Annotated in this window: 33 protein-coding genes and 1 tRNA gene; 20 read left to right on the top strand and 14 right to left on the bottom strand. The window is 72.3% G+C overall.

Annotated features, from left to right (window positions below; all coding sequences use genetic code 11):
• Window positions 1-310: 310 nt before the first annotated feature.
• A tRNA-Met gene (locus ACIOJE_RS37235) sits at window positions 311-384 on the top strand.
• Window positions 385-531: 147 nt separating this feature from the next.
• Here ACIOJE_RS37235 and ACIOJE_RS37230 read toward each other — a convergent pair.
• Both ACIOJE_RS37230 and ACIOJE_RS37225 read right to left on the bottom strand, forming a co-directional pair.
• Window positions 532-1,599: a CU044_5270 family protein gene (locus ACIOJE_RS37230; RefSeq protein ID WP_280684397.1), complete on the bottom strand. Its 1,068-nt coding sequence runs from the start codon at window positions 1,597-1,599 to the stop codon at window positions 532-534.
• Window positions 1,596-2,237 (bottom strand): RNA polymerase sigma factor, encoded by a 642-nt coding sequence (locus tag ACIOJE_RS37225; protein ID WP_400782663.1) that lies wholly within the window; start codon window positions 2,235-2,237, stop codon window positions 1,596-1,598. Before ACIOJE_RS37225 ends, ACIOJE_RS37230 begins: the two co-directional genes overlap by 4 nt.
• Before the next feature lie 201 nt (window positions 2,238-2,438).
• Here ACIOJE_RS37225 and ACIOJE_RS37220 point away from each other — a divergent pair, with 201 nt between their 5' ends.
• The gene (locus ACIOJE_RS37220; protein ID WP_400782660.1) at window positions 2,439-2,891 is read left to right on the top strand and encodes a hypothetical protein; all 453 of its coding nucleotides are present in this window, start codon (window positions 2,439-2,441) and stop codon (window positions 2,889-2,891) included.
• 89 nt (window positions 2,892-2,980) lie between these two features.
• Here ACIOJE_RS37220 and ACIOJE_RS37215 read toward each other — a convergent pair whose 3' ends face one another.
• Window positions 2,981-3,568, bottom strand: a complete 588-nt coding sequence (locus tag ACIOJE_RS37215; protein WP_280684407.1) for a TetR/AcrR family transcriptional regulator — start codon at window positions 3,566-3,568, stop codon at window positions 2,981-2,983.
• Between the two features lie 131 nt (window positions 3,569-3,699).
• On the opposite strand from ACIOJE_RS37215, the gene ACIOJE_RS37210 reads away from it, so the two are divergent.
• A complete protein-coding gene (locus ACIOJE_RS37210) occupies window positions 3,700-4,269 on the top strand; it encodes a dihydrofolate reductase family protein (RefSeq protein ID WP_400782658.1) in 570 nt (189 codons plus the stop codon).
• Window positions 4,270-4,344: 75 nt separating this feature from the next.
• Here ACIOJE_RS37210 and ACIOJE_RS37205 read toward each other — a convergent pair whose 3' ends face one another.
• The 4 genes from ACIOJE_RS37205 to ACIOJE_RS37190 all read right to left on the bottom strand — a co-directional run bounded on the left by ACIOJE_RS37205 (window position 4,345) and on the right by ACIOJE_RS37190 (window position 7,663).
• On the bottom strand, window positions 4,345-5,406 hold the full coding sequence (locus ACIOJE_RS37205; RefSeq protein WP_400782655.1) for a hypothetical protein: 1,062 nt from the start codon (window positions 5,404-5,406) through the stop codon (window positions 4,345-4,347).
• 273 nt (window positions 5,407-5,679) lie between these two features.
• Window positions 5,680-5,883: a poly-gamma-glutamate hydrolase family protein gene (locus ACIOJE_RS37200; RefSeq protein ID WP_280684413.1), complete on the bottom strand. Its 204-nt coding sequence runs from the start codon at window positions 5,881-5,883 to the stop codon at window positions 5,680-5,682.
• 225 nt (window positions 5,884-6,108) lie between these two features.
• A complete protein-coding gene (locus ACIOJE_RS37195; protein WP_400782651.1) occupies window positions 6,109-6,690 on the bottom strand; it encodes a TetR/AcrR family transcriptional regulator in 582 nt (193 codons plus the stop codon).
• Between the two features lie 82 nt (window positions 6,691-6,772).
• Window positions 6,773-7,663, bottom strand: a complete 891-nt coding sequence (locus ACIOJE_RS37190) for an SDR family NAD(P)-dependent oxidoreductase (RefSeq protein ID WP_400782648.1) — start codon at window positions 7,661-7,663, stop codon at window positions 6,773-6,775.
• A 556-nt stretch (window positions 7,664-8,219) separates the two neighbouring features.
• On the opposite strand from ACIOJE_RS37190, the gene ACIOJE_RS37185 reads away from it, so the two are divergent.
• From ACIOJE_RS37185 to ACIOJE_RS37160, 6 genes are all read left to right on the top strand, one after another.
• Window positions 8,220-9,671, top strand: a complete 1,452-nt coding sequence (locus ACIOJE_RS37185; RefSeq protein ID WP_400782645.1) for a multicopper oxidase family protein — start codon at window positions 8,220-8,222, stop codon at window positions 9,669-9,671.
• A gap of 243 nt (window positions 9,672-9,914) precedes the next feature.
• Window positions 9,915-10,925 carry an alcohol dehydrogenase catalytic domain-containing protein gene (locus ACIOJE_RS37180; RefSeq protein ID WP_400782644.1) on the top strand — a complete coding sequence of 337 codons (1,011 nt, stop codon included), beginning with the start codon at window positions 9,915-9,917 and terminating at the stop codon, window positions 10,923-10,925.
• A gap of 37 nt (window positions 10,926-10,962) precedes the next feature.
• Window positions 10,963-12,420, top strand: coding sequence for an aldehyde dehydrogenase family protein (locus ACIOJE_RS37175; RefSeq protein ID WP_400782642.1), 1,458 nt, complete (start codon window positions 10,963-10,965; stop codon window positions 12,418-12,420).
• 215 nt (window positions 12,421-12,635) lie between these two features.
• On the top strand, window positions 12,636-14,612 hold the full coding sequence (locus ACIOJE_RS37170) for a LodA/GoxA family CTQ-dependent oxidase (RefSeq protein WP_400782639.1): 1,977 nt from the start codon (window positions 12,636-12,638) through the stop codon (window positions 14,610-14,612).
• Complete coding sequence (locus ACIOJE_RS37165; RefSeq protein WP_400782637.1) at window positions 14,609-15,697, top strand: tryptophan 7-halogenase; 1,089 nt, start codon at window positions 14,609-14,611, stop codon at window positions 15,695-15,697. The genes ACIOJE_RS37170 and ACIOJE_RS37165 overlap by 4 nt, the downstream gene beginning before the upstream one ends.
• A gap of 850 nt (window positions 15,698-16,547) precedes the next feature.
• Entirely contained in the window at window positions 16,548-18,404 is a 1,857-nt protein-coding gene (locus tag ACIOJE_RS37160; protein WP_400782635.1) for an ABC transporter ATP-binding protein, read from the top strand.
• Between the two features lie 46 nt (window positions 18,405-18,450).
• Here ACIOJE_RS37160 and ACIOJE_RS37155 read toward each other — a convergent pair whose 3' ends face one another.
• Window positions 18,451-19,086, bottom strand: a complete 636-nt coding sequence (locus ACIOJE_RS37155) for a TetR/AcrR family transcriptional regulator (protein WP_400782633.1) — start codon at window positions 19,084-19,086, stop codon at window positions 18,451-18,453.
• A gap of 147 nt (window positions 19,087-19,233) precedes the next feature.
• Here ACIOJE_RS37155 and ACIOJE_RS37150 point away from each other — a divergent pair, with 147 nt between their 5' ends.
• Window positions 19,234-20,478 (top strand): agmatine/peptidylarginine deiminase, encoded by a 1,245-nt coding sequence (locus ACIOJE_RS37150; RefSeq protein ID WP_400782631.1) that lies wholly within the window; start codon window positions 19,234-19,236, stop codon window positions 20,476-20,478.
• A 107-nt stretch (window positions 20,479-20,585) separates the two neighbouring features.
• Here ACIOJE_RS37150 and ACIOJE_RS37145 read toward each other — a convergent pair whose 3' ends face one another.
• Together ACIOJE_RS37145 and ACIOJE_RS37140 are read right to left on the bottom strand one after the other, a co-directional pair.
• Window positions 20,586-21,773 carry a serine hydrolase domain-containing protein gene (locus ACIOJE_RS37145; protein ID WP_400782629.1) on the bottom strand — a complete coding sequence of 396 codons (1,188 nt, stop codon included), beginning with the start codon at window positions 21,771-21,773 and terminating at the stop codon, window positions 20,586-20,588.
• A 75-nt stretch (window positions 21,774-21,848) separates the two neighbouring features.
• Complete coding sequence (locus ACIOJE_RS37140) at window positions 21,849-22,145, bottom strand: DUF4190 domain-containing protein (RefSeq protein WP_400782627.1); 297 nt, start codon at window positions 22,143-22,145, stop codon at window positions 21,849-21,851.
• Window positions 22,146-22,395: 250 nt separating this feature from the next.
• On the opposite strand from ACIOJE_RS37140, the gene ACIOJE_RS37135 reads away from it, so the two are divergent.
• The 4 genes from ACIOJE_RS37135 (at window position 22,396) to ACIOJE_RS37120 (ending at window position 26,809) form a co-directional block, all read left to right on the top strand.
• The gene (locus tag ACIOJE_RS37135) at window positions 22,396-23,676 is read left to right on the top strand and encodes a sensor histidine kinase (RefSeq protein WP_400782625.1); all 1,281 of its coding nucleotides are present in this window, start codon (window positions 22,396-22,398) and stop codon (window positions 23,674-23,676) included.
• Window positions 23,673-24,377 (top strand): response regulator, encoded by a 705-nt coding sequence (locus ACIOJE_RS37130; protein WP_400782623.1) that lies wholly within the window; start codon window positions 23,673-23,675, stop codon window positions 24,375-24,377. Before ACIOJE_RS37135 ends, ACIOJE_RS37130 begins: the two co-directional genes overlap by 4 nt.
• Window positions 24,378-24,532: 155 nt before the next feature.
• Window positions 24,533-26,038, top strand: a complete 1,506-nt coding sequence (locus tag ACIOJE_RS37125) for an alpha/beta hydrolase (protein ID WP_400782620.1) — start codon at window positions 24,533-24,535, stop codon at window positions 26,036-26,038.
• 114 nt (window positions 26,039-26,152) lie between these two features.
• Window positions 26,153-26,809 (top strand): NADH oxidase, encoded by a 657-nt coding sequence (locus tag ACIOJE_RS37120; protein ID WP_400782617.1) that lies wholly within the window; start codon window positions 26,153-26,155, stop codon window positions 26,807-26,809.
• A gap of 13 nt (window positions 26,810-26,822) precedes the next feature.
• Here ACIOJE_RS37120 and ACIOJE_RS37115 read toward each other — a convergent pair whose 3' ends face one another.
• The 4 genes from ACIOJE_RS37115 to ACIOJE_RS37100 form a co-directional block, all read right to left on the bottom strand.
• Window positions 26,823-27,434, bottom strand: a complete 612-nt coding sequence (locus ACIOJE_RS37115; protein ID WP_400782614.1) for a response regulator — start codon at window positions 27,432-27,434, stop codon at window positions 26,823-26,825.
• Between the two features lie 89 nt (window positions 27,435-27,523).
• Window positions 27,524-28,738 (bottom strand): sensor histidine kinase, encoded by a 1,215-nt coding sequence (locus tag ACIOJE_RS37110; protein ID WP_280684445.1) that lies wholly within the window; start codon window positions 28,736-28,738, stop codon window positions 27,524-27,526.
• A gap of 87 nt (window positions 28,739-28,825) precedes the next feature.
• Window positions 28,826-31,141, bottom strand: coding sequence for a TOMM precursor leader peptide-binding protein (locus ACIOJE_RS37105; RefSeq protein WP_400782665.1), 2,316 nt, complete (start codon window positions 31,139-31,141; stop codon window positions 28,826-28,828).
• A gap of 20 nt (window positions 31,142-31,161) precedes the next feature.
• Window positions 31,162-31,344 carry a hypothetical protein gene (locus ACIOJE_RS37100; protein ID WP_280684448.1) on the bottom strand — a complete coding sequence of 61 codons (183 nt, stop codon included), beginning with the start codon at window positions 31,342-31,344 and terminating at the stop codon, window positions 31,162-31,164.
• 432 nt (window positions 31,345-31,776) lie between these two features.
• On the opposite strand from ACIOJE_RS37100, the gene ACIOJE_RS37095 reads away from it, so the two are divergent.
• The 6 genes from ACIOJE_RS37095 to ACIOJE_RS37070 all read left to right on the top strand — a co-directional run.
• Window positions 31,777-32,772 (top strand): streptomycin biosynthesis protein, encoded by a 996-nt coding sequence (locus tag ACIOJE_RS37095; RefSeq protein WP_400782610.1) that lies wholly within the window; start codon window positions 31,777-31,779, stop codon window positions 32,770-32,772.
• A 119-nt stretch (window positions 32,773-32,891) separates the two neighbouring features.
• Window positions 32,892-33,581, top strand: coding sequence for an FMN-binding negative transcriptional regulator (locus ACIOJE_RS37090; protein ID WP_400782608.1), 690 nt, complete (start codon window positions 32,892-32,894; stop codon window positions 33,579-33,581).
• A complete protein-coding gene (locus ACIOJE_RS37085; RefSeq protein ID WP_400782606.1) occupies window positions 33,571-34,878 on the top strand; it encodes a lysine N(6)-hydroxylase/L-ornithine N(5)-oxygenase family protein in 1,308 nt (435 codons plus the stop codon). Before ACIOJE_RS37090 ends, ACIOJE_RS37085 begins: the two co-directional genes overlap by 11 nt.
• 57 nt (window positions 34,879-34,935) lie before the next feature.
• Window positions 34,936-35,163 carry an MbtH family protein gene (locus ACIOJE_RS37080; protein WP_280684454.1) on the top strand — a complete coding sequence of 76 codons (228 nt, stop codon included), beginning with the start codon at window positions 34,936-34,938 and terminating at the stop codon, window positions 35,161-35,163.
• A gap of 36 nt (window positions 35,164-35,199) precedes the next feature.
• Complete coding sequence (gene ddaH, locus ACIOJE_RS37075; protein ID WP_280684455.1) at window positions 35,200-36,039, top strand: dimethylargininase; 840 nt, start codon at window positions 35,200-35,202, stop codon at window positions 36,037-36,039.
• Window positions 36,040-36,410: 371 nt separating this feature from the next.
• The coding region (locus ACIOJE_RS37070; RefSeq protein WP_400782603.1) for an amino acid adenylation domain-containing protein at window positions 36,411-44,785 on the top strand (8,375 nt) is incomplete at its 3' end.

Genomic DNA, 44,785 nt, shown 5'->3' with positions numbered 1-44,785 from the left:
TTTTCATCTGGCTGCCTACTTCCCCACAATTGTTCTTTAGGTTGTTTTGTGGGGGGGGGCCCCCCCCGCCCCCCCCCCCCCGGGGGGGCCCCCCCCCCCCGGGCGGGGGGGCCCCCCCGGCCGTTTTGCTGACCGTGCGGTGCTCTCCCGCCCGACGTGGGTCCCCGTCGGCGGGCCCGGCTGGAGTCTGCGGGCGGCCTGTGTCGCGGTGCCTGGTTCCGTGCTGGTCAGGGCTCGACGAAGTTGACCGAGACCGCCCGATAGCCGAATAGGTGATTGCCGGTTGGTGCCGTACAGTCGGAACCACCGACGCGGGGTGGAGCAGCTCGGTAGCTCGCTGGGCTCATAACCCAGAGGTCGCAGGTTCAAATCCTGTCCCCGCTACTTCGAGCACTGGGGCCGGCGCACAACGTGCGTCGGCCCCAGTGCTGTTCGGCCATCCGACCAAAACGGCCGGTCAACCCGACACTATGTCGGGTTGACCAGCCTCATTGCTTTGCAGAACGTGATCTGGCCCCCTGCGGGTGGCGGTCAGGCCTGTGCGTTGCCCGGCTGGTGGCCCGGGGCGTCGGTGGCGGCGCGCTTGAGGACGGCGGTGTTCGCGGTGACGGTGCCGGGCTTGACCCCGAAGGCTTCGGTGACCTGGACGCTGCGCTCACCCAGGAAGGCGTAGGAGCTGCGGTCGAAGATGATCTCGTCGCGGGAGCCGGTGGCGGTGTTGGTACGGGCGATGGCGATGCCGGTGCGCCCGGCGGCGTCGGTGGCACTGTCGAGAAGGACGACACCGGGGATGCGGGCCGCAGCCTGGTAGAGCGCGGCGGCAAGCTTGCCGGGGACGGCCTGCTCGCGGATCAGGTCGGCGATGGTGACGAACGCCTCCTGGTCCGGCCCGCTGCCGGCTCCCTTGGTCTCGGCGTAGATCTTCTGCAGCAGTTCCTGCGGGTCGGTGGGCAGGGTGCGCAGGTAGTCGTAGGAGGGGGCGTTCAGGTAGGCGCCGGTGCCCGATTCGAGTGCCTCGCCGCCTTCCGGAGACTTGCCCTCTTCGGCGAACCAGCCCGTGCGGCCGTCGGCCGAGTGCCAGATCTGCCGCTGGTGGGGCTTCTCGACCCACACCTTCGACGTGCCGCTGCCGGCGTCGACGGAGCCCGCGAGGTGGGAGACGGTGCTCTCGATGTAGACGTACTGCCCCGGGCGCAGGACGAGGTCCGGCGTGGCCGCGGCGGCCAGCGAGATCCGCTCCACCGCACTGTTCAGACCCGTGGTGGAGCCGGCCACGACCTGGACGACGGGCGCTGCGACGCGCTCGCCCCGCCCGGGGGTCTCCCCCGGACCGCCGAACGTGGTGACCGCCACGGTGGCGGCGAAGGCGAAGGCCGCCACCGTGGCGGGCACCGCGATCAGCAGCCGCCGACGGCTCCTGGCCCCGGGCCGGGCCGGCGTTGCGGGGGTGGGTGCGGGGGTGCGGGTGATCTCGTTCATCAGAAACTCCTCGATCTGGCGCTGCCGGCCGAGCGGGGCGGCCGGCGCTCCGGCCGCGGGCAGCAGGTGCTTCAGCTCCGCGTCGTCAAGCGGCTGCTGCCGCTCCGGGGTGCTGGTCATCTGTTCCACTCCTTGTCCGACCGGGCCGGAACCATCCGGCCACCCTGTACTTGTCCGACCGCCCGCAGGGGTTCCCGGCAGGTTTTCGAGGCCGGCCGCAGTTCCTTGTCGGCCAGAGCACGCAGCCGGGTCCGGGCCCTGGAGAGCCTGGAGCGCACGGTGCCGACCGGGATGCCAAGTGCCTCGGCGGCCTCGGGGTAGCTGAGGCCCGCCCACACGCACAGCGAGAACACCTCACGCTCCCCGCGACGCAGTTTCTCCAACGCCGCCTTGGCGGCCAGCAGTTGGTCGTGGTCGGCGAGCCGGCCGACCAACTCGTCGGCGAAGTCCGGGGCGGGTTCGGCGAGCGGCATGCGGGCGAGGGCGGCCGCATGCCTGCGGGCGGCCCTGGCCCGGTTGCGCAGCACGTTGACGGTGATGCCCATCAACCACGGGCGAGGAGTGGTCCCCTCGTCGCGGAGCTTGTCCCGCAGACGCCAGGCCTCCAGGAAGACCACCGCCATGACGTCCTCGGCACCGGCTCGGTCACCGCTCACCCGGACCGCGTGCGACAGAACCGCCTGCGAGTGCTCCTGGAACAACTGCCGGAAGGCGCCCGGGTCCCCGGCTCTGATCCGTTCGTGCAGCGAAAAGTCCACACCTCTGGTTGTCCTGCCACCACGGGACGGTTCCGGTGACCTGCGTCACAGGCGCGGCCCCACCGTGCCCGACCCCTTGGCCGGTTCACCGGTCCCGGCACCGGACGGCCGGACACCATCAACCGCTCGCAGGTCACCGAGGTCCGCAACCAGCTGTCCGCCGCGATAGCGCTCTGCCTGCCCCTGATTCTCGGAGGATGCATGTCCACGCCCGGTCCCAACGATCCGCTCCCCGTCAAGGCCCGCCAGGACGCCCAGGACTGGGCCCAGCACATGACCGAGTACATGGCGCAGACCGCCGGAGCGGTCCTCGACACCGGCAGCGCCGAGCCGATCTTCAGCGACTGTGTCGGCAAACACGACGAGGTCGTAAATGACGGCCGGTACAAACTGATGTACGCGGTCTACAGCTCCACCCCGCTCGAACGGCACCCCGAGGCCGTCCGCAAGGTCCGCGCGATGCTCGAACAACAGGGCTTCAAGATCGACGGCTACCGGGAGGGCATCAACGGCAAGGTGGACACGATTCTCGACGCCTCCCAGGCATCGAGCCGATACCTGATCACGGTCGAGACCACGACTGGAGGGCTTCTGGCCTTCAGGGCCAGAATCCCCTGCCTGATGCCCCCCACAACGGCAGAAACCCCTCACTGACACGCAGCATCCCGAGGGGCGTTGGAAGCATCAAGTCGCCCCCGTGCCGGTGACGGCTCCAGCCCGGCCGGGCGCACGGCGTACCGCGCCTACGTCGAGGCGGCTTCCGCCGGGAGGAGGCGCGTCACCATGGCGTCGATCAGAGCGTCCAGCCGGTGCGGCGTGAGGAGTTCCGGGACGGTCAGGTCGTCGACGATCAGCCCCAGCATGGCCAGGTAGAGCAGGACCACTCCGGTGCGGTCGCCGGGCAGGCCGAAGCCCAGGTGGAAGTCGATGTTGGCGTCGAGCTCGGCGGTGAAGAAGCGCGTCAGCTCCGTGTGGAGTTCGGGCCGCCGGGTGGCCTCCAGGCGCAGTTCGAGCATGGCCAGATGCGTGCTGCGTTCGCGGCGCATGCGGTCGACGAGCTGCAGCATCAGCGCTCTGACCAGCTCATGTGACGGCCCGGCGTTCATCGTGTCGGCCAGCTCGGCCGGGTCCGGGGTCAGCCGCTCGCGGGTGCGTCCCATGACCTGGGCCAGCATGTCGGCGCGGTTGGCGAAGTAGTTGGACGCCGTCCCGGTGGGCACGGCCGCCTCCTTGTCGACGGCGCGCAGCGTCAGGCCCCGGGAGCCCTCGCGGGCGAGGACCTCGATGGCGGCATCGAGCAAGGCGGTGCGGCGGGCCGGATTCTGACGCATCGGCATCTCCTCGGAAACTCATTGACATCACTGTGCTTGCAGTACTACGTTCAAGCCACTTCAAGCACAGTACATCACGTGGGGCCGAGCAGGCCCGGGCCCGCCGCGTCGCCACAGGGAAGAGAGACCGGATGCGCAAGCTCACCTATTACGTCGCTGCCAGCCTCGACGGCTACATCGCCGCACCGGACGGCAGTTGCGACTTCCTGCCCTTCGAGGGGGAGGTCCGGGAGGCGATCCTCGCCGAGTATCCCGAGACGATCCCGACGCACGCCCGCGGGCCGTTCGGCCTGACCGCCACCCTTCACCGGCACTTCGACACCGTGATCATGGGGCGCGGCACGTATGAGCCGGCCCTGGAAATCGGCATCACCAGCCCCTACGCCCACCTGGAGCAGTACATCGTCTCCCGCACCCTGACCTCCACCGACCCGGCGGTGGAGATCGTCGCCGACGACCCGGCCGCACTGGTGCGCGACCTGAAGACACGGGACGGCATGGGCATCTGGCTCGCCGGCGGCGGCAAGCTCGCCGCCGCGCTCCGCGACGAGATCGACGAACTGGTCATCAAGCGCAATCCGGTCGTCATCGGCACCGGCATTCCGCTGTTCGACGGCCCGTTCGCTCCCACCGGCTTCCTGCCGACCGCATGCCGCGACTTCGAGTCCGGCGTCAGCATCGTCACCTACGCGAGGAAGTGACGCGCGAGCACTCGGTCACGTGCCGGCGGGCCGCCCGCCCCGTCGGCTCGTCCTGACGCGGCGAGCGGACCGGTGTCAGAAGGCGTTCAGGGCGGCCTCGATCAGTGTCGCCACCGGCACGAGTGCCTGTCGCTGCGTCAAGCCGTCCTGGATCACGTTCTGGTACGCGACGGCGAAGCTCCTGCCCCGCACGGTGTCGCTGACGAGGATCCCCTCCGACAGTACGGTCTGGAGGGTCTGCAACGAGCCGATGCCGACCTTGCCGTGGGTGGCGACGAACTGTCCGCCGGGGGGCCAGATCGGTGGAACGGTGGATGCGAAGAACTTCCCGGCCCGCGCCATGAGGGCCTTCATGTCCTCGCTGCTCGTCGGCCCGACGAGCTTGTCGTCCGCGAGCAGGGTCAGCAGTCTCACGAGCTGCCGCGCCGTGGTGCCCTGAGCGGTGTCACCGTCGTTGACGCACGGAATGCGCGCGGCCGGCCAGACCCCCGCGTAGTCGCCCGCCAGCCACAACCCTTGTGACGAGGTGCTGTCAAAGAGGCCGTCGTCGGCGATCTTGCCGTCGAGGTACGGGTATCCGAGCCCGTGAATCGTCGTGGTGGCACCCGGATCGTGCTGTTGCACCATCATGTCCTCGAACGCGTTCGTCTGCGCCGGGGTGAAGTCGACGGCGAAGGGCGAACTGCCGTCGCCGAGTCGGAGAACGGCCGAATAGTTCGGCTTCCTGGCCTTGTCCTCGCTCCGCAGCACCGTCGATTGGCTGATCAACGCCGGTGTGTGCGCGGTGATGTCCGGATCGAAGGTGGCCGTCAGGGCGGCCTGGACGGCCGGCCATGTGGTCAGACCCTGGTCGGTCGCCAGTTGATCGGCACTCGCCCGGAGGTCGAAGGCGGTGTACATCGCCGCGATCTTGAGCAGGCTGGCCGAGTAGCACTCGTCCTGGTCCCGGATCGCCGCCCAGGGATGGTTGAGCCCTCCCTCGAACCCGGTCAGCGCGACGACGATGACGGCCAGATCGTCGACCGTCGGGGTGCCGGCATCCGACAGCTGCTGCCGTGTGGTGTCCAGGGCGTCCTGCATGGGCGGGTTGTTGTTGAACGCAAGCGGGTCGTCAACGGGACCCGTGAACAGAGTCATGACGGTTCCTCGGCGCTCCGGATCTGTACGGTGAGCCAGAGGCGAACCGGTCGACGGTCCGGGCTGGTGCACGTCCCTTGCCCAGCGCGGCCGACGCCTCAACGGCGTCCTGCTCATGGTCCAGCGGACCCGAACGAGCGGCCATGTCCAGCGTCACGCGGTCGACGGACACGTGCAACTTGACGGCGAGCGCGCGGTCGCCCTTGATGGTGCCGTACTGTTCCGGGGCGGTCCCGGGCGGCAGCTGGGCGCGGCTGCCCGGCGTGAAGCTGCCTACAGGACGGGCTGGGTGGCCTCCAGGCGCTGGATCGCGGTGCGAACGGCGGTCGTGAAGCTCCAGAAGAGCGGCAGGGTGTTGGTGGCCCGTTCGGCCCGGGTGTTCTTGCCCGAGGCGAACATCGCGGCGCGCAGGTCGGTGGTCATCTCCAGCTGGGCGCCCATGCCGAGCATGCTGCGGTTGACTGTTGCCTTGTTCACGCTTGGTCAGTTCATTGCGATGTCTTTGCCTGAGCTCGACGCGCTGTCGCGGCAGTTCGACGGGAAGGTCCTGCTCGCCTCGTGCGTAGCGCCGTCGTTGGGGGTGTGACCCACGTATGCGCCCAGGAGGCGGTTCGTGAAGCGCGGTTGGCCGACTTCGGCGCCGTGGTTCCGGCCGCTGACCACCGGGTCCCGGTCTCCGTGGTGCGGGACGCGGGATGTGGCTCAGCCGTGCGGGGGAGTGGCTCGCAGGCCCCCGAGCAGTGTGGCCAGGTAGCGGTGAGCGGTGGTGATCCGGTGGGCGGGAGGGCCGCCATGGACGTTGACCGCGTGGGCGATGCCGCACATGAGCGGGACCAGGTCGGCCGAGGTCAGGTCGACGCGGACGGTCCCGGCCTCGCGGGCCCGGTCGAGGAGCGCGGTGCCGACCGACCACAGTGAGTTCCTGAGTTCCGTGGTGCGGGGCAGGGCGTCCGCGGGTGCGGCGGTAACCGGGGCCAGGGCGGCGTCGGTGACCTGCGCTTCGACGGTGCGGGTCAGGAAGCCCTCCAGCGCGCGCCCGGGGTCGGTGTCGGACAGCGCCTGCTCGCCGTGGGCGACCAGGGCTTCCAGGCGCGGGGTGGCGACGGTCTCCAGCAGCGCCTCGGGTGTGGAGAAGTGCCGGTAGACGGTGCCGACACCGAGGTGCGCGCGGCGGGCGACGTCGTTGAGCTGCAGCGGTGTGCCCTGGTCGACCAGGGTGCGAGCGACGGCGACGATCCGGTCCCAGTTGCGGGCCGCGTCCTTGCGCAATGGCGTCGTCGTCATGGGGCCATGGTAATCGGATGGCCCATCCGGATGGTCCCGCGTCCGGATGGGCCATCCGCCCGCGCCGGCACCGCGTGCCAGGTCAGGTGGCCGCGAGCGGTGCGTGCCGCTCGCTGAGCAGGCGTACGGCCTCGGCGATGCGGGGGTCGGTCGCCGCGCGGAACGGTGCCACCGGGCGCGTCTGGGCGCCGATGACGGCACCGGTGCGACCCGTGAGCGCGGGGTCGGTGGCCGCGACGATCGAGGGCCTGGCCGCCACGGACGCCGGGCCGGAGGTCGAGCGCTCGAACTTGCGGCGCACCAGCGGCCACAGCAGCCGCAGGGCGGGCGAGACGATCTTCGGGTCGGTCAGGGTGCCGCTGGTCATGTCGGTCGCCGCGCCTCCGGGGTCGGCGGCGAACACCGACACGCCGGTGCCGTCCAACCGCGACGCCAGGTCGAGTGTGTAGGCCAGGTTGGCGAGCTTGGCGCGGCCGTACCAGTGGAATCCGTAGTAGCCGCCGGGTGGTTCGACGGCGTCGAACACCCGTTTCGCCACCCCGATCGCACCCGAGGTCACGTTCACGATCCTGCTCGGCGCCCCGGTGGTGAGCGTGGGCAGCAGGAGTTCGGTCAGGAGGTACGGCGAGAGGTGGTTGACGACGAACGACGCCTCGACGCCGTCCCGGTCCTGTCGGTCGGCGAACATCGCCCCGACGTTGTTGACCAGCACCGCCAGCGGTTCACCCGCGGCGGCGTGGTCGGAGGCGATCCGGTCGGCGAGCAGGCGCACGTCGTCGAGCGAGGCGAGGTCGGCGGACCGGAAGCGGCCCGGGTGCGCCGGGCGCGTCGCGTTGACCCGGTCCACCGCCCGGGCGCCCCGGTCGGCGTTGCGCCCGACCACGGTGACCGCGAACCCGGCGCTCGCCAGTCCCAGCGCCGTCTCCAAGCCGATGCCGCCCGTCCCGGCCGTGACCACAGCAGTCCTTTTCATGGCTCCTCCACCGCCGTCCATATTCGGATAGTTCATCCGCTTGGTGTGACCGTAACACACATGCGGATGAGCCATCCGCTTAGTGGGGCGGCCTGATCGCCGGTGGTGTGCCGTCGCGGGGCGGTGGAGTGTGTCGGTCGACCGCAGGGAGGTCAGGCCCCTCCCGGGCGATCGGGGGGAGGCTGGTCCAACTCGGAGACGGCGGGCGCCCGTCCGGGCGCGGGGGTGTCCGGGCGGTCCACTTCTCTGGTGCATATGACGTGTTTTGGTACGAATCCCGCCGCGCTCGCACGGCTCTCGCGTCACGGATGGTTACGTTTCGCCTGCATGCCGTCACGAACTGTTTGCCCGACGGCCTGCGGCCATTGACGACGGAATCGAACGTGGAGGCGGCATGAGACGGAGCAGGTGGGCCTGGCCCCGTGGGGGTATCACCGCGGCGGTCGGACTGGCGCTCGCCGTGACGACGACGGGCTCGGCAGCCGGGGCGGCGCCGGTCGGATCAGCGACGGACGGAGCCGTGCAGGCGCCGTCGACCGGCGCCCAGGAGGCGGGAATGACCGCGGGGAGGCCGTTCCGCGACCCGGTGGACGCGGACGCCGGCGGCCACGCGCACCTGACCATCACCCTGGACGCGGACAGGACGCGCTTCGACCTGTCCGGGCGGGAGGTGTGGGGCGAGTCCTACAACGGCTCCTTCGTCGCTCCCACCCTGCGCTTCGAACCCGGCTCGGAGGTGAGAATCCGCCTGGTCAACCACCTGCCGGTCGCCACCAATCTGCACTTCCACGGCCTGCACGTCTCGCCCTCGGGCCAGTCGGACGACCCCTTCCTGTGCGTGGTTCCGGGCGGCTCGACCACCTACCGCCTCGCGATTCCCGCCGACCACGCGCTCGGCACCTTCTGGTACCACAGCCACGCGATGGGAACGACCTGCCCGGCCTCCGGCGCGATGCGCTCCATGCACTCCACGCACTCCATGCACGGCACGTCCGGCACGTCCGACCCGGGCTTCATGCCGGGCGACGTGGAGAACCAGATCTCCGCCGGCCTGTCCGGGGCCCTGATCATCGGCGACGACCGCAAGCTGCTCCCGCCGGCGTTGCGTCGCATCACCGCGCACACCCTCGTCCTGAAGGATGCGCAGATCGACCCGAGCGGACACATCGTCCAGAACACCGACACCACGTCGATCGACTCGAACAACCCGACCGTACGGCTGGTCAACGGGCGGTTGCGGCCCGTCCTGTCGATGAGGCCGAACGAGACCCAGCTGTGGCGACTGGTCAACGCGGGCGCCGACATCTTCTACCAACTGCGCCTGGACGGTTACCGCTTCACCGTGATCGGCGAGGACGGCACCCCGGTAGCGCGGGTGACCACCCCCGACACGCTGCTGCTGCCCCCGGGCAAGCGCTACGACGTGCTCGTCACCGCGGGCGCCGAGCACGAGCGCACCACGCTGCGGACCACCGCCTACAGCAACGGCCCGCAGGGCGACTCCTACCCCGACGTGGACCTGGCCCGCGTCGCCGTCGCCGGCCACCCCGCGCGCCGGCTGCCCACCGTCTCCGGCGCCGTTCCGACCGCACCGGCGGACCTGTCGGGTGTACCGATCGCCCGGCAGCGCACCCTGGAGCTGTCCGAGAACGACGACGGCACGGTCTTCGCCATCAACGGCAAGCAGTTCTCGGAGGACAACCCCGTCTTCGACACCCCCGCCCGGCTGGGGACGGTCGAGGAGTGGACCATCGACAACCAGAGCGGCGAGGACCACCCGTTCCACCTGCACACCAACCACTTCCAGGTGACGTCGATCAACGGGGTGCCCCAGCCCTACACCCACGTCCAGGACACCGTCCCGGTGCCGCACGCGGAAAACGGCGCGCCGGGCCGCGTGGTGGTGCGCATCGCCTTCACCGACTACACCGGCCGGTGGCTGTTCCACTGCCACATCGCGGCGCACGAGGACAACGGCATGATGGGCTACGTCGACGTCGTCGACTGACACCGCCACCGTCAGGGCCCGGTACCCGCACCCACCGGGCCCGGGACCTCGCGGCTGCGCCGGGGCCCGGCCCGGGAACGGAGTCCGAGCACGCCCGGTGACCACGGACGGCCGCCCTGGGTAGCGCGGACCCAGATGCGCCCGTATGGGGCGTATGCGTGAATGGGGGGTGAGGCCTGGGCAGGGTGGTCGCGCCGGGCCGTCCGGAAGACGCCTTCACCCGAAGAACGCAGGAGAACGGTGATGAGTCAGTCGACCATGAGGGCCGTACAGGCGGTCGAAGCCGGCAAGCCCTTCGAGGCGGCCGAACTGCCGGTCCCCGAGCCGGGCCCCGGCCAGGTACGGGTACGGGTGCGGGCCTGCGGGGTGTGCGGCGGCGAGAACGTCGTCCGCTACGGCCTGCTGGGCGTGCGGCTGCCCCGGGTGCCCGGCCACGAGATCGCCGGGGAGGTCGACGCCGTCGGCCCCGGCGTGACCACCTGGCAGGTCGGGGACCGGGCCGGCATCGGCTGGCACGGTGGCAGCTGCCACGTCTGCGACCCGTGCCGCCGGGGCGACTTCGCCAACTGCGTGGAAGGCAGGGTCGTCGCCGTCACCTTCGACGGCGGCTACGCCGAGTACACCGTCGCACCGCAGGACGCGCTCGCCCGCATCCCCGACGCGCTCTCCTTCGAGGAGGCCGGACCGCTGATGTGCGCGGGCATCACCACCTTCAACGCGCTGCGCCACAGCGGCGCGGGGCCCGGTGACACCGTCGCCGTCCAGGGCATCGGTGGCCTGGGCCACCTGGCCGTGCAGTTCGCCGACAAGATGGGCTTCCGTACGGTGGCGATCAACCGGGGCCGCACCAAGGAGGACCTCTCGCGCAGGCTCGGCGCGGACGAGTACATCGACAGCGAGGAGGGCAGCGCGGGCGAGGCGCTGGCCAAGCTCGGGGGAGCGGCCGCCGTCCTGTCCACCGTCGGTCACAGCCCCTCCCAGGCCGGCCTGGTCCAGGGCCTCGCGCCCAACGGCCGCCTGGTGGTGATCGCCACCGGCCAGGAACCGATCTCCGTGGACCCGGAACTGCTGGTGTTCGGCCGTCGCGCGGTGGCCGGCTGGTACAGCGGCCACGCCAAGGACAGCGAGGAGGCGATGGCCTTCGCCGCCCTCAAGGGCGTCCGCCCCATGGTGGAGACCCACCCGCTCGACCAGGCCGAAACCGTCTTCCAGACCATGAACAAGGCCAAGTACCGCGCGGTGCTCGTTCCCTGACCCGTCGCGGAGACCCCAGGCACAGGGCAGGAACCCCATGAAACCGACCGCGCTGCACTGGATCAACGGCGCGTGGGCCGACTCTCCCACGCACGCCGACAGCATCGACCCGGCCACCGGCGAGACGATCGGCCGGTACGCCGACGGCGGCGAGACGGAGGCCGAGGCCGCCATCGCCGCCGCCAAGGAGACGTTCCACGGCACCTCCTGGAAGGACGACCGCCTGCGGCGCGCCCGGGCCCTCAACGAGATGGCCCACGTCTTCCAGGACCACACCGACGAGCTCGTCGACGCCCTGGCCCTGGAGAACGGCAAGCTCAAGCCGCACGCGCTCTTCGAGGTCGAGATGGTCCCGCCCAAGCTCCGCTACTACGCCTCCGTGATCCGCACCGACTACGGCCGGGCGATGGAGGTGAGGCCCGGTACCTTCTCCATGGTGCTGAAGCAGGCCCGCGGGGTCGCCGGGATCGTCGTCCCGTGGAACTCCCCGGTGGTCCTGCTGATCCGCTCCCTCGCCCCGGCCCTGGCTGCCGGCACCACCGCCGTGGTCGCGATGCCCGGCCAGACCGCCCAGCTCAACTCCCTGATCTACCGGATCTTCTCCGAGACCCGCTCGCTGCCGCCCGGCGTGGTCAACGCCTTCACCGAACTCCACGGGAACGGCGCCCGCCACCTGATGGCCTCCACCGACGTGCCGTGCATCAGCTACACCGGGAGCACCAAGGTCGGCCGCGCGATCTCCGCCACCGGCGCCGAGCACCTGAAGCGCTTCGGCCTGGAACTCGGCGGCAAGACACCGATGATCGTCTTCGACGACGCCGACCTCGACGCCGCCGTACCCGCCCTCGTCACCGCGCTCACCGTCTTCAACGGCCAGTTCTGCATGACCGGCAGCCGGGTACTGGCCCAGCGCGGCATCGCCGATATCCTGCGCGAGCGCCTGACGGAGCGGTTGGAGAACCTGCGGGTCGGCCCGGCCGCCGACCCCGCCAGCGAACTCGGCCCCGTCATCGACAAAGCCGGCGCCGAACGCATCGACCAGGCCGTCCAGGCGGCGATCGCCGCAGGCGCCAAACCCCTGGTCCGCGGCGGACCGATCACCGAAGGCCCGCTCGCCAAGGGCGCGTTCTACCGCCCCAGCCTGCTGGAGGTCACCGACAACTCCCTGGACATCGTCCAGCAGGAGACCTTCGGCCCGGTCCTCACCCTCCAGACCTTCGACACCGAGGCCGAAGCCGTCGGCCTGGCCAACGACAACCAGTACGGGCTCGCCGCCAGCATCTGGTCCCGCGACATCGACCGGCCCCTGCGGGTGGCCCGCGACGTCGACGCCGGAACCGTCTGGATCAACGACTGGGCCAAGGTCTACGACGAGTTCGAGGAAGGCGGCTTCAAACAGTCCGGCCTCGGCCGCATGAACGGCCTCGCCGTGATGGACGACTTCCTCGAGTACAAGCACATCACCATCACCAGCGGCACCATCCAGGACCCGTGACGGGACCTGTGACGGGACCTGTGACGGGACGGTGCCGGTGACACCGACCCGATGAGGCCGATCGCCGCTGTTTCACACCAACGCACCCTCAACTGCCGTCGCTCGTCTACCGAAGATCCCGGAAGGCGGCCGCATCAGGCGTTCGACGATCGATCGCCTGTTCCGCGCCGTCGACGGTGCGCCCCGGAGAGAACGACCAGAGAGAGGTGTGCCCGTTGGGCAACGACATCGCCTACGCCAGGATCCACCCCGCCATCGGCATCGCCCGGGTGGGCAACAGCACCCGCGAGGACGGCTGGTTCCACGGCCCCGAAGTGCCGGACCCGCCCGCCGCGAAGCCCGGCTTCACCAAGGACGGCCAGGGCGCGATCAAGCGCCAGGCGGCCCGCTTCCGGATCTACGGCTACGGCGCGGACGGCCGGGTCGTGCGCGAGCTGACCACCGACGACCCGCAGGTGCACATCGAGTGGTCGGTGCACGTGGCCAACAAGAAGGCCGCCTGGTACGAGTTCAGCCTCCCGCTGGACATCCCCGACATGAAGGACCACCCGGAGCCGCTGCGCAACAAGAAGGTCACCGACCGCGCGCGCCTGATCATCGACCCCGGCCGCAAGACCCTCACCGCCGGCAGCAAGCAGGCCGTGGAGTTCACCGGCGGCTCCTTCCTCGGCACGCCCGTCCCGCTCGGCCGGATGCACAGTGACGAGCACGGCCGCCTCGTCGTCCTCGGCGGGCCCGGCACCTCCCGCAACCCCGAGGGCGGCGAGCTCACCTCGTACGGGAACAACGACGGCTGGTGCGACGACACCTCCGACGGCCCGGTCACCGCCACCCTCACCATCGACGGCACACCCGTGCGCGTCGACCCCGCCTGGGTCGTCGTCGCCCCGCCCAACTACGCGCCCGACGTCAAGACCGTCCGCACCCTCCACGACCTGCTGTACGACCTCTTCGTCACCCAGGGCACGCTGGCCCCGCCCAAGACCGTCAACTTCGACCGGGACGTCAAGCCGATCCTGCACCGGTTCTGCGAACTCCAGTGGGTGAACAAGGGGTTCGCCACCCACTTCGGCTTCGGCGGACCGCAGCACTTCCTCGCCCCCGACCACCTCGCCAAGCTCGCCAGCCCCTCGCCCACCTACGAGGAACTGCGCCGGCAGGTCTACACCTCGCTGCGCGACCCCAAGCGCGACGGCCTCTCCCCGATGCCCTGGCCCTGGATCTACGGCGACGGCATGAAGAGCCACCCCGACTCCGTCCTGCAGTACCTGGCCCTGTCCCCGACCCAGGACGCGACGCTGCTCTCCTGGATGAAGGGCGAGTTCGAGACCACCCCGTGGAAGGGTTTCCCCAGCCGCCTGGAGGACGCGCCGGTGGCCGACCAGCCCGCCCTGCTGGACCGCGCCGCCCTCGACTTCTGCCTCGCGGACGCCTTCCACCCCGGCTGCGAGGTCACCTGGCCGATCCGGCACACCACGATGTACTCCGAGCCGCTGCGCATCCACCACCGGCCTTCGGGCAGCGTCGAACCGGACTACGGAGACACGCTCAGCCAGGCCAGGGCGCTCGGCGCCGACGGACCGCTGCACGAACAGGGCCCGGGCGACCTGACCCGCTGGATGGCCGTCCCCTGGCAGACCGACACCGCCAGCTGCCGCTCCGGCTACGAGTCCAACGCCAACCTCGGCCCCCGCTACGACCCCTACCTGCCCACCTTCTGGCCCGCCCGGGTGCCCAACCACGTGCTGAAGGAGAGCGACTACCACATCGTCAACAAGGAGATCACCCAGACCGACGAGGACGGCCGCGAGGCCGCGTTCGCCAGGCGCGCCTCCTGGCTGCGCGGCCTCAAGGGCGACTACAAGCAGCAGCTCAAGCAGGCCGTCGCCGAGTGGCACGAGTTCGGCATCGTCGAGGTCCGCCCGTACACCGTCGGCGACGGCCGCTTCCCGGAGCGGCTGCAGGTCGAGTCGAAGCCGGGCTTCCCGCTCGACGGCGTCTCCGACAACCGGAACCTGACCGCCATCCACGTGCCCGCGGCGACCGCCGCCACGGACGCGCTGACGGCCCAGGCCGCCGGCGAGATCCTCGCGCTGACCGGGCTCACCGCGGACGAGGTCACCATCGGGTACTTCGACAAGCTCGACCCGTTCGGCGAGGACGCCGGCAGGCGCGCCGAGGGCGGCGCGTGACAGCGGCCTACGACGTGGTGGTCGCGGGCGGCGGACCGACGGGTACGGCCGCCGCCCTCGCCCTGGCCGCCGGGGGCCGCAGCGTCCTGCTCGCCCACGCCCCCGGCGGCCCGCCCGCGCTCGGCGAGGCCCTGCCGGCCGCCACCCGCATGCTGCTGCACGACCTCGGGGTGGCCGCCACCGTGCCGGGGGCAGGCCACCTGCCCTGCTACGGCAATCGCTCCGCCTGGGGATCGGACGTCCTGGGATCGGTCGACAGCATCAACGACCCGTACGGCCCCGGCTGGCACCTGGACCGCGCGCTCTTCGACCGCCGGATGCGCGAGGCCGCGGCGGTGGCCGGCGTCGACGTCCGCGCGGCGACGGTCCGCCCCGGCACCCGCCACCCGGACGGCACCTGGACCGTCTCCCTTCGCGGCCCGCACCCGCCCGGCGGGGTGCGCTGCCGCTGGCTGGTCGACGCCACCGGCCGCCGCGCCGCGATCGCCACCACCCACGGCGCCCGCCGCCTGGTCGGCGACCGCCTCGTGGCGCTCCACCTCACCCTCGGCCCGGCCGACGCCGCGGACGGCACCACCCTGGTCGAGGCGGCACCCGACGGCTGGTGGTACAGCGCCCTGCTGCCCGATCGAAGGCTGCTCCTCGCGTTCTTCACCGACGCCGACCTCCCCGGCGCCCGGCCCGACGGCGAGACCTTCCGCCGCCGCCTCGCCGCCACCGATCCCACCGCCGCCCGTGCCGCACCGCACGGGAGACTCCCCGCGCCCCCGCGCGCCCCCGCGCACAGCGCCCGGCTCGACCGCGTCCACGGCGACGGCTGGACCGCCGCCGGCGACGCCGCCGCGGCCTTCGATCCGCTCTCCTCCCAGGGCATCCTCACCGCCCTCCACACCGGCCGGGCCGCGGGCCTCGCCGTCCACGCCCATCTCGACGGCGACCCGCACGCCCTCACCCGCTACGGCGCCGACCTCGCCGGCATCACCGCCGCCTACCGGCGCAACCACGCCGCCTACTACGGACTCGAACAGCGCTGGCCCGACCGCCCGTTCTGGCAGCGCCGGCACGCCGGCCCGGGGCGTGTCTGACGTGCGGCGAGCAGGCCGCCCGCGCGACGGCGGAGTCCGGGCTCCCGCTGCGGACCCCGGCGCCTGTCCGGGTGTCGGTCGTGCACGTCTCCGCTGTCGGGGCGGCCCGAGTGGACGGCTGCGTCGGCCGGTTGATCGAACGGACGGCAACACCCCTGATCCTCCTGCGCGTTGGCGTCACCGGGTGGTCCGGGTGCCCCGGCCTCAGCACAGCGAGTGAAGAAGCGCCAGGCGTGGACGATTCCGCCGGATCACCCCGGGTCCGCCCCGTGGGCCGTTCCCGGCGCGGACTTCCGGCGCGGACTTCCGGCACGGACTTCCGCCGCGGTGCCTCGCGGCGGTGACCTTCCGTCACCGCCGCGTTCGGCGTTCACGGCGGGTGACGGACCGAGAGCGAATTTCCCTTATCCGTCCAAGGAATTAATGAATACTTATGCGAACTGGATTGATACTTCCTGGGGGAACACTTTGCTCAAGCTCGCGGTTTTCTCAAGTACGTTGGAAGTAGTCCATGAGAAGGGAGAAGATCATCATGGGATTCTTCGACCGATGGAACATCGGCTGCGGTGGTGGCCGCGGTTGGGGAGGCGGCGGGCGCCGCGGAGGCTATGGGGGCCGTGACGACTTTGGTTACGGAGGCTATGCGAGCTTCGGTGACTTCGGAGGCCGTGGAGGACGCGGTGACTTCGGAGGCGACGGGGGCGGCGGAGGCTACGGGGGCGGCGGGGGCTACGGGGGAGGACGGGGTGGCGGCGGCGGTGGTGGCCGTTAGTACTCGACCCTGTTGATCCGGCCATGGCCGGGCTTCATGCCCGGCCATGGCTGGTCCTGTGATGGACGACGCGGGGTGATGACCACGATTCGTGCCATGCGGTCGGCGTTGCGGCGCCTGGTGACCGTCGCCCAGGATTCCGACGAGATCGTCGAGGCCGCGCCTCCGGTCCCCATGCGGGAGTTGTTCCGGCGGTTCTGGCCGTACACGCGCGGTCGCCGGAAATGGCTCATCGTGATCTTCCTGATGATCGTGATCGGGCCGGTGGTGGACACCGCCGAGATCTGGCTGTTCAAGATCGTGATCGACGACATGCTCGTCCCCCGCAATCTGCAGCTCTTCCTGCCGATCGCGCTCGCCTTCGTCGGGCTCACGCTGTTCTCCGGCGTCATCGGCTTCATCGACGGCGTCGTCTCCACGTGGGTCAGCGAACAGTTCCTGCTCACCCTGCGATTCGACGTGTTCCGCCACGTCCAGAACCTGTCCCTCGGATTCTTCGAACGCCGAAAGCTCGGCGACATCCTCACCCGGGTGACCGGCGACGTCGAGGCCGTCGAGACCTTCCTGCTCTCCGGCGTCGCCAACGCCCTCTCGCACGTGGTGCAGCTGGGACTCTTCCTCGGCGTCCTGTTCTACCTGAGCTGGGAACTGACCCTGCTGGCCCTGGTCATCGCCCCGCTGTTCTGGTTCACCGCCCGGGGCTTCTCCGGTCTGATCAAGGCCGTCTCGCGCGAACGGCGCCGGCGCAGCGGCTCGATCAGCGCGACCGCCGAGGAGACCCTGGGCAACATCGCGCTCGTGCAGGCGTACAACCGCCAGGGGTGGGAGCAGGAGCGGTTCCAGCGCGAGAGCCTCGGCCGCTACCGCGCGACGATGGCGTCGACCCGGATCGGCGCGCTGTTCGGACCGATCGTGGACGTCATCGAGCTGGTCGGCGCGCTGGTCGTGATGGGCCTGGGCACCTGGGAGCTCACCCAGGGCCGGCTCACGCTGGGTGGGCTGATGGTCTTCCTGACCCTGCTGAGCAGGCTCTACACCCCGATCCGGGGCATGTCGCAGCTCAGCAACACCTTCTACGCCGCGTCCGCCTCCGCCGAGCGGATCGCCGAGCTGCTCGACCAGCGCCCCCAGGTCACCGAGGTCGCCCACCCCTGCCCGCTGCGGCGGACCGAGGGATCCGTCGAGTTCGACGGTGTCCACTTCCGCTACCCGGAGACGACCCGGTCGGCGCTCACGGACGTCTCCTTCAAGGTGGCCCCCGGCGAGATCGTGGCACTGGTCGGGACGAGCGGTGCCGGAAAGTCCACCATCGCGAAACTGCTGCTGCGTTTCTACGACCCCGACCAGGGCGCCGTCCGGCTGGACGGGCACGATCTGCGCGACCTCGGGCTCACCGACCTGCGCGACCACGTCTCGGTGCTCCTCCAGGAGACCCTCGTCCTGCACGGCACGGTCCGCGAGAACATCGCCTTCGGCCGCCCGGGCGCCACCGAGCAGGAGATCGTCGCGGCGGCCCGCGCCGCCGACGCCCACGACTTCGTCACGGGGCTCCCGGAGGGCTACGACACCGTCGTCGGCCAACGCGGCCGGCTCCTCTCCGGCGGACAGCGCCAGCGCCTCGCCATCGCCCGCGCGATGATCCGCGACGCACCCGTCCTGATCCTGGACGAACCCACCACCGGCCTCGACGCCGAATCCGGACAGCGCATCCTCCAGCCCCTGCGCCTGCTGATGAGCGGCCGCACGACGATCCTCATCTCGCACAACCTGCTCAGCGTCCGCGACGCCACCCAGATCGTCTTCCTCGAACACGGCCGGGTCGCCGGACTCGGCACCCACGACCAGCTGCTCGCCACCAGCCCCGGCTACGCCCGCCTCCAGCTCCTGCACGGGCCGCCGGACGACGTCCCCACGATCGAGGAGTTCACCTCCTGAACCCGGACGGGGTCGCGGCCGCGTATCCGTGGTCCGGCGGCCCGGGTCAGGTGCCGGTGGCGCCGGATGCGAGCCCGAGGATGAGGGCCCGCATCACCGGGGCGGGGTCGATCCGCGCGCCGAGGGACTGGAACGCGGCGAGGCCGTCCGTGCCGGCGGCGGCCGCCTCGCCCAGGGGGCGGGGGTCGAAGGCGCCGCCGTGCTCGTCCGCCAGGACCTGGAACAGGGCGATGAAGCAGGCCCGCCACCGCCGGTACTCCGCCTCCAGGCTCTCCCGCACGCTGTCGTCGTTCGCGGCGAACCAGTGCAGGGCGGAGTGCACCCGCGCCAGGTCGCCGGCCTCCGGCTCCGCCAGCAGCCCGATGACCCGCTCGGCCCGCTCGGCGAACGTCCCGGGGCCGGCCACCGCCTCCTCCAGGGGGGTGATCCACTCCGGCCGGATGCTCCGTACCACCGCCACGATGAGGTCGGTGCGGTTCTGGAAGTGGTAGTGGCACATACCGTGCGTCACGCCGCCGAGGGCGGCGACGTTACGCGTGGTGAAGGGCACCGTGCCGTCCCCGGCGAGCAGTTCGCGCGCGGCGGCCAGGAGCCGGGCCCGGGTCTGCTCGCCCTTGGCCGAGGCGCGCGGGCGCCGGGGGGCGGGGGCGAGGGGGCGGGGGTCGTCGGAGCGCGTGGCCATCCGGAAACTCTAACGAGCCCGTGGGGGCTGCCCTTTGCGCAATGTACCGGTACCGGCGCGATGTATTGACCGAGCGCTTGGTCAGTTTTACGGTCATGGCCACCACGTGGAAACGGCCACGTACGGAGAGGACCGGGAGGTCAGGAGATGAACGGTCACAGCGAACCGCACGTCTCGTCCGGCAGAGCGCGGGGCGTACTCGGGCGGCGGAACTTCCTCGCCGCCACCGGGCTGGCGGTGGCGGGCACCGCCTGGGCGGCGGACGGCGCCGCCGCAGCCGTCCGGGGCGCCGGCGCCGACCTCGCGGCGGCCGGGCGCGCGCCCGTCGGCCCCGCGCTCGCCGGCACCTTCGCGGTGCCGATCGACACGGTGGCCCACACCAGGACCTGGATGGCCTGGCCGGACGACCCCGCCATCTGGACCGGCCGCCGCGGCGGCCGCGGTGGCGGCACGACCCCCTCGGTCGCGCAGATCCAGGCCAACATCGCACTCGTCGCCAACACCATCGCGACGTACGAACCCGTCTACCTGTGCGCCAACCCGGCCGCGGCCGCGGCCGCCCGCCGGGCCTGCCCGGCGGCCGACGTCACCGTGCTCACCACCATCCCCGTCAACGACTGCTGGATGCGCGACTCCGGCCCGGTCTTCCGCACCGACGGGCTCGGCGGCCTGGACGCGATCGGCCTCAACTTCAACGGCTGGGGCGGCAACCAGACCTTCACCAACGACGGCAAGGTCGCCGCCCGCGTCGCCGCCCACGTCGGCGTGCCGTTCACGGCGGCCGGACTGGTCTCGGAGGGCGGCGCCATCGAGACCGACGGCACGGGCACGCTGATGGCCACCCGGAGCAGCATCCTCGTCTCCAACCGCAACCCGGGCATGACACAGGCCCAGGCCGAGAACGCGATGACGGCCGGGTACGGCGCGACGAAGGTCATCTGGTTCACCGGGGTCGCCGGCCAGGACATCACCGGCGACCACGTCGACGCGACCTCGCGCTTCCTCGCCCCCGGCCAGGGCCTCGTCCAGCAGCCGAACGCCACCGACGACCCGTCGGACGTCTGGACCAAGGACGAGCTCAGCCAGTACGGCGTGCTCTCCTCGGCCACCGACGCCCGTGGCGTCCACATCCAGGCCACCAAGCTCGGCGGCCCCGACTACTACACGATCCGGCAGAGCGATCCGGCCTTCGTCGGCTCCTACGCCAACTACTACGTCTGCAACGGCGCCGTGATCGCCGCCCAGTTCGGCGACCCCCGGGCCGACGCGGCGGCGAAGGCGACGCTCCGGTCCCTCTTCCCGGGCCGGGTCGTCGAGCAACTGAACATCGACTACATCGGCCTCGGGGGCGGCGGCATCCACTGCGTCACCCAGCCGCAGCCGATCCCCTGACCCGTCGGGGCCGAGCGGAGCGGGAGTTCCTCGGCTCATGGCCCTGCGGAACGGGCGCCGGTCCCCTGTGGTCTCGCAGGGGACCGGCGCTCTGCGGGCGGCGTCGTTCAGCGGCAGAGGGCCGTGTCCACGACGGCGTCGACGTGCTTCCTGGTCGCCTCGTCGTCCAGCTGCATGGTCACCGCGACATTGGCGGCGCGGCCGCGGTCGGTGGCGCCGCCTCGGGTCTCGTAGCCCGGGAAGCTGCCGCCGTGGCCCCAGTACACACCGCCGCAGGACAGCGGCTTGCTCACGATCCCCAGTCCGTAGCGGGCGCCGTCACCGAAGGGGTACTCGGTGGCGACGGTGGTGCGCATCTGGGTGAGCTGGGCCTCCGGGAGGAGGTCGCCGTGCAGGAGCGCGGTGAAGAACCGGTTGAGGTCGGAGTCGGTGGAGACCAGCTGCCCCGCCGCCCAGCCCCAGGACGGGTCCGTCTCCGTGACGTCGAGCAGCGGCGCCCCGGCCGAATCCCGGTAGTAGCCCTTGGGGTGGGCCTCCCGGATGGTCGCGTCGCCGGGGGCGGGGAAGTAGGTGTGGCGCAGCCCGATGGGCTTGATGATGCGTCGGTCCATCTCCTCGGCGAGGGGGCGTCCGGTGATCTTCTGGACGATCAGGCCAGCCAGCAGGTAGTTCGTGTTGCTGTACGCCCACTTCTCGCCGGGGGCGAAGTCGGCCTTGTGCTGGAGCGCGAGGTCGAGGAGGTCGCGGGGGTCGAAGTACCGGACGTCGTCCCCGAGGTAGGTGCTGTAGTTGGGGAGTCCGCTGGTCTGCTGCAGCAGTTGGCGGACGGTGATGTGGCGTCCGTCGATCCCGTCCCCGCGTACGAGGCCCGGCAGGTAGGTGTCGACCGGGGCGTCGAGGCTGACCTTCCCCTCGCCGACCAGTTGCAGCACGACGACCGCGGTGAAGGTCTTGGTGTTGCTGCCGATCCGGACCTGGCCGTCGACCGGTACCTTCGCGCCGGTGGCCAGGTCGCCGACCCCGGCGGTGTAGATGCGGGTGCGGCCGTCCGGGCCGCGGACGGAGGCCAGCGCGGCGGGCAGCCGGTCGGTGCGCACCAGCGCGTCCAGGCCCTGCTGGACGGTGTCCGGCCGGGCGGTGTTCGGCCGGGCGGCGGCCGAGGCCGAGGCCGGGGGCGCCAGGGCGCTCATCGCCAGGACGCCGACGGCCATCGCGGCCGCCGCCGGCACGGCCCGTCGCCGACCGCCCTGCTGCCGCCGGGGCGAACGAATCCGCTGCCATGTCTGCGCACGCATGAGTCAACTCCTGTGGAATCGTCGGGAAACGGTGGTGGGCGCCGATGTCGGGGGCCACCCGTCGGCCGGGTCCGGTCAGTGACCGGTGAGCTGCCGGTGGACGCACTCCCGGTACTGCTGGAAGCTGTCGGGCCGGTAGCAGGCCTGCGTCTTGTTCGCGTACCAGGCCAGGAGGAACACGGCCAGGACGGACACCGCGATCGCGAGGACCGACGTCACCACGCCGGTGAGCGCCCTGCCCCGGCCGACGCCGGTCCGCCGGGCCGTCCGCAGGGCGACGGCGCCCCCGATCAGGCCGAGGACGCCGAACAGGCCGCCGACGAGGACGACCGAGGTGAGCAGGCCGAGGACGCCGAGCACCAGGGCGGCCACGGCCGGGCCGTTTCCGCCGGACGGGTCGCTCCCGCCGACCGGCGTCGGTGCCGTGTGATGCGGCGATGTCCCTGTCCTGGACAGCCCTGTCCTCGGCATCCCTTGCGCGTTCAACAGCAGCCCTCTCGTCAACTGGTCGGGGCACGATCCTGGTTTCCGCGGGCCCGGGTGCGCATCGCGGAAAGGCAGGAGAAAGTGCTCCCTCGATCGGGGGAGGCCGCTGCTGAGCTGCCCGGTCATACTGGCGACCATGTTCAGGGGAATCCGGCCGTTTCTGCGCGGCTCCACGTATGCGGGTGTGCTGTTCGCCTCTTGCGGCGCGTTGGCCAGCCTTCCACTGCTGGCGTTCGCCATGCTGCCGGCGCTGCTGTGGCGATCGGCTCCCTGGGGAGTGCAGGCCGCGCTGTGCCTGCTGGTCTGGGCGGCGCTGGTCGCCGCGGTCGGGCTGGCCCGCACCACGCGGCGGGTGCTGGTCGTGGGCGCCCGTCGGCTGCTGCGGGTGCCGCTGCCGGATCCGGTGGCCGGCCGTCGGCCCGCGAGCCCGCCCGGCACCGCGCCGAGCGCCGCCGCGTCCTCCGGAACCGCGAACCCCGGCGCCGACCGCTGGCGGACTCCGCTCTGGCTGCTGCTGCACGTGGTCCTGGGGTGGACGGGCGGGCTGGCGAGCTGCGTGCTGTTCGTCATGGCCCTGTCCCTGCCCGGGGACTGGCTCGACGGCGAGGCGCGGTTGAGCCTGTTCGGCCGGTCGGTGCAGGTGACGGGCGCCTGGCGCTGGCCGGTGGCGCTCGGTTGCCTGCTGCTGGCGCTGGCCGTGTGCGTGCTGGTGACGGGCGCCCTGCGCCGGCTGGCGCCGCCGCTGCTGGGCCCGTCGTCGGCCGAGCGGCTCGCGCTGGCGGCCGAGCGGGAGCTGCTGCTGGCCGAACGCAACCGACTGGCCCACGAACTGCACGACTCGATCGGGCACACGCTGACGGCGGCCACGATCCAGGCCGCGGTGGCGGGCGAGGTGCTCGCCGCCGATCCGGCGGCCGCGCGGGCCGCCATGCGCAGCATCGAGGAGTCGACCCGGGCCGCGCTGGAGGACCTGGACTACGTGCTGGGCGTGCTGCGCGAGGAGGAGGCCGGGACGGCGCCGGCCCGGACCCTGGCCGACCTGCCCGAGCTGCTGGACCGGCTGCGGCACGCGGGCGCGGTGGTGGAGCCGGAGCTGTCGGGCGACCTGACGCAGGTGCAGGGCACGCTCTCCCGGGCGGCGTACCGGATCCTGCAGGAGGGGCTGACGAACGCGCTGCGGCACGGGGCGGGCGGTCCGATCGAGGTTCGGGTGGCGGCCGCGCCGGACGGGCTGGAGCTCAGCGTGGTCAACCGGACCGGGGCCGGTACGGGCCGGGGCGCCTTCCCGACGTCCGGGCACGGCCTGCCCGGGCTGGCCGAGCGGGTGCGGCTGCTGCACGGTGAGATCGAGGCCGGCCAGGACGGCCCGCAGCGCTGGCGGTTGGCGGTCCGGCTGCCGGTACGGTTGTCCGCGTGACCGGCTCCGCGACGGGTGAAGCCACCGCTACCGGCCCCGCGGGAACCCCCGTCACGCTCCTGATCGCGGACGACGACGAGGTGACCCGCAGCGGCCTGCGCACCCTGCTCGCGGCACAGCCGGGGATCGCGGTGGTCGGGGAGGCGGCCGACGGCGTCGAGGCGGTCGAGCAGGCGCTGCTGCTGCGGCCGGACGTGGTCCTGATGGACGTCCGGATGCCGCGCCGCAACGGGATCGAGGCCACCCGGCAGCTGCTGGCCGGGTCGGCCGAACCGCCGAAGGTCGTGGTGATCACCACCTTCGAGAACGACGGCTACGTCACCGCCGCGCTCGGCGCGGGCGCCAGCGGGTTCGTGCTCAAGCGGCTTCCGGTCCGGCAGATCGCGGAGGCGGTGCGGGTGGTGGCGGCCGGGGAGGCGATCCTCTTCCCGGCGGCGCTGCGCCGGATGGTCGCGGCCCGCCCGCTGGACTCCGCCGAGGCCTTGCCGCGGGCGGCGCTGACGGGACGTGAGGAGGAGGTGCTGCGGGCGATGGCCACCGGCCTGTCCAACCCGGAGATCGCGCAGTCGCTCACGGTGACCCTGGAGACGGTGAAGACGCACGTCGGGAACGTGCTGACCAAGCTCGGCGCGCAGAACCGGACCCACGCGGTGGTGATCGCGTACGAGTCCGGCCTGGTGGTGCCGGGGTTCGCCGGCTGAGGCGGCGTGGGGCGGCGTGAGGCGTCCTGACCCGGCCTGGCGCCGGTGTCCACCGCCGGGTGGAGGCGGGCGCGGCGGGCGGGTGGAGTGCCGCCGGCGCGATGTCCACCCCGGCGCCGAGGCCGACCGCCGGGCCGCCGCCGTACCGTCGCGCCATGACCGCACTCCTCCGCCGGAAGGCCGCGACCGGCGGCCTGTTGGTGTGCCTCGTGCTGCTGCCGGCCGTCCTGGCCCCCTCCGCCGCCGAAGCCGCTCCCACGGCTCCTGCCGCTCCCGCCGCGCTCGCCTGGGGCGCGTGCCCGGCGCCGACCCTGAACGCCAACGGCGTGCCGTTCCCGCGCGATCCGCGCGAGCAGTGCGCGACCCTGCGCGTCCCCCGCGACTACCGGGACCGGCGGTCCGGCACCCTCACCCTCACCGTCTCCCGGATCCGCACCGCCGACCCGGCGCACCGCAAGGGCGACCTCGTGGTGGTGCCCGGCGGGCCCGGCGGCTCCGGACTCGACTACCCGGGCGAGGCGGTGTCGTTCCTGCCGCCCGCGGTGCTCGCCTCCTACGACCTGATCGGCTTCGACGAGCGCGGCGTGGGCAACAGCACCCCGGTGCACTGCGACCTGTCCGAGGCCGACCGCGCCGCCCAGCTCAACTACCCCTTTCCGGCCCCCGACGGCTCGATCACCGCGAACCTCGCCTACGCCAGGACGGTGGCCGACGCCTGCGCGGCCGCGGGCGGCTCCTACCTCGCCGACATCACCACCGCCAACTCGGCCCGCGACCTGGACCGGATCCGGGCCGCGCTGGGCGTGCGCAGGATCTCCTACCTGGGCACCTCGTACGCCACCTACCTCGGCCAGGTCTACGCGAGCCTCTTCCCCACCCGCACCGACCGCGTCGTGCTGGACAGCACGGTGGCCCCGGGCGGCGAGCAGCAGGGGGTGAGCCTGTTCGGCGAGGGCGCCGAGGACACCTTCCCGGCCCTGGCCGGGTACCTCGCCGCCCGTGACGCCACCCTGCACCTCGGCGCCACCCCCGAGGCCGTGCGGGCGGCGTACCTGCGGCTGGGCGCCGAACTCGACCGGGCGCCGCTGGTCCTGGCCGACGGCCGGACGCTCACCGGCACCGTGCTACGGGCCGTCACGTACTCCTCGCTGACCAACCCGCGCTACTACCCGCTGGCGGCCGTCGTCCTGCAGCGGGCCGCCACCCGCGCCACGACGACGCCGCCGGGCGGCTCCTCGGGCAGCCCGCTCCCGCGGGTGATCCCGGACAACTTCGTCGCCGCGCAGGATGCCGTGATCTGCGACGACTCCGCCTGGCCGCGCGATCCGGCCTACTACGCGGCCCGCACCGCCGCCGACCGGGAGCGCTACCCGCTCACCGCCGGGATGGGCGGCAACGTCTGGCCGTGCGCCTTCTGGCACTACCGTCCGAAGGAGCCGCAGGTGCGCCCGAACCCCGCCGGGCCGCGCAACGTCCTGCTGCTGCAGAACCGGTACGACCCCGCCACCCCGTACTCCGGCGCCCGGCAGACCCTGGCCGCCTTCGGCCACCGGGCCGCCATGCTGACCGTCGACGCGGCGGGCCACGGCGTCGACTTCGGCGATCCCCGGGTCAGCGGCCCGTTCACCGCCTTCCTGCTCACCGGCCGGCTTCCCGCCTGAAGCCGAGGTATGACATCTTCACACCGGCTTCGTGATTTCCTTACTGTCCGCGGCCACTTCCCTGCTCGCATACTCCGGCTAAGAGCCGTCGAGACGAGGGAGCCGGTGGGAATCATGGACGAGTGCCCCGTCGTGCATCTGTGGTCGCTGGCCGAGGACGTCGCCGTACACCCGGGCGCCCTCGACGGTGAGCTTGTTCTGGTCGGTCTCTTCGGGACCGAACACATCAAGGACGAACCGCTGGTCGTCGCCGAGGCGCTCCGGCGCATGGAACTCGGCCCCGTACTCCTCACCAACGTCGAGGCCGGCTCGGACAGCGGCCTCTCGCCGGACGAAGTGCAGTCGGCCCTCTCCCGTGTCCTCGAACGCATCCCGCACCTCGTGGTGTGCACCCTGGGCGTGGACGATCTGCGCGGCCCGCTGCTCTCCGTCGTCCCCCTGGTGCCCACCGCCCTCCTCGCCGTGGCCCGGCTCCCGTCCCGAAGTCGCCTGCAACTGCCCCAGGGCGCATCGTTCACGGTGGACGGCAACCGGATCGTGCTCCGGCGGGAGGGTGCCGCGTACCGGGTCGAATTGCACCGACCGGAGGCGGCCTGGGTGGTCGCCAGGCTGGCCTGGCCCACCACGCCGGACGCCGTCTCACGGGAGCTTCCGCTGCCCTGGTCGGTCACCCGCAGCATCCTGGAGTACCTGGTGGCCGCGGGCATGCTCACCCACATCCGCGACGCCGCTCCCGGGTCGCCGAGTCGGCCGGCGTCGCCGGAGGATTGAACCGGGCGCCGCCTCACAGCAGCCAGCCGGCCTCGCGGGCGAGCTTGATGGCGTCGACCCGGTTGCGGGCGTTGAGCTTGGTCACGGTGGTGGTCAGGTAGTTGCGCACGGTCCCCAGGGACAGGTTCAACTGGTTCGCGATCTCCCGGGGTTCGGCCCCGTCGGCGGCCAGCTGGAGCACCTCCGTCTCCCGCTCGGTCAGCGGCGTCCCGGCGCTTCCCCAGGCGGCGAGGGCGAGTTGGGAGTCGATCGCCCGCTGTCCCGCCGCCACCTTGCGGATCGCGGTGGCCAGTTCCTGCGGCCGGGCGTCCTTCAGCAGGAAACCGGAGACCTGCGCCTCCAGGGCGCGGCGGAGCGTGCCCGGCCGGCCGAGGCTGGTGAGGATCACGGTCCGGCACTCCGGGACGTGCTTGCGCAGCAGGGCGGCGGCGGCGAGTCCGTCCATACCGGGCAGGTCGACGTCGATGACGGCCACATCCGGCCGGAGCTCCCGGGCGGTGGGCAGGATCTCGTCGCCGCGTTCGAGTTCACCGACGATCTCCAGGTCGTCCTCCAGATTGAGGAGTGCGACCAGGGCGCCACGCACCATGTGCATGTCCTCGGCCAGCAGAATGCGGATGGTCACGGCGAAGTTCCTCCAGGGGCGGATGGTTGACGTGTGATCAGGCGCCGGAATCGATCGTCGGGAGAGGGCGCCGGGGCCGGACGGCCGGGTCAGGCGGCGGATTCGCCCCGCTCGTCCCGGCCGACCGACTTGAGCCGGCCCCGGGCCGGGGCCTCGGCGATCAGCCGGAACGTGCCGTCCGTGCCCCGCTCGACGTTCAGCGTGCCCGACTGCACGAGCAGCCGCTCCCGCAGGTTGCCCAGGCCGCTGCCACTGTGCGCCGAGGTGTCCCGGTAGGCGGGGTCCACGCCGTCGTTGGTCACGGTCAGCCGGACCAGACCCGCCTCCCGGGCGACCTGTACGGTGCAGAACGTCGCGTGGGAGTGCCGCAGCAGGTTGGTGACCGCCTCACGGAGCACGGTGGCGAGGACGGAGTCGACCGGCAGCTCCAACTCCTCGGTGTCCGCCTCGACCTGCACCCGCAGGCCCGCCGCTTCCAGCAGCGACCGGGCCGAACCCAGCTCCTGCTTCAGGGACATGTGCCGCAGGCCGTTGGAGATGGCGCGGACGTCGGCGAGCGACTCCCGGGAGATCTCCAGGACGTCGCCGACCTCGTCCAGGGCGCGCCGCGGATTGGTGGTCACCAGCCGCTGGATCAGCTCCGTCTTGAGGGTGATCGCCGACAGGCTGTAGCCGAGCAGGTCGTGCAGGTCGCGGGCGAACCGCAGGCGCTCCCGGGTGACGGCCATGTCGGCCAGCTGGCCGCGGGCCTCGTGCAGCGCCTGCACCAGCGCCGCCAGCCGGGACAGGCTGTAGACGACGAGGCCGGTCAGCAGGGTCGACTGGAGCAGGTAGACGCTGTCCTGGGTGGAGAGATGGTCGATCGCCGGCGGGATCACCATGGTCAGGCCGACGAAACCGTACGTGGCCCAGGCGAGCCAGCCGGGCAGGAGCAGCAGCAGGGAGCCGGCCAGGAATCCCGCCATGGAGCCCCAGACGCTGTGGAAGAGCGTGATGGGCAGGTAGGTCAGCAGCGCCTGGGTGCCGAGGGTCAGGCACTTCTGCCGCAGCGGCGCCCGGGCGGCGCCCGGGCTGGAGTGCCTCAATTGCAGGAAGAACATGACCAGTTGGCAGACGACGCAGATGACGAGTGCCGCGCGGGACAGGTGTGCCCCGAACAGGTTGTTGACGGTGACGCCGCTGTAGCACAGCAGGGCGACGACGAGGATGGCCCGGGCCGAGAGCCGGGTCGTGAGATCCGACGTGTCCGGACCGGAGGGCGTCGTCTCCCGAGTGGACCCCGCCTCACCGTGAGTCTCCACCATGGTTTCCCCCGTTGTCTTCCTGCCGGCCGGCGGCTGTGACTGGAGGAATCATATGGTGTGACTCCTGATCATGGGTCAGCCGATGAGTCATACGAAAAGCGGAATGGGGTTCAGCTCTTCGTACGGGGTCGGCTCCTTGCGGTGACCCAGGGACACCGGTGCGGTGAATAGTCGACCCGGGCCGAAGCGGGGCCAGAAATGCCGCAGTCCGGGAATTATCACCTTCACCACGGGCAGTTCAAGGTCCGGCCGGGTCTGGTTCAGGACCAGCAGTTCCATTCCTTTGGAACGCACCAACTCGGTGAGGAAAGAGACGTCCTGGAGCAGGTCGTCGGTGGGCGCGTACGTCCACGCGTCCGGACCGGCCGGCGGCCGCTCCGGGTCGGCCCACAGGTACGGCTGGTTCGCCGGGGTGGCGTGCTGCCACCAGGCCAGCGCGTCCGGATCGTTGATCCGGTAGCCCGAGCCCGAGGGCGTCACCCCGGCGACCAGGGGCAGCAGCTGGCCCATCTCGGTCAGGGCCCGGCACACGGCGACCCGGGGGTCGAAGTGCGCGCCGAAGCCGAAGATGACGTCCTCGGCCGGCTTGTCGGTGCGCCGGGACAGTGCGACCACCACCGGGATGCCGAAGTCCGAGGTGAGGTCGAGCGCCCAGGTTTCGCGGTGCTGGTCGCGGTAGGTGGCGCGCAGGCGGTCGATCCGGGGATCGTCGAAGGCGTCGAGGGCGACGGCCCGGTGGCGGGTGCGGTTGTACCACCACAGCGCCACCGCGTCCCGCTCGATCAGTTCCAGGAACCCCTGGACCAGCGCGTCCTCCGCGCAGCTGCCGGCGGCGTTGCCGTTGGAGTCCGCGCACAGCCCGTCGGGGGCGGCCCGGTCGCTGTAGTAGAGCATCGAGGTCGGCAGCAGCCGCCGGGTGCGCCCGGTCAGGGACCAGACGGGCGTCCAGTCGGTGGGCCGGTCCTCGTCGAAGCGCGGGGGGACGTACTGGAGCTGCGAACCCCGCTCGTTCCACCCGTCCCGGTCCGCCAACTGGGCCTCGGCGTACAGCTGGCAGGCGTTGGGGTGCACGGCGACCGGACCGAGCGAGCGGTAGCTGGCGCGCAGCGTGGGCTCGTCGCCGTGCCGGGTGCCGCTGTAGCGCTCGACCGCCTCGCCGAGCGCGCTGGTCCGGGCCTCCTCCTCGGTCAGGCCCTTGCCGCCGCTGAGCGAGCGCAGGCCCGCACGCAGCCCCGCCAGCGAGGCGCTGCGCATGGCGAGGTTGCGCCCGGACAGGAACGCCTGGACGAAGGAGGGGCTGCCGGGCGCCCGGCGGATCTCCCGGATGATGCCGGTGACCGGGTCGACCAGGTGGGCGTAACGTTCCAGCATCTGGGCCGGGGTCAGCGCCCGGTGGCCGTTGAGGTGCCGGGCGGCCTTGGGACGGGAGACCGGGACGAACGGGGCGGCGGCCCGCCTGGCGACCAGGCCCGGGTCTCCGCAGGCGGGGCACTGCGGGCGCCGGGCCACCGGATGGGCCGCAGCGGTGGAGGTGAGGGTGTCCAGGGTGTGCACGGCGTCCTGAGCGCTGTTGCGCACACCCGCCAGCCACTTGGCGGCCTCCAGTACAGCCAGGTGCACGGTCATTGAGCGACCCGCCGCCAGTGTCGCCATGGGCCGGGGCGGCGGACCGTCCAGTCCGAGCGCGCGCCGCAGCGGCGACTCCGAGTGGCGGTGGTCCTGCAACCGGGTGGCCAGGCAGTGCCAGCACGGTCCCTCGCCGGGGCGGAACACCGGCCCGACCCAGGAGGTGGCGGTTCCCACCGCCACCGGCAGCCAGGGCCGGCCCGCCAGGCGGTGCGCGGCGTCGATCTCCGCGAGCCGCGGGTCCAGGTAGTCGTCGCACAGGACGATCTCCAGCGCTGCGTCCGGCCTGGACGCCGTGACCGTGAGCCCCGACTCGGCGCAGGCGTTGCGCACCTGGTCGAGGTCGACGTCGGTCAGCGCGGTGAGGTGGACCGGGCGGGCGGCCACCGTGTACGGAACCCGGCTGCCGTCCAGGCCGGCCAGGTCCCAGTACGCCTCCTCGGCCCGGTCCACCGGTTGCGGCGGGGCGTCCGGGGCCCAGCCGAGGGCGCGCCGGCGCAGCAGGCCCGCCGCCTCCAGGCTGCGCAGCGCGGCGAGCACGTCGTCCCGGCCCATCGCGGGCGCCGCGTCCCGCACCACGGCCGGTTCGTCCCGGCTGCCGTCCAGGAGCGGCACCAGGATCGCGGCGGGCCGGCCGGACAGCGCGGTGACCCCGCGCTGCGAGACCAGATAGACGGCCTCGCCGGGGACCGGGAATGCCGAAAGGTGGCTTTTGAGGCCGAGACGGGCGCCGCCCATATCCGCCGTGGTCAATTCTGTCCCCCCCGTTTCCTGCATCACTTCCCCCGTCTCCCGTTTCAGCGGGCGCCCGACACCGGTCGGCCGTGGGACCGCTCGAGCGGCGGGTACAGGACGCAGGCGGTGAAGAGGGCGGTGCCGTTGTCGAAGGACCCGTCGAGGTCCTCGATCACGAGTGGGGAGGTCGCGCCGGTCACGCCGAGCTCGCCCAGGCGGGCGAGGGGAAGGGTGGTGGTACTCATGGTGTCATCACTCCTGTCCGGTCGGTCTTGCGGGGCGGTTGCGATCCTGCCTGACGTGGTCAGGCGCAGACAGTGGTGGATTCACCGCGCGGATGTGAAGTTCTCACGGATTCCGGAACGGGCCACTCCGGGATCCGTACGGCTGCCCGGAAGTCAAGACCGCTGCGCATCAAGGAAGCGTCAGAATCGCTTCGACGGCGGTGTGGTCGCGCGGCCTCGCGCACGGGTGGGGGAAGACCTGGGGGTGAGAAATTCACATCCGACGGGCGTGGAATTCATGCGGAGACCGGTTAAGCCTTCACTGTCCGCCGACTTGACCGGAGCCTACGGTTCTCATTGCCGCAGACGCCCTGCCTGCGCATTCCAGTCCTCGGAATTCCTTTTGTCTCGCCTGTTGATGCGGAGCTCAGTACGGGGAGGAACGGACACCTCATGAAGGTCACCGACGTCACACCGCTCAGGACGGCCCTGCCCACCGCGGGCGGCACGGGGCGCGAGCGGGCGCGGGTTCCGCTGGACCTGCTGCAGCCCTCCCACTCGCCCCGCGTCAACGGCGAGAGCGACGAACACGCCCGGGTCCTGGCCCAGTTGGACACCGGGCTGCCGCCGATCCTGGTTCAGCGCAGCACCATGCGGGTGATCGACGGCATGCACCGGCTGCGCGCCGCGCAGCTGCGCGGGGACGACGGCATCGAGGTCGAGTTCTTCGACGGCGAGGAGGCCGACGCCTTCGTCCTCGCAGTCCGGCTGAACATCGCCCACGGCCTGCCGCTGACCCAGGCCGACCGCAACGCCGCGGCCGACCGCATCCTGGCGGCCTTCCCGTACTGGTCCGACCGCCGGGTCGCCGCCAGCACCGGCCTTGCGGCCGGCACCGTCGCGGCGCTGCGGCGCCGTTCGACCGACCAGGACGGACAGTTGAACGTCCGGGTGGGCCGGGACGGACGGGCCAGGCCGCTGCACGCGGCGGAGGGGCGTCGGCGGGCGGCCGAGCTGATCGCCGCCCACCCCGAGGCCTCGCTGCGGGAGATCGCCGAGTCGGCCGGTATTGCCCCGGCCACCGCCAAGGACGTCCGGGACCGGATGCGCGCCGGGCAGGACCCGGTGGCCCCCCGCGGCCGCCTTGGCGCGGCCGGGACCGAGCCCCGCGGGTGCACCGTGCCTGCACGCCAGGCCGACCCGGTCCGGCCCGCGCAGCCGCGCCGACTGGTGCTGTCGAGTCTGGGCAAGGACCCCTCGCTGCGCACCGAGGCGGGCCGCAGGCTGCTGCGGATGCTCAGCGACCACCACATCGGCGACGACGACGACTGGCACCGGATGGCCCAGGGGGTCCCGGGCCACCAGGTGGAGCTGCTGGCGCAGGCCGCGCGCCGCTGCGCCGACCACTGGCTGCGCCTGGCCGCCGAGTTGGAGACGCGCCGCCCGTGACCCGGCGTCACCTGGCCGCCGTCACCGGTGGTCGGTGACCCGGCGGCCGCGACCCGGGCCGGCGGTGCCATCGGCCGCCTCCCGAACACCGAACACCGAACGCAGACAAGGAGACCCGTATGTTCGTCCCCGAGTGCTATCGCGAGCCGGACGGCTCGTGGATGGCCGAGCTGGTGCGCCGCAACCCGTTGGCGCAACTGGTGACCAACGGCCCGGCCGCCGACGGACCCCGCGTGACCCACCTGCCGGTGATCCGCGACCCGGCGATGACCGGCGACTGGCCGCCGGACCTGAGCGGAGGCCTTCTGGTCGGGCACATGAACCGGGCCAACCCGCACTGGGCGGCGCTGGAGTCCGGCACGACGGCGCTGCTCACCTTCACCGGCCCGCACGCCTATGTCTCACCGACCCTGTACGGGGTGACGCCGGCCTCGCCGACCTGGAACTTCACCGCCGTGCACGTGCGCGGCGTGCTCCGCAAGATCGCGACGATCGAGGAGACGCTGGAGGTGGTGAAGGCCACCGTGCGCGCCTTCGAGCGGGACTTCGGCTCCGAGCTCGGCGTCGAGTGGGACATGACCGGATCGCTCGACTACTTCCGCAGCATCGTGCCGGCGGTGGGCGCTTTCCGGTTCGAGGTGACCGGCGCCGACGGCATGTTCAAACTCAGTCAGGAAAAGGAGCCTGAAATCCGCGACCGTGTGCGACAGTGTTTCGCGCAGCGGGATTCCGGAAGACACCGAGAAGCGGCCGCTCTCATGGGCCGGTTGATGCAAACATCACCTGCGGGAGACGTCAGTGGAAACTGAACGGGAAATACTCGACATCGTCGGCGTGGGATTCGGCCCGTCGAATCTTTCGCTCGCCGTCGCGCTGGAGGAGCACGAAAGCGCGCGGTGCGGCGAACCGGTCGCGTTCGCATTCTTCGAGCGGCAGCCGAGACTCGGCTGGCACCGCAACATGCTGTTGCCGTCGGCGAAGATGCAGATCTCCTTCCTGAAGGACCTCGCGACCTTCCGTAACCCGGCCTCGCGGTACAGCTTCATCTCGTACCTGCACGAGCGGGGTCGGCTCCCGCAGTTCGTCAACAACCAGGACTTCTTCCCGACCCGGCTGGAGTTCCACGACTACCTGGAGTGGGCCGAGGCGGGCTTCGCGGACCGGGTGACCTACAACGTCGAGGTGACGGGGATCCGCCGCCCCGCCGGGGCGGGCCCCGGCCCGCTGGAGAGCGTCGAGGTCGTGGTGCGGGACACCCGGGGGGAGACCAGCGCCGTCCGGACCCGCAACGTCGTCGTCTCCACCGGCCTGGTCCCGAGGATGCCCATCGGCATCGGCCGGGACGACCGGGTCTGGCACAGCTCCGAGTTCCTGGAGCGGTTCCGGGCGATGGACCCGCGCCGACTGCGCCGGATCGCCGTCGTCGGCGCCGGACAGAGCGCGGCGGAGATCGTCCGGCACGTCTACGACGAGCTGCCGCACGCCGAGGTCTCGGCGATCCTGCCGTCCTACGGCTACTCGATCGCCGACGACACCCCCTTCGCCAACCAGGTGTTCGACCCGGCGGCGACCGACGAGTACTACTTCGGCTCCGACCGGTCCCGGGAGGCGTTCTGGCGGTACCACCGGAACACCAACTACTCGGTGGTGGACGACGAGGTCATCCGCGCGCTGTTCCAGCGGGCGTACGACGACGAGGTGGCGGGCGCCGCGCGGCTGCGCTTCGTCAACCTCGCCCGGGCCGAGCAGGTCAAGCGGATCGGCGACGAGGTCCGGATCAGCGTCCACTCGCTCGCCACCGAGCAGGTGTCCGACCTGGACGTCGACCTCCTGGTCTGCGCGACCGGCTACGACGTCATGGACCCGGCCGGCCTGCTCGGCGACCTGGACGTCCACTGCCTGCGTGACGCCGAGGGCCGGCACCGCGTCGAGCGCGACTACCGGCTGGTCACCTCGCCCGAACTGCGGTGCGGCATCTACCTCCAGGGCGGCACCGAGCACACGCACGGGCTCGCGTCCTCCCTGCTGTCCAACATCGCCGTGCGCAGCGGCGAGATCGCCGACTCCCTCGTCGGCCGTCGTACCAGCCCGCAGACGGTGTCCTGACCCGTCCGCGGGGTCGATCGCAACACATCCCGAGAACATCCCGAGAGTGGAGGAACGATGAGCACGAACCCGTTCGACGCCGAGGACGGCAGGTTCTACGTCCTGGTGAACGGCGAGGAGCAGTACTCCCTGTGGCCGGCCTTCGCCGAGGTGCCGGCCGGCTGGCGGGTCGTCTTCGGTGAGGACGCGCGCGCCGCCTGCCTGGCGTACATCGAGCAGAACTGGACCGACATGCGTCCGAAGAGCCTGCGCGACGCGATGGCCGCGCAGGCCGTCGGCGCCTGAACCGCCCCCACCCGAGACGACCGGACCGGAGTTACCATGACGATTCGTCGGACCCCCGGCGGTGTGCCGGGACGCACCGCCCGTCCGCGCCGCTACCTGATGTGCCGCCCCGAGTACTTCGAGGTCAGCTACGCCATCAACGCCTGGATGGACCCGACCAAGCCGGTGGACACGGCCCGGGCCGTGATGCAGTGGGAGCGCCTGCACGACCTCTACCTGTCGCTCGGGCACCAGGTGGACCTGATCGACCCGCTGCCCGGCCTGCCCGACATGGTGTACGCCGCCAACGGCGCCACCGTGGTGGACGGCAAGGTGCTCGGCGCCCGCTTCCGCAACGTCGAGCGGGCCGCTGAGGGCCCCGCCTACCAGGAGTGGTTCCGCGCCAACGGGTTCACCGAGGTGCTCGACCCGGAGTTCGTCAACGAGGGCGAGGGCGACTTCCTCGTCACCACGAACTTCGTCCTGGCCGGCTGGGGTTTCCGCAGCACCCCCGAAGGACACCTGGAGGCCCAGGAGTTCTTCGGCAAGCCGGTCATCGGCCTGCGGCTCACCGACCCCCGCTACTACCACCTGGACACCGCGCTCGCGGTGCTGGACGGGGACGAGGTCATGTACCACCCGGCGGCGTTCTCGGCCGGAAGCCGGGCCGTCCTGGAGCAGCTCTTCCCGGACGCGCTCCTGGTCGGCGAGCAGGACGCCGGGGCGTTCGGCCTGAACGCGGTCAGCGACGGGCGCCACGTGGTCATCCCGGAGGCCGCGCAGACGCTGGCCGAGCAGCTCCGCGGGCGCGGGTTCGAGCCGATCGGCATGGACCTGTCCGAACTTCTCAAGGGTGGCGGCAGCGTGAAGTGCTGCACGCTCGAGATACGCGCCTGACCCGCCGCCGGGAACGGCAGGCACGGTGCCCCACGGAGCGCCGTGCCTGCCGTTTTTTCGTGCCGCTGTGCCTTTCGCCGGCTATGCCGCTGCTCATGCCGATTTTCGGCTCGCTGTTTGCAGCGCTCCTCGTGCTGTTCCGGATCGGCATCGTTCAACTGCGCAGTTCCGGGTCGGCCGACAACGATTAGAATGAATGCGCGATCACACCAGTCCGTAATTGTGGGTCACGAGTCCGGCACCTGCTCCCATCGAATTCATCTGCGAAGAATGGTCGAGCGCCGGCTCACGAGGGGTTGGGGAAGGTTTCTGCCATGCATGGAAACGCGCGTCCTGAATTTCCACTGACGGCGTCGCAACGGGGTCTGTGGATGCTTCAGCAGATCGACCCGGGGAATCCGGTGCTCGGGACGGCCGAATACGTGGACATCTGCGGACCGGTCGACCACGCGCTGTTCCGCCGGGCGGTGGCCCAGGTGGTCGCCGAGGCCGAGACGATGCGTTCGCGGATCGGTGTGCGCGGCGAGGACGTCGTCCAGTACGTCCTGGACGAGGACGCGCCGGACGTTCCCTTCGCCGACCTCAGCGGCGAGCGCGACCCGTGGGCCGCGGCGCACACCCGGATGCGCGAGGCCATGGCCGAGGTCATCGACCCGACCGGCGGGCAGTCGTTCACCATCGACCTGTGGAAGCTGGCGGAGGACCGCTTCGTCGCCTTCTACCGCTTCCACCACGTCGCCAACGACGCCTGGGGCATCTGGTTGGTGATCCGGCGCATCGCCGAGGTCTACACCCGGTTGGCGACCGGTCAGGAGACCGGCGCGAGCCCCTTCGCCCCGCTGCACGTGCTGCGGGACGCCGAGGAGGCCTACCGGAACTCCGAACGGTACGCCGAGGACCGGGAGTTCTGGACGGACTACCTGGCCGACCTGCCCGAACCGCCCCGGCTCACCCGCACCAGCCGGCTGCCCGACCTGCCCCGGCGGGTGCTGCGGCACTCCGGCGAACTGGGCCGGGACACCGTGCACCGGGTCGTCGAACTGGCCCGTCAGCAGGGCGTCCTGGAGGCGACCGTGGTCATCGCGGCCGCCGCGGCGTACACCCAGCAGGCCACCGGCGCCGACGAGATCGTGCTCGGCCTGGCGGCCGCCGCCCGCTCCGCCCGCGGCACCCGCAAGGTGCCGGGCATGGCCGCCAACGTGACCCCGTTGCGGGTCCGCCTCGACGCCGGCATCAGCGTGGCCGGTCTGCTCGACCGCGTCGCCGAGCAGACGCTGCTGACGCTGCGCCACCAGCACTACCGGTACGAGGACATGAGCCGCGACCTGAACGTGGTCGGCACCGGCCAGCGGCTCGTCGGCCCCGGCGTGAACGTGATGAACTTCGACTACACGCTGCGGTTCGGCGAGGCCGAGGCGGTCGGCCATGTGCTGTCCACCGGCCCCACCCAGGACCTCGGCTTCCTGGTCATGGACCGCAAGGACGGCCGCGGTTGGCGGCTGGAGGTCGAGGCCAACGCCGACCTCTACGACGAGGGCGACCTCGCCGAGCACGCCGCCCGGATGGAGCGGCTGATCGACGCCCTGGCCGGCGCCGACCCCGACCTGCCGGTCAGCCGCCTGGACGTGCTCGCCCCGGGCGAGCGCACTCGGCTGGCGCAGTGGAACGACGCCGGCGCCCCGGTCCCGCCCGCCACCTTCCCCGCCCTGTTCGCCGCGCAGGCCGCCCGCACCCCGGACGCGGTCGCGCTGGTCGAGGGCGGAACCAGCCTGACCTACCGCGAACTCGACGAGCGGACGAACCAGTTGGCGCACTGGATGCGTGACCGGGGAGTCGGCGCCGAGGACGTCGTGGCCCTGATCCTGCCCCGCTCAGCCCGGATGGTCACCGCGCTGCTGGCCACCCTGAAGGCGGGCGGCGCCTACCTGCCGGTCGACCGCGGCGCCCCGGCCGAGCGGATCGCCCGCATGCTCGCCGACACGGCCCCCCGGCTCGTCCTGGACGAGGAGGCGCTCACCGCCGCCCTCGCCGCCGGCGCCGATCGGCCGCGCACCGCGCCCGAGCCCGGCACCGTCCCGGCCAACACCGCGTACGTCATCTACACCTCGGGCTCCACCGGGCTTCCCAAGGGCGTGGCGGTCACCCACGCAGGCCTGGCCGACATGGTCGCGGGGCAGCACGAGCACTTCCCCGTGGGGCCGGGCGACCGGGTGGCCCAGCTGTCCTCGCCGAGCTTCGACATCTCCGTCTGGGAGATCCTGATGGCGTTCACCACGGGCGCCACCCTCGTCGTGCCGGGCCCCGAGGCGCTGGCCGGACAGGTCCTCGCCGACTTCCTGACCGGGCAGCGCATCTCCCTCGCGGTCATCGTCCCCGCCGTCCTGGCCAGCGTGCCCGAACTGCCCGAGGGCGTCCTGCCCCACCTGCTCGTCGGCGCCGAGGCCGTGCCGCCGCAGCTGATCGACCGCTGGGCTCCCACCCGGCGGATCCTCAACGGCTACGGTCCGACCGAGACCACCGTGTGCGCCGCGATGAGCCAACCGCTCGCCGCCGGCGCGCCGGTCACCATCGGCCGCCCGGCCCCGGGCACCCGCGCGCACGTCCTGGACAACTGGCTGCGCCCGGTGCCGCCGGAGGCGGTGGGCGAGCTGTACGTGGCCGGCGCCGGACTGGCCCGCGGCTACCTGGGGCGCACCGCGCTGACCGGCGAGCGCTTCGTGGCCTGCCCGTTCGGGACCGGCGAGCGGATGTACCGCACCGGTGACCTGGTGCGCTGGGACGCCGACGGTTGCCTGCGGTACGTGGGCCGGGTCGACGACCAGGTCAAGCTGCGCGGCTTCCGGATCGAGCTGGGAGAGGTCGAGGCGGCCCTGCGCGCCCAGCCGGGCGTCGAGCAGGCCGTCGCCGTGGTCCGTACCGACCTCCACGGCACCAAGCGCCTGGTCGGCTACCTGGTCGGCGGGGCCGACCCCGAGACGGTCCGGCGCTCGCTCGCCGAGCGGCTGCCGGAGTACATGGTGCCCAGCGCCGTGGTGGCGCTGGCGGCGCTGCCCCTGACCCGCAACGGCAAGGTGGACCGGGCCGCGCTGCCGGAGCCCGCGGCCCCCGCGGGCGGCTCCTCGCGCGCGCCGCGCACCCCCGCCGAGGCACTGCTGTGCCGGATCTACGCCGACCTGCTCGGCCGGGAGCAGGTCACCGCCGAGGACTCGCTGTTCGACCTCGGCGGCGACTCGATCGTGGCGATCCAGCTGGTCTCCCGGGCCCGCGCCGAGGGCCTGGAGCTCACCCCCGGCGACGTGTTCCGCTGCCGGACCCCCGAGGCACTGGCCCTGCGCGCCGCCGAGAACGGGCCGGCCGGCGTGGCGCAGTCCGGGCCGACGGCGGAGGCGACCGGCGAGGTCCCGCTGACCCCGCTGATGCGGCGGTTCGCCGAACTCGGCGGCCCGCTCGACGGCTTCCACCAGTCCATGGGCGCTGCGGTGCCCGCAGGCCTGACCGAGCCCCAGGTCCTGGCCGCCGTGCAGGCCCTGCTCGACCACCACGACGTGCTGCGGATGCGCCGGGGGCCGGCCGACGACGGGAGCTGGACGCTGACCGTCCCGCCGGCCGGGGCGACCCGCGCCGAACAGGTGCTGCGCCGGATCGAGGCCGCGGGCGACCCGGCCGAGCGGGTGACCGAGGACGTCCGCGCCGCGCAGCACCGGCTGGCCCCCACCGAGGGCGTGATGGTGCAGGCGCTGTGGTACGACGCGGGCACGGCCGCCGACGGCACGCTGCTGTTCCTGGTCAACCACCTCGCGGTGGACGGCGTCTCCTGGCGGATCCTGCTACCCGACCTGACGGCCGCGCTGGAGGCGACCGCCGCCGGACGGCCGGTCGTCCTGCCCCCGGTGCCGGTGTCCTTCCGCGGCTGGGCCCTCGGGCTCGCGGAGCAGGCCCGGGCGCGCGCGGCCGAGGCCGAGCTGTGGCAGCGCATGCTTGCGGGGCCCGACCCACTGCTCGGTGACCGGGCCCTGGACCCGGCCCGCGACACCGTCGCCACCGCCGGGCGGATCGAACTGAGGCTGCCCGCCGAGGTCACCGCCCCCCTGCTGACCAGCGTGCCCGCCGCCTTCCACGGCGAGGTCGGCGACGTCCTGCCGGCCGCGCTCGCCCTCGCCGTACGGCGGTGGCGCGGCACCGGTGGGCCGGTGACCGTCGACCTGGAGCGCCACGGCCGCGAGGACGCCTTCGGCCTCGACCTGTCCCGGACGGTCGGCTGGTTCACCGCCGTCCACCCCGTCCGGCTCGACCCCGGCGACGGCGACGCCGTCGACGCGGTCCGACGGGTCAAGGAGCAGCTGCGCGCCGTCCCCGACAAGGGCATCGGGTACGGCCTGCTGCGCCACCTCGACCCCGACGCCGGAGCCCGGCTCGCCGCGGCCGGCCCGGAACCACAGATCGGGTTCAACTACCTGGGCCGGATCCGCGCCGAGCGCGGCACCGGAGTGCTCGGCCGCTCCGCCGCCTTCGGCGCCGGAGCCGACCCGGAGCTGCCGCTGGCCCACGTCGTCGAGGTGAACGCCCAGGCCGAGGACACCCCGGACGGGCCGGTGCTGACCGCCGCCTGGTCCTGGGCGGGCGAACTGCTCGACGAGGACCGGGTCCGCGCCCTGGCCGAGGCCTGGTTCGCCGCCCTCACCGAGCTGGTCCGGCTCGCCGAGGCCGGACAGGTCGGCGGGCACAGCCCCTCCGACTTCCCGCTGGTCTCCGTCACCCAGCCCGAGATCGCGGCACTGGAGGACGAGCTCGGCCGGGACGGGCTGCACGATCTGTTGCCGCTGTCCCCGCTGCAGGAGGGCTTCGCCTTCCACGCCGGCTACGACCGGGGCACCGGCGACGTCTACACCGCCCAGTTCGCCCTCGACCTGAGCGGACCGGTCGACCCCAGCCTGCTGCGGGCCACCCTGCGGGCCCTGCTGGAGCGGCACCCGAACCTCCGGGCGGGCTTCCGCCAGGGCGCCGACGGCACCACCCTGCAGGTGGTCGGCGCCGCCTGCGAGGCACCGTTCACCGAGGCGGACCTGTCCGACCACGCCGATCCCGAGGCGGCCGCGCGCGACCTCGCCGAGGAGGAGCGCGGACGTCCCTTCGCCCTCGACCGGCCGCCGCTGCTCCGCTTCGTCCTGGTGAAGCTCGGTACCGACCGGTACCGGCTGGTCGCCACCAACCACCACATCCTGCTCGACGGCTGGTCCATGCCGCTGCTGCTCGGCGAACTGCTCGCGCTGTACCACGCCGGTGCCGACACCTCGGCGCTGCCGCCGGCCCGTCCGTACCGCGACTACCTGGCCTGGCTGTCCGGCACGGACCGGGTGGCCGCCCGCCAGGCCTGGCAGACCGCCCTGGCCGGGGTCGAGGAGCCGACCCTGGTCGCCCCGGACCACCGGCAGGCCCGGGCCCAGGAGCCGCACCGGATCACCGCGCGGCTCACCGAGGAACAGGGCCGCGCCCTCGCCGAGGCCACCCGCGAGCTCGGCGTGACCGTCAACACCCTCGTCCAGGCACTGTGGGGCGTCCTGATCGGCAGCCTGACCGGCCGCTCCGACGTCACCTTCGGCACCGTGGTCTCCGGCCGCCCCGCCGAACTGCCCGACGTGGAGTCCATGATCGGCCTGTTCATCAACACGTTGCCGGTCCGGGTCCGCTTCGAGCCCGGCGACACCTTCGCCGAGCTGCTGAGTCGGCTCCAGGACGAGCAGGCCGCCCTGCTGGCCCACCACCAGCTCGGGCTCACCGAGATCCAGGAACTCGCCGGCGCCGGGCGGCTGTTCGACACACTGACGGTGTACGAGAACTACCCCGGCCTGCCCGTCGTCACCTCGACCGAGCTGACCGGCGCGGGCCTGCGCGGGCGCCTCACCGACATCGCCGACGCCACCCACTACCCCCTGGTCCTCGCCGCCGTCCCCGGCGAGGAGGGCCTGTGGCTGCGCCTGGACTACCAGCCCACCGCCTTCACCGCCGAGGACGCCGACCGGATCCTGGGCTGCTTCCAGCGCCTGCTGGCCGCGGTCGCCGCCGAGCCGCGGTTGCGTCTGGGGCAGGTCGAGGTGCTGTCGGTGCAGGAGCGGCGGCGGGTCCTGGTGGACTGGAACGACACCGCGACGGGTGTGCCGGAGGGGGCGGTCGCGGAGTTGTTCCGCCGTCAGGCGGGTGCGACGCCGGACGCGGTGGCCGTGGTGGGTGAGGAAGGGGTGCTGACGTACGCGGAGTTGGATGCGTGGTCGAACCGGGTGGCGCACTGGCTGATCGGGCGGGGTGTGTCGGCGGAGGTGCCGGTGGCGGTGCTGATGGAGCGTTCGGTCGAGTTGGTGGTGGCGTTGCTGGCGGTCGCCAAGTCCGGCGGGGTGTACGTGCCGTTGAATGCCGCGTGGCCGGGTGAGCGGTTGGAGTGGATCCGCCGGCAGGCGGGTGCGGCGGTGCTGCTGAGCGACGGTGATCTGGTCGGGGCCGAGGGGTGTCCGGAGAGTGATCCGCAGGTCTCGGTGCACCCGGACCAGTTGGCGTACGTGATGTACACCTCCGGTTCCACCGGGGAGCCGAAGGGCGTCGCGGCGCAGCAGAAGGACGTCGTGGCGCTGGCGTCGGACCGGGCCTGGCAGGGCGGTGCGCACGAGCGGGTGCTGCTGCACTCCCCGCACTCCTTCGACGGCTCGACCTACGAGCTGTGGGTTCCGCTGCTGGGCGGTGGCACCGTCGTAGTCGCCCCGCCCGGGGACACCGACGTGGAGCGGCTCGCCGACGTCATGGTGCGTCGCGAGGTGACTGCCGTCTTCCTCACCACGGCCCTGTTCAATCTCCTGGTCGAGGACCACGTGGAGTGCTTCGCCGGGGTGCGTGAGATCCTCACCGGCGGCGAGAAGGTCAACCCCGGGGCCATGCGCCGGATCGCCGAGCGGCAGCCGGACACCTCCGTGGTGCACGTCTACGGCCCGACCGAGACCACCACCTACTGCACCGGCCACCCGGTCGGACCGGTCGCCGCCGACCACCCCGAGGTGCCCATCGGGCGAGCCCTGGACAACATGCGGGCCTTCGTCCTGGACGCCGCGCTGCGCCCGGTCCCGGTCGGCGTGGACGGCGAGCTGTACATCGCGGGCACCGGACTGGCCCGCGGCTACCTGAACCGGCCCGCCCTGACCGGCGAGCGCTTCGTGGCCTGCCCGTTCGGCGCCGGCGAGCGGATGTACCGCACCGGTGACCTGGTGCGCTGGAACACCGACGGCCGCATCGTGTACGTGGGCCGGGTCGACGACCAGGTCAAGCTGCGCGGCTTCCGGATCGAGCCCAGCGAGGTGCAGGCGGCCCTGGCGGCCCACCCCGAGGTCGCCCAGGTCTTCGTGACCGCCCGCGAAGGGCGTGTCCCGGGAGCCGGCAAGCAACTGGTCGCCTACGTCGTCCCCGCGCCCGGCAGCCGGATCGGCCCCGGCGCGCTGCGCGAGCACGCGGCACGGGGCCTGCCCGAGTACATGGTGCCCGCGGCCTTCGTCCTCCTGGACGCGCTGCCGCTGAACCCGAACGGCAAGGTGGACCGCCGGGCGCTGCCCGAGCCGGAGTTCGCCGCCGGTTCGCAGCGGGCGCCGCGAAGCCCGCAGGAGGAGGTGCTGTGCGGGCTGTTCGCGGAGGTGCTCGGCCTGGAGCGGGTCGGCATCGACGACGGTTTCTTCGACTTCGGCGGGCACTCGCTGCTCGCCACCCGGCTGGTCAGCCGGATCCGCGCCGTCCTCGGCGTCGAACTGCCCATCCGCACGCTGTTCGAGGCCCCGACACCGGCCGCACTCGCCGCCGGGCTGGGCACGGGAGCCCGGGCCCGCACCGCGCTGGTACGTGCCGCCGGGCGCCCTGAGCGCCTGCCGCTGTCCTTCGCCCAGCGCCGGATGTGGTTCCTGCACCGGCTGGAGGGCCCCACGGCCACCTACAACATCGCGGGCCGGCTCCAGCTCTCCGGTGAACTGGACACCGAGGCGCTGGCCGAGGCCGTGCGCGACGTGGTGGGGCGGCACGAGGCGCTGCGCACCCTGCTCGCCGAGGACACGGACGGGGTGCCGTACCAGCGGATCCTGCCGACCGGGGAGGCCGAGGTCACCGTCCTGCGGCAGGAGGCCGTGGACGTCGCGGCCGCGGTCGCCGAGGCGGCCGGCCACTGCTTCGACCTGTGCGCCGAACTCCCTCTGCGCACCACGCTGTTGACCTCCGCCCCGGACGAGCACGTGCTGGTCCTGGTGCTGCACCACATCGCCGGGGACGGCGAGTCGCTGGCCCCGCTGGCCCGGGACCTGGTCACCGCCTACACGGCGCGCCGGGCGGGCCGGGCCCCCGCGTGGGAGGAGCTGCCGGTCCAGTACGCCGACTACACGCTGTGGCAGCGCGAGCTGCTCGGCGACGAGGACGACCCGGAGAGCCTGCTCGCCACCCAGTCCACCTACTGGCGGGAGCAACTCGCCGGTGTGCCGCAGCCGCTGACCCTGCCCACCGACCGGCCGCGGCCGGTCCGGGCCGACCACCGCGGCGACACGGTGGAGTTCGTCCTGGAGCCGGAGTTGCTGGCCGGTGTGGAGGCGCTGGCGCGGGGGCGGGGTGCGACGGTGTCGATGGTGCTGCAGGCGGGGCTTGCGGTGCTGTTGCGGCAGTTGGGTGCGGGGGAGGACGTCGCGATCGGTTCGCCGATCGCGGGGCGTACGGACGAGGCGTTGGCGGATCTGGT

Source organism: Kitasatospora sp. NPDC087861, from assembly GCF_044742585.1.
Lineage (GTDB): Bacteria > Actinomycetota > Actinomycetes > Streptomycetales > Streptomycetaceae > Kitasatospora.
Note: the sequence above shows the minus strand (reverse complement) of the source record. Positions and strands in the feature narration are given on the sequence as shown.

What these genes read in the sequence shown, in the direction of transcription:
- ACIOJE_RS37215 (WP_280684407.1), bottom strand. Translation starts at nt 3,568, where the DNA reads ATGCGTCAGAATCCGGCCCGCCGCACCGCCTTGCTCGATGCCGCCATC.
- ACIOJE_RS37155 (WP_400782633.1), bottom strand. Translation starts at nt 19,086, where the DNA reads ATGGCCACGCGCTCCGACGACCCCCGCCCCCTCGCCCCCGCCCCCCGG.
- ACIOJE_RS37175 (WP_400782642.1), top strand. Translation starts at nt 10,963, where the DNA reads ATGAAACCGACCGCGCTGCACTGGATCAACGGCGCGTGGGCCGACTCT.
- ACIOJE_RS37125 (WP_400782620.1), top strand. Translation starts at nt 24,533, where the DNA reads ATGACCGCACTCCTCCGCCGGAAGGCCGCGACCGGCGGCCTGTTGGTG.
- ACIOJE_RS37195 (WP_400782651.1), bottom strand. Translation starts at nt 6,690, where the DNA reads ATGACGACGACGCCATTGCGCAAGGACGCGGCCCGCAACTGGGACCGG.
- ddaH (WP_280684455.1), top strand. Translation starts at nt 35,200, where the DNA reads ATGACGATTCGTCGGACCCCCGGCGGTGTGCCGGGACGCACCGCCCGT.
- ACIOJE_RS37210 (WP_400782658.1), top strand. Translation starts at nt 3,700, where the DNA reads ATGCGCAAGCTCACCTATTACGTCGCTGCCAGCCTCGACGGCTACATC.
- ACIOJE_RS37135 (WP_400782625.1), top strand. Translation starts at nt 22,396, where the DNA reads ATGTTCAGGGGAATCCGGCCGTTTCTGCGCGGCTCCACGTATGCGGGT.
- ACIOJE_RS37230 (WP_280684397.1), bottom strand. Translation starts at nt 1,599, where the DNA reads ATGACCAGCACCCCGGAGCGGCAGCAGCCGCTTGACGACGCGGAGCTG.
- ACIOJE_RS37190 (WP_400782648.1), bottom strand. Translation starts at nt 7,663, where the DNA reads ATGAAAAGGACTGCTGTGGTCACGGCCGGGACGGGCGGCATCGGCTTG.
- ACIOJE_RS37120 (WP_400782617.1), top strand. Translation starts at nt 26,153, where the DNA reads ATGGACGAGTGCCCCGTCGTGCATCTGTGGTCGCTGGCCGAGGACGTC.
- ACIOJE_RS37080 (WP_280684454.1), top strand. Translation starts at nt 34,936, where the DNA reads ATGAGCACGAACCCGTTCGACGCCGAGGACGGCAGGTTCTACGTCCTG.
- ACIOJE_RS37220 (WP_400782660.1), top strand. Translation starts at nt 2,439, where the DNA reads ATGTCCACGCCCGGTCCCAACGATCCGCTCCCCGTCAAGGCCCGCCAG.
- ACIOJE_RS37105 (WP_400782665.1), bottom strand. Translation starts at nt 31,141, where the DNA reads ATGCAGGAAACGGGGGGGACAGAATTGACCACGGCGGATATGGGCGGC.
- ACIOJE_RS37160 (WP_400782635.1), top strand. Translation starts at nt 16,548, where the DNA reads ATGACCACGATTCGTGCCATGCGGTCGGCGTTGCGGCGCCTGGTGACC.
- ACIOJE_RS37145 (WP_400782629.1), bottom strand. Translation starts at nt 21,773, where the DNA reads ATGCGTGCGCAGACATGGCAGCGGATTCGTTCGCCCCGGCGGCAGCAG.
- ACIOJE_RS37150 (WP_400782631.1), top strand. Translation starts at nt 19,234, where the DNA reads ATGAACGGTCACAGCGAACCGCACGTCTCGTCCGGCAGAGCGCGGGGC.
- ACIOJE_RS37110 (WP_280684445.1), bottom strand. Translation starts at nt 28,738, where the DNA reads ATGGTGGAGACTCACGGTGAGGCGGGGTCCACTCGGGAGACGACGCCC.
- ACIOJE_RS37180 (WP_400782644.1), top strand. Translation starts at nt 9,915, where the DNA reads ATGAGTCAGTCGACCATGAGGGCCGTACAGGCGGTCGAAGCCGGCAAG.
- ACIOJE_RS37205 (WP_400782655.1), bottom strand. Translation starts at nt 5,406, where the DNA reads ATGACTCTGTTCACGGGTCCCGTTGACGACCCGCTTGCGTTCAACAAC.
- ACIOJE_RS37095 (WP_400782610.1), top strand. Translation starts at nt 31,777, where the DNA reads ATGAAGGTCACCGACGTCACACCGCTCAGGACGGCCCTGCCCACCGCG.
- ACIOJE_RS37185 (WP_400782645.1), top strand. Translation starts at nt 8,220, where the DNA reads ATGACCGCGGGGAGGCCGTTCCGCGACCCGGTGGACGCGGACGCCGGC.
- ACIOJE_RS37090 (WP_400782608.1), top strand. Translation starts at nt 32,892, where the DNA reads ATGTTCGTCCCCGAGTGCTATCGCGAGCCGGACGGCTCGTGGATGGCC.
- ACIOJE_RS37100 (WP_280684448.1), bottom strand. Translation starts at nt 31,344, where the DNA reads ATGAGTACCACCACCCTTCCCCTCGCCCGCCTGGGCGAGCTCGGCGTG.